Source organism: Microbacterium sp. P03 (genome assembly GCF_043556235.1).
Taxonomy (GTDB): Bacteria; Actinomycetota; Actinomycetes; order Actinomycetales; family Microbacteriaceae; genus Microbacterium.
The window spans coordinates 403123-460367 of sequence record NZ_JBIGIM010000002.1; the positions used below are offsets into that span (position 1 = coordinate 403123).

51 protein-coding genes (1 of these 51 running past the window's edge) are annotated in these 57245 nt (G+C 69.1%); 33 read left to right on the top strand and 18 right to left on the bottom strand.

The genetic code is table 11. The features are described 5' to 3' along the window. Positions 1–22 precede the first annotated feature (22 nt). Entirely contained in the window at positions 23–1105 is a 1083-nt protein-coding gene (gene dxr, locus ACFXOO_RS09030; RefSeq protein ID WP_378854064.1) for a 1-deoxy-D-xylulose-5-phosphate reductoisomerase, read from the top strand. 89 nt (positions 1106–1194) lie between these two features. Here dxr and ACFXOO_RS09035 read toward each other — a convergent pair whose 3' ends face one another. The 3 genes from ACFXOO_RS09035 to ACFXOO_RS09045 form a co-directional block, all read right to left on the bottom strand. Beyond that, entirely contained in the window at positions 1195–2853 is a 1659-nt protein-coding gene (locus ACFXOO_RS09035; protein WP_378854066.1) for a Mur ligase family protein, read from the bottom strand. A 179-nt stretch (positions 2854–3032) separates the two neighbouring features. Further along, positions 3033–3932: a DUF1775 domain-containing protein gene (locus ACFXOO_RS09040; protein WP_378854068.1), complete on the bottom strand. Its 900-nt coding sequence runs from the start codon at positions 3930–3932 to the stop codon at positions 3033–3035. A 122-nt stretch (positions 3933–4054) separates the two neighbouring features. After that, a complete protein-coding gene (locus tag ACFXOO_RS09045; RefSeq protein WP_378854070.1) occupies positions 4055–4645 on the bottom strand; it encodes a hypothetical protein in 591 nt (196 codons plus the stop codon). A 98-nt stretch (positions 4646–4743) separates the two neighbouring features. Between ACFXOO_RS09045 and ACFXOO_RS09050 the strand changes: the two genes are divergently transcribed. Beyond that, positions 4744–6087 (top strand): M50 family metallopeptidase, encoded by a 1344-nt coding sequence (locus ACFXOO_RS09050; RefSeq protein WP_378854072.1) that lies wholly within the window; start codon positions 4744–4746, stop codon positions 6085–6087. 22 nt (positions 6088–6109) lie between these two features. Here the strand turns inward: ACFXOO_RS09050 and ACFXOO_RS09055 are convergent, their stop codons facing one another. Continuing rightward, positions 6110–8047 (bottom strand): anthranilate synthase family protein, encoded by a 1938-nt coding sequence (locus ACFXOO_RS09055; RefSeq protein ID WP_394563372.1) that lies wholly within the window; start codon positions 8045–8047, stop codon positions 6110–6112. 192 nt (positions 8048–8239) lie between these two features. Here ACFXOO_RS09055 and ispG point away from each other — a divergent pair, with 192 nt between their 5' ends. Next, positions 8240–9391, top strand: coding sequence for a flavodoxin-dependent (E)-4-hydroxy-3-methylbut-2-enyl-diphosphate synthase (gene ispG / locus ACFXOO_RS09060; protein WP_378840646.1), 1152 nt, complete (start codon positions 8240–8242; stop codon positions 9389–9391). An 18-nt stretch (positions 9392–9409) separates the two neighbouring features. Here the strand turns inward: ispG and ACFXOO_RS09065 are convergent, their stop codons facing one another. Then, entirely contained in the window at positions 9410–9751 is a 342-nt protein-coding gene (locus tag ACFXOO_RS09065) for a hypothetical protein (protein WP_378840643.1), read from the bottom strand. 69 nt (positions 9752–9820) lie between these two features. After that, positions 9821–10717 carry a LysR family transcriptional regulator gene (locus ACFXOO_RS09070; protein ID WP_394563373.1) on the bottom strand — a complete coding sequence of 299 codons (897 nt, stop codon included), beginning with the start codon at positions 10715–10717 and terminating at the stop codon, positions 9821–9823. A 100-nt stretch (positions 10718–10817) separates the two neighbouring features. On the opposite strand from ACFXOO_RS09070, the gene ACFXOO_RS09075 reads away from it, so the two are divergent. Together ACFXOO_RS09075 and ACFXOO_RS09080 are read left to right on the top strand one after the other, a co-directional pair. After that, positions 10818–12209, top strand: coding sequence for an MFS transporter (locus ACFXOO_RS09075; protein ID WP_378840639.1), 1392 nt, complete (start codon positions 10818–10820; stop codon positions 12207–12209). Beyond that, on the top strand, positions 12206–12973 hold the full coding sequence (locus tag ACFXOO_RS09080; RefSeq protein WP_378840636.1) for a 3-hydroxybutyrate dehydrogenase: 768 nt from the start codon (positions 12206–12208) through the stop codon (positions 12971–12973). Before ACFXOO_RS09075 ends, ACFXOO_RS09080 begins: the two co-directional genes overlap by 4 nt. 277 nt (positions 12974–13250) lie before the next feature. Here ACFXOO_RS09080 and ACFXOO_RS09085 read toward each other — a convergent pair whose 3' ends face one another. Beyond that, positions 13251–13901: a GntR family transcriptional regulator gene (locus ACFXOO_RS09085; RefSeq protein ID WP_378840634.1), complete on the bottom strand. Its 651-nt coding sequence runs from the start codon at positions 13899–13901 to the stop codon at positions 13251–13253. A 111-nt stretch (positions 13902–14012) separates the two neighbouring features. Here ACFXOO_RS09085 and ACFXOO_RS09090 point away from each other — a divergent pair, with 111 nt between their 5' ends. Next, a complete protein-coding gene (locus ACFXOO_RS09090) occupies positions 14013–15020 on the top strand; it encodes a 1-aminocyclopropane-1-carboxylate deaminase (protein ID WP_378840631.1) in 1008 nt (335 codons plus the stop codon). A 10-nt stretch (positions 15021–15030) separates the two neighbouring features. Here the strand turns inward: ACFXOO_RS09090 and ACFXOO_RS09095 are convergent, their stop codons facing one another. Then, complete coding sequence (locus ACFXOO_RS09095; RefSeq protein WP_394563374.1) at positions 15031–16497, bottom strand: RNB domain-containing ribonuclease; 1467 nt, start codon at positions 16495–16497, stop codon at positions 15031–15033. A gap of 94 nt (positions 16498–16591) precedes the next feature. Between ACFXOO_RS09095 and ACFXOO_RS09100 the strand changes: the two genes are divergently transcribed. Then, on the top strand, positions 16592–18358 hold the full coding sequence (locus ACFXOO_RS09100; RefSeq protein WP_378840627.1) for a proline--tRNA ligase: 1767 nt from the start codon (positions 16592–16594) through the stop codon (positions 18356–18358). A gap of 23 nt (positions 18359–18381) precedes the next feature. Here ACFXOO_RS09100 and ACFXOO_RS09105 read toward each other — a convergent pair whose 3' ends face one another. The 3 genes from ACFXOO_RS09105 to ACFXOO_RS09115 all read right to left on the bottom strand — a co-directional run bounded on the left by ACFXOO_RS09105 (position 18382) and on the right by ACFXOO_RS09115 (position 21995). Next, positions 18382–18801, bottom strand: coding sequence for a hypothetical protein (locus ACFXOO_RS09105; RefSeq protein WP_394563375.1), 420 nt, complete (start codon positions 18799–18801; stop codon positions 18382–18384). A gap of 112 nt (positions 18802–18913) precedes the next feature. Continuing rightward, positions 18914–21271, bottom strand: a complete 2358-nt coding sequence (locus ACFXOO_RS09110) for an immune inhibitor A domain-containing protein (RefSeq protein WP_378840622.1) — start codon at positions 21269–21271, stop codon at positions 18914–18916. A gap of 220 nt (positions 21272–21491) precedes the next feature. Further along, the gene (locus ACFXOO_RS09115) at positions 21492–21995 is read right to left on the bottom strand and encodes a pyridoxamine 5'-phosphate oxidase family protein (protein WP_394563376.1); all 504 of its coding nucleotides are present in this window, start codon (positions 21993–21995) and stop codon (positions 21492–21494) included. 113 nt (positions 21996–22108) lie between these two features. Between ACFXOO_RS09115 and ACFXOO_RS09120 the strand changes: the two genes are divergently transcribed. From ACFXOO_RS09120 to rbfA, 5 genes are all read left to right on the top strand, one after another. Beyond that, positions 22109–24022 carry a lipase family protein gene (locus ACFXOO_RS09120; protein ID WP_394563377.1) on the top strand — a complete coding sequence of 638 codons (1914 nt, stop codon included), beginning with the start codon at positions 22109–22111 and terminating at the stop codon, positions 24020–24022. A 123-nt stretch (positions 24023–24145) separates the two neighbouring features. Then, positions 24146–25135 (top strand): transcription termination factor NusA, encoded by a 990-nt coding sequence (gene nusA / locus ACFXOO_RS09125; RefSeq protein ID WP_378840614.1) that lies wholly within the window; start codon positions 24146–24148, stop codon positions 25133–25135. An 81-nt stretch (positions 25136–25216) separates the two neighbouring features. After that, positions 25217–25468 (top strand): YlxR family protein, encoded by a 252-nt coding sequence (locus ACFXOO_RS09130; RefSeq protein WP_394563378.1) that lies wholly within the window; start codon positions 25217–25219, stop codon positions 25466–25468. Positions 25469–25580: 112 nt separating this feature from the next. After that, entirely contained in the window at positions 25581–28370 is a 2790-nt protein-coding gene (gene infB / locus ACFXOO_RS09135) for a translation initiation factor IF-2 (RefSeq protein ID WP_394563406.1), read from the top strand. A 95-nt stretch (positions 28371–28465) separates the two neighbouring features. Next, positions 28466–28963, top strand: coding sequence for a 30S ribosome-binding factor RbfA (gene rbfA / locus ACFXOO_RS09140; protein WP_394563379.1), 498 nt, complete (start codon positions 28466–28468; stop codon positions 28961–28963). A 1-nt stretch (position 28964) separates the two neighbouring features. Here the strand turns inward: rbfA and ACFXOO_RS09145 are convergent, their stop codons facing one another. Further along, on the bottom strand, positions 28965–29849 hold the full coding sequence (locus ACFXOO_RS09145) for an A/G-specific adenine glycosylase (protein ID WP_394563380.1): 885 nt from the start codon (positions 29847–29849) through the stop codon (positions 28965–28967). Between the two features lie 141 nt (positions 29850–29990). Between ACFXOO_RS09145 and ACFXOO_RS09150 the strand changes: the two genes are divergently transcribed. The 5 genes from ACFXOO_RS09150 to ACFXOO_RS09170 are packed head-to-tail and all read left to right on the top strand — an operon-like array spanning position 29991 to position 33423. Beyond that, positions 29991–30677: a uridine kinase gene (locus ACFXOO_RS09150; protein WP_378840603.1), complete on the top strand. Its 687-nt coding sequence runs from the start codon at positions 29991–29993 to the stop codon at positions 30675–30677. Beyond that, positions 30677–31585, top strand: a complete 909-nt coding sequence (gene truB, locus ACFXOO_RS09155) for a tRNA pseudouridine(55) synthase TruB (RefSeq protein ID WP_378854092.1) — start codon at positions 30677–30679, stop codon at positions 31583–31585. Before ACFXOO_RS09150 ends, truB begins: the two co-directional genes overlap by 1 nt. Next, positions 31582–31950, top strand: coding sequence for a hypothetical protein (locus ACFXOO_RS09160; RefSeq protein WP_378840598.1), 369 nt, complete (start codon positions 31582–31584; stop codon positions 31948–31950). Before truB ends, ACFXOO_RS09160 begins: the two co-directional genes overlap by 4 nt. A gap of 58 nt (positions 31951–32008) precedes the next feature. After that, positions 32009–32455, top strand: a complete 447-nt coding sequence (locus ACFXOO_RS09165; protein ID WP_378840596.1) for a hypothetical protein — start codon at positions 32009–32011, stop codon at positions 32453–32455. Next, entirely contained in the window at positions 32452–33423 is a 972-nt protein-coding gene (locus ACFXOO_RS09170) for a bifunctional riboflavin kinase/FAD synthetase (RefSeq protein ID WP_394563381.1), read from the top strand. The genes ACFXOO_RS09165 and ACFXOO_RS09170 overlap by 4 nt, the downstream gene beginning before the upstream one ends. Before the next feature lie 16 nt (positions 33424–33439). Here the strand turns inward: ACFXOO_RS09170 and deoC are convergent, their stop codons facing one another. Further along, entirely contained in the window at positions 33440–34156 is a 717-nt protein-coding gene (gene deoC / locus ACFXOO_RS09175; protein ID WP_378840591.1) for a deoxyribose-phosphate aldolase, read from the bottom strand. Positions 34157–34287: 131 nt separating this feature from the next. Between deoC and ACFXOO_RS09180 the strand changes: the two genes are divergently transcribed. The 5 genes from ACFXOO_RS09180 (at position 34288) to ACFXOO_RS09200 (ending at position 41091) form a co-directional block, all read left to right on the top strand. Further along, complete coding sequence (locus ACFXOO_RS09180) at positions 34288–34497, top strand: heavy-metal-associated domain-containing protein (protein ID WP_378840588.1); 210 nt, start codon at positions 34288–34290, stop codon at positions 34495–34497. Beyond that, entirely contained in the window at positions 34494–36773 is a 2280-nt protein-coding gene (locus ACFXOO_RS09185) for a heavy metal translocating P-type ATPase (RefSeq protein WP_378840585.1), read from the top strand. The genes ACFXOO_RS09180 and ACFXOO_RS09185 overlap by 4 nt, the downstream gene beginning before the upstream one ends. 120 nt (positions 36774–36893) lie before the next feature. Continuing rightward, positions 36894–37553: a hypothetical protein gene (locus ACFXOO_RS09190; RefSeq protein WP_378840584.1), complete on the top strand. Its 660-nt coding sequence runs from the start codon at positions 36894–36896 to the stop codon at positions 37551–37553. A 235-nt stretch (positions 37554–37788) separates the two neighbouring features. After that, the gene (locus ACFXOO_RS09195; RefSeq protein WP_378840581.1) at positions 37789–39957 is read left to right on the top strand and encodes a DEAD/DEAH box helicase; all 2169 of its coding nucleotides are present in this window, start codon (positions 37789–37791) and stop codon (positions 39955–39957) included. Positions 39958–40062: 105 nt separating this feature from the next. After that, on the top strand, positions 40063–41091 hold the full coding sequence (locus tag ACFXOO_RS09200) for a 6-phosphofructokinase (RefSeq protein ID WP_378840578.1): 1029 nt from the start codon (positions 40063–40065) through the stop codon (positions 41089–41091). Positions 41092–41185: 94 nt separating this feature from the next. Here the strand turns inward: ACFXOO_RS09200 and ACFXOO_RS09205 are convergent, their stop codons facing one another. Together ACFXOO_RS09205 and ACFXOO_RS09210 are read right to left on the bottom strand one after the other, a co-directional pair. Beyond that, positions 41186–43312 (bottom strand): S9 family peptidase, encoded by a 2127-nt coding sequence (locus ACFXOO_RS09205; protein ID WP_378854100.1) that lies wholly within the window; start codon positions 43310–43312, stop codon positions 41186–41188. A 96-nt stretch (positions 43313–43408) separates the two neighbouring features. Then, the gene (locus ACFXOO_RS09210) at positions 43409–45001 is read right to left on the bottom strand and encodes a molybdopterin-dependent oxidoreductase (RefSeq protein WP_394563382.1); all 1593 of its coding nucleotides are present in this window, start codon (positions 44999–45001) and stop codon (positions 43409–43411) included. Positions 45002–45248: 247 nt separating this feature from the next. On the opposite strand from ACFXOO_RS09210, the gene ACFXOO_RS09215 reads away from it, so the two are divergent. The 5 genes from ACFXOO_RS09215 to ACFXOO_RS09235 all read left to right on the top strand — a co-directional run bounded on the left by ACFXOO_RS09215 (position 45249) and on the right by ACFXOO_RS09235 (position 49999). Then, positions 45249–46511, top strand: a complete 1263-nt coding sequence (locus tag ACFXOO_RS09215; protein WP_394563407.1) for an inorganic phosphate transporter — start codon at positions 45249–45251, stop codon at positions 46509–46511. Next, positions 46511–46837: a peptidase gene (locus ACFXOO_RS09220; RefSeq protein ID WP_378840701.1), complete on the top strand. Its 327-nt coding sequence runs from the start codon at positions 46511–46513 to the stop codon at positions 46835–46837. The genes ACFXOO_RS09215 and ACFXOO_RS09220 overlap by 1 nt, the downstream gene beginning before the upstream one ends. Positions 46838–46904: 67 nt before the next feature. Further along, on the top strand, positions 46905–47810 hold the full coding sequence (locus ACFXOO_RS09225; protein ID WP_378840571.1) for a phosphodiesterase: 906 nt from the start codon (positions 46905–46907) through the stop codon (positions 47808–47810). 147 nt (positions 47811–47957) lie between these two features. Beyond that, entirely contained in the window at positions 47958–49436 is a 1479-nt protein-coding gene (locus ACFXOO_RS09230; protein ID WP_378840568.1) for an aspartate ammonia-lyase, read from the top strand. Positions 49437–49546: 110 nt separating this feature from the next. Further along, positions 49547–49999, top strand: coding sequence for a DUF4190 domain-containing protein (locus ACFXOO_RS09235; RefSeq protein ID WP_378840566.1), 453 nt, complete (start codon positions 49547–49549; stop codon positions 49997–49999). A gap of 61 nt (positions 50000–50060) precedes the next feature. Here the strand turns inward: ACFXOO_RS09235 and ACFXOO_RS09240 are convergent, their stop codons facing one another. Next, positions 50061–50927: a fumarylacetoacetate hydrolase family protein gene (locus tag ACFXOO_RS09240; protein WP_394563383.1), complete on the bottom strand. Its 867-nt coding sequence runs from the start codon at positions 50925–50927 to the stop codon at positions 50061–50063. Between the two features lie 65 nt (positions 50928–50992). Between ACFXOO_RS09240 and ACFXOO_RS09245 the strand changes: the two genes are divergently transcribed. The 3 genes from ACFXOO_RS09245 (at position 50993) to ACFXOO_RS09255 (ending at position 53466) form a co-directional block, all read left to right on the top strand. Next, positions 50993–52162, top strand: coding sequence for a PrsW family intramembrane metalloprotease (locus tag ACFXOO_RS09245; protein ID WP_378840561.1), 1170 nt, complete (start codon positions 50993–50995; stop codon positions 52160–52162). 207 nt (positions 52163–52369) lie between these two features. Then, positions 52370–52738 carry an FKBP-type peptidyl-prolyl cis-trans isomerase gene (locus ACFXOO_RS09250; RefSeq protein ID WP_378840558.1) on the top strand — a complete coding sequence of 123 codons (369 nt, stop codon included), beginning with the start codon at positions 52370–52372 and terminating at the stop codon, positions 52736–52738. 167 nt (positions 52739–52905) lie between these two features. Beyond that, positions 52906–53466, top strand: a complete 561-nt coding sequence (locus tag ACFXOO_RS09255; RefSeq protein WP_378840556.1) for a YceI family protein — start codon at positions 52906–52908, stop codon at positions 53464–53466. 1 nt (position 53467) lies between these two features. Here the strand turns inward: ACFXOO_RS09255 and ACFXOO_RS09260 are convergent, their stop codons facing one another. Next, positions 53468–54442 (bottom strand): DMT family transporter, encoded by a 975-nt coding sequence (locus tag ACFXOO_RS09260; protein ID WP_394563408.1) that lies wholly within the window; start codon positions 54440–54442, stop codon positions 53468–53470. 257 nt (positions 54443–54699) lie between these two features. On the opposite strand from ACFXOO_RS09260, the gene rpsO reads away from it, so the two are divergent. Beyond that, a complete protein-coding gene (rpsO, locus tag ACFXOO_RS09265; RefSeq protein WP_378840550.1) occupies positions 54700–54969 on the top strand; it encodes a 30S ribosomal protein S15 in 270 nt (89 codons plus the stop codon). Between the two features lie 77 nt (positions 54970–55046). On the opposite strand, the gene ACFXOO_RS09270 is transcribed toward rpsO, so the two are convergent. After that, positions 55047–56063 carry an isopenicillin N synthase family dioxygenase gene (locus ACFXOO_RS09270; protein WP_394563384.1) on the bottom strand — a complete coding sequence of 339 codons (1017 nt, stop codon included), beginning with the start codon at positions 56061–56063 and terminating at the stop codon, positions 55047–55049. Positions 56064–56237: 174 nt separating this feature from the next. Between ACFXOO_RS09270 and efeU the strand changes: the two genes are divergently transcribed. Together efeU and efeO are read left to right on the top strand one after the other, a co-directional pair. After that, positions 56238–57230, top strand: a complete 993-nt coding sequence (gene efeU / locus ACFXOO_RS09275; RefSeq protein ID WP_378840544.1) for an iron uptake transporter permease EfeU — start codon at positions 56238–56240, stop codon at positions 57228–57230. After that, a protein-coding gene (efeO, locus tag ACFXOO_RS09280) for an iron uptake system protein EfeO (RefSeq protein ID WP_394563385.1) crosses the window boundary here: on the top strand, positions 57227–57245 show its 5' portion. 1211 nt of this gene lie beyond the right edge of the window; 19 of the gene's 1230 nt are visible here — the first part of the coding sequence; it begins with the start codon at positions 57227–57229; its stop codon lies off the right edge, out of view. Before efeU ends, efeO begins: the two co-directional genes overlap by 4 nt.

Genomic DNA, 57245 nt, shown 5'->3' on the forward strand with positions numbered 1-57245 from the left:
ACCCCGCCGATAGGCTGACGGGATGCGGCGCGTCATCGTTCTCGGGTCCACGGGGTCCATCGGCACACAGGCGCTCGACGTCATCCGCGCGAATCCGCGACGCTTCGAGGTGGTCGGGCTCTCGGCCGGGACGCGGCGCGAAGAGATGCTCGCCCAAGCCGAGGCCTTCCATGTCGAGCACACCGCCCTCGGCGCCGTCGAGGCGGAACAACTCGTCCGCGACGTCGAAGCGGACGTCGTGCTCAACGGCATCACGGGGTCGGTCGGCCTCGGGCCCACTCTGGCCGCTCTCGAGGCCGGCCGCACCCTCGCGCTGGCCAACAAGGAGTCCCTGATCGTCGGGGGGGACCTCGTGCGCGGCATCGCTCGGCCCGGTCAGATCGTGCCGGTCGACTCCGAGCATTCCGCGATCGCTCAGGCTCTGCGTTCCGGGGAGCGCTCCGAAGTCCGGCGACTCGTGCTGACAGCATCCGGCGGTCCTTTCCGAGGACGATCCCGCGTATCGCTCGAGGACGTCACGCCGGCGGAGGCTCTCGCCCACCCGACCTGGGACATGGGCCGCATGGTGACCACGAACTCGGCCACTCTCATCAACAAGGGCCTCGAGGTCATCGAGGCCCACCTCCTGTTCGACGTCGACTACGACGACATCGACGTCGTCGTCCACCCCCAGTCGATCGTCCATTCCATGGTCGAGTTCGTCGACGGCTCGACCCTCGCGCAGGCATCGCCCCCCGACATGCGCCTGCCGATCTCGCTGGGGCTGGACTGGCCGAATCGGGTCGGCGGAGTGGGGCGGCCGCTGGATTGGACCGTCGCATCGTCCTGGACGTTCGAGCCGCTCGACGGCAGCGCCTTTCCCGCGGTCTCGATCGCGAAGCGGGCGGGCCGAGCGGGCGGCACCTACCCCGCGGTGCTGAACGCGGCCAACGAGCAGGCCGTCGACGCCTTCCATGAAGGCCGACTGTCCTTCACCGGGATCGTCGACACCGTCTCCCGGGTGCTGGACAGCCACGAGGCTCCCGAGTCCCTCACCCGCGAGTCGCTGGCCGAGGCCGAAGCGTGGGCCCGCCGCACAGCCGACACGGCGATAGCCGCGTCCTGAGAGGGGCGTGCCGGCGCGGCCAGCCCCGCGATTCCTGCGAATGATCGAAGACGCGGTCACCCGGGGCCTCGCGCCGCGTCGGCCAGTGCTCAGTCGATCGGGCGCTCCGGGTCGGACGCGATGACGCGGTCGTCCGGATACGGCACCGCCCAATGCGGCTCCGGGACGGGCCAGCCCGCAGCCCGCAGCGCGCGCCGGGCGAGCTCCCTCGCCGAGTAGGGCGTGCGCACACCGCGGATGTCGCGGTAGTCCTGGTGTCCGGGGCCCGCCCACAGGATCGCATCGCCCTCGCCGACGAGCGCCACCGCTTCGACGATCGCGCGCTCCGGGGGGGAGAACTCGAGGATCTCGGCATCCGGTCGCGCGATCCTCGCACCTTCGATGAGGGTCGCGCGGATGGAATCCGGATCTTCATGTCGAGGGTGGTGGTCGGTGATCACGAGGATGTCGCTGCCCTCGACTCCCGTGCGTCCCATGTCGTGCCGCTTGGTCGCATCACGGTCGCCGTCGGCGCCGAACAGCATGACGACCTTGCCCGGCGTGACCCGCCGGACGGCGGCGAGGGTCTTCTCGAAGGCGTCGGGGGAGTGCCCGAAGTCGACGAACACGGCCGGTCCGCGCTCTCCCGAGACCAGCTGCGTGCGGCCGGGCAGGTAGGCGTCGATACGGCCGCCGTCCAGGGCCGCTGTCAGCGCGTCCCAGCCGTAACCGCCCTCGAGCAGCATCACGATCGCGAGCCCGGCGTTGGCCGCCATGTGGCGCCCGATCACCGGCACGACGGTCCGCAGTGACCGAGCGTCGGGGCCGCTCAGCGTGAACTCGGTGCCGTCTTGACGTTCGTCGAGGATCTCGACCGTCCAGTCGGCGGATGCTGCGGCATCCGGATCTGCGGCGATCGCCGGTGTGCCCACCGTGACGAACGGCACCTCGCACCGCGCCACGACCTCCGCGCTCGGCGCGGAGTCGAGCGAGATCACGGCGCGGCGTGCCCGGTCGGCGCGGAACAGCGGCAGCTTCGCCTCGAAGTACTCCCTCATGTCGGCGTAGTCGTCGAGGTGATCGTGGGTGAGGTTCGTGAACCCGGCGACGTCGAACACGATGCCGTCGACACGGCGACGGGAGAGCGCCTGCGCACTGACCTCGACGGCCACGGCCTCGACTCCGCGCTCGCGCATGAGCGCAAGGAGGGCGTGCATCTCGGAAGCCTCGGGGGTGGTCAGCCTCGAGACGATGACGTCACCCGCGATGTGTCGTTCAGCGGTGGAGGAGAGGCCCGAGATCACGCCCAGCTGACCGAGGATGCCCTCGAGGAGGTGGGAGACGCTGGTCTTGCCGTTCGTACCGGTCGTTCCGAACAGCAGCGGAAGGACATCGTCCTGGCCCGTGCCGTAGACCCACGCCGAGAGGTCGCCGAGTGCTCCGCGCGGGTCGTCGACGACCAGCACGGGAAGCCCGGACTCCGCCGCGATGTCCGCGCCCCCGGCATCCGTGACGATGGCGACGGCACCCTTCGCGGCGGCCGCCGAGGCGAACTCCGCGCCATGGCGGTTCACGCCGCGGATCGCGACGAACGCCTCGCCGGGGCGCAGATCGGCCGTCGCCAGCGTGATGCCGGTCACGATGATGCCGTCCGTCTCACCCCGGACCTCGCGGGCGAACCGGCTCGCGAGTTCGGTGAGCGAGCGCTCCGGCGGATTCTCCGGTCGGAGGACGGGCGGGAGGTTCGTGGGTGCGTCAGCAGTCGACATGGCGCGTCCATCCTCTCATCGAGCGACCACGCTCGTGAGGTGCCGCGACCACCGGGCGGTGTCGGTGCGGCGAACGGCCGCGACACGCCGTGTGCCTCGCGGGGCAGACGGCGTGTCGCGACCGCTCGCGCGCGTCAAGGCGTCAACGGGCGACGGTGCGGACGGGCGGCCGAGCGGCCTCAGGGACGGCGGCGGCGCAGCAGGCTCACCGCGACCGCGGCGAGGCCTGCCGCCAGCGCGCCGCCGGCGAGCCACCGCGCCACGGGGTCTGCCGTCGCGGCGCTGGATGCCGCGCCCGCGGTGTCGGTCGAGGTCTGCGCATGAGCATGGTCGCCGTCGGCCGTGGCATCCGTCGTCCCGTGCTCGTCTCCTTCGGCGACGACATCGCCGACCGCCACGGCCGGCGCCGGGTTCTCGACGCTCTCGTCATCGGCACCCTCCGCGGGGATCTCGGTCCAGGCGGTGGAGCCCTCGACGCATTCCTGAGTGAGGGGGAAGGCGACCGTGCTGCCGGCGGTGGACTCGTCGAACAGGACGTCCATCGAGACGGTCGCCTTGATGCCGGACTCGATCGGCTGGTCGCTCGAGAACGTCACCCGGGTCGGGACGCCGTCGCTGCCGACGTCGCGCGAGATGGTCCACCCGCCCTGAGCGACCGGCGTGACATTGCCCACGCCCTCTGGGATGTCGAAGACGAGCGCGCGCGTCGGAGAGTCGTCGCAGCCATGACTGAACGAGAAGGTGAGCGAGGAGGTCGCTCCTGCTGCCGCCTCCTCGGGGGTCACGTGCACGTGAGCCGATGCGGCGAGCGGGACCGCGATCGCGAGCAGAGCGCCGGCGGTGATGCCCGTCACGAGGCGAGCACGCGCGCCGCGTCGGCGTGCGGTGAGGGGTGAGATGGACGGTGTGGTGTGCATGGAGTTTTCGCTTTCGGTGTGAGCGCGGTCGATGGACCGCGCCGAGAAGATGTCGATGATGAGCGGATGCCGCGGCCCGCGCGGCTCCGCGTGCGTCGTCTGCGCCGGACGGAGGGCTGCCTCGTCCGGGACGTCGACGGGGCGCAGACGAGCGCGGCGCACGCGCCACGTCGACCCTGCGCAGGGCGCGGGGCGCCCCGCGCGGACGACGGGATGCCTGGCGTCGCCGTGCGCGGCAGTGATGCGGGACGCGGCGTCAGCGCGCGCGAACCCGGGACGCGCCGTCAGGCGCGCGCGAACCGTGGCGGCGGACCCCGCCGGGAGACGTCGGAGCGGTACGTCGAGGCGGGCAGTGCGATGACGCGCACCACAGGACGAGCGGACTCGGGCTCCGGGCGGGGCATCGGCGCGGAGGAGAGACGGTCGAGCATCCGACGAACGCCGCCCGCGACGGCGCGGATGACACGCTCGGCGCGGAGGATCAGCGCTGCCGTGACGATGCCGGCGAGCAGGTGGGCGCCGATCATGCCGACGTCCCCGCCCGAGGACGCGACCGTCGCCTCAGCGAGCATCGTCGACATGTCGTGCGCGTGGCCCGCGGACGGGCTCGCGGCGGAAGGAGCGACATCGCCGACGACGGCGAAGGCGACGTGGAAGAGCACCTGGCTCGTCGCGACGGCCAGCGCCGTGCGCACCGTCGAGAGCCGCCGGCCGACGAGCGCCACGGAGATCGGCGACGCGAGCACCGCGAGAGCCAGCACGAAGGCCGGAGCAGGAGCCCCGCCGCCTCCGAGAGTGTGGGCGACCGCGGCGATGACCGTGGCCGCCGACGCGACAGCGGTGCCCCGAAGGGCACGGAGCTGACGCGGCGACATGGGGGACCTTCCGGGATCGGTCTGGTTTCATTCGTACCAGAGCGTCGGGTCTCCCGGCGCACGGCCAACCCTAAGCCGCGCGCCGGTAGCGTGTGCGTGTGACCGTCGTCGCTTTCATCATCGGACTGCTCCTCATGATCGTGGGGCTCGCTGTGTCGATCGCGCTGCACGAGATCGGCCACCTCGTCCCCGCCAAGAGATTCGGCGTGCACGTCGGTCAGTACATGATCGGCTTCGGACCGACCCTCTGGTCTCGGCGATACGGCGAGACCCAGTACGGTTTCAAGGCCATCCCGCTGGGTGGGTACATCTCGATGTCGGGCATGTACCCGCCGTCTCCGAAAGAACGCGCCGCTGCCGCGGAGGGCCGGCTCGAGGGTCGTGCGGGGGGCGGCTTCTTCGCCACCCTCGTGCAGGATGCCCGGGTCGCGAACGACGAGACCCTCCTCGCCGGGGAAGAGCGGGTCTTCTACAAGCTTCCCGTGTACAAGCGCATCATCATCATGCTCGGCGGGCCGTTCATGAACCTGTTGCTCGCGATCCTGCTCTTCACGATCGTGTTCAGCGGCATCGGCATCCAGCAGGCGACGACCACCGTCGCGAGCGTGAGTGAATGCGTCATCTCGGCTGCCGAGGACCGCACGGACTGCTCCTCGTCCGACCCCGTCGCCCCCGCCGCGGCGGCGGGGATCCGTCCCGGCGACGTCATCGAGTCGATCGACGGAACGCCGGTGGCGACGTTCGCCGAGGCATCCGCCATCATCCGCGTCTCACCTGCGACGCAGCTCGACGTCGTGGTCACCCGTGACGGACAGGCGCTCACCCTGCAGGTGACTCCCCTGGAGAACACGGTGGCGGTGACGGATGCCTCGGGCAACGCGGTCCTCGACGCCGAGGGCGATCCTCAGACGCAGGAGGTCGGCTTCATCGGGATCCGTCCGCAATCCGCTCTGACACCGCAGCCGATCTGGGCAGGACCCGAGGCCGCTCTGCAGAACGTCGGCGCTGTCGCCGGAATCATCTGGCAGCTGCCTGTCAAGGTGTACGACACCGCCGTGACCCTGTTCACGGGCGGAGAGCGCGACCCCAACGGCCCCCTGAGTGTCGTCGGGGCCGGAGTCATCGCGGGCGAGGTCGCGGCGTCGGACGCTCCGATCCTGAACCGCGTCTCAGGCTTCCTCGGTCTGCTCGCATCGCTGAATATCGCCCTGTTCGTGTTCAACCTGGTCCCACTGCTGCCGTTGGACGGCGGTCACGTCGTCGTGGCGCTGTGGGACGGTCTCAAGCGCGCGTGGTCGAAGATCTTCCGTCGCGGAGCCCCCCAGCCCGTCGACGCGACCAAGCTGGTGCCGGTCACGTTCGTCGTCGTGATCCTGCTGGTCGGGATGGGCGCGATCCTCATCCTCGCCGACCTGATCAACCCGGTCTCGATCATCCAGTAGCCGGCGGCCGGGTGCGCGTCGGTCAGGCGTCGACCGGCGTGAGCGCATGCGTGACGAGTCGCTCGAGGGTCGCCATCCCGTCGCGGGACAGGATCGACTCGAGGTGACCCTGGATGGAGGCGAACCCCGGTCCGCGCAGCGCGTACACGTCGCCCGACTCGGGGTCTGCGGCCAGTTGCGCCGCACCGATCGACGTCGCGCCCGGGGCGACCCGAGCGGTGAAGGTGTTGTAGAAGCCGACGGATGCGGCGGTCCCGAAGACGTCGACGGTCTTCTGCAGCCCCTGGTGGGGTGCGGCCAGCGGTGCGAGGTCGATGCCGAGCGAGTCCGCCAGGATCTGGTGGCTGAGGCACACCGCGAGCAGCGGTCGCCCCGAGTCCCGCCGTCGGACCACCACTTCACGCATGCGGATCATCCGCGCATTCTCCGGATCGCGGGGGTCTCCGGGACCGGGGCCGGAGACGACGAGCTCCGCGGCATCCACTCGCTCATCGGTGACCTCGTCCCAGGGCACGATCGCGACCTCGAGACCGAGGTGGCGCAACTGATGGGCCAGCATCGTCGTGAATCGGTCTTCGGCGTCGACCACCAATGCCGACCGTCCCGTGAGGGCTCCGTCGGGCGCCGCGTCCTGGGGGTTCAGCCAGAACGCCGCGAGACGCGCATTGCGCGACTGCAGCAGCGCGGCGATCTCGGGGTCGTCGGCCAGCCGGGTGCGCGGAACGACCGGCGCATCAGGGTCGACCTCATCGGCCGCCTCCGCCGCGGCGTCGCGGGCCACGGCGCCGATGGCGCCCAGCACGCCGGCGGCCTTCCCGTGCGTCTCGGCGACCTCGCCGTAGGGGTCGGAATGACGCACCAGGGTTGCGCCGACCGGCACGCGCAGCATCCCGTCCACCAGGTAGGCGGTGCGGATGAGGATGGGGGCGTCGAGATCGTGGCCGGTCCCGTCGGAGCTGGGGGTGAAGAGCGCAGCCACGCCGGAGTAGTACCCCCGAGGTCGCGTCTCGTGACGCGCGATCACCGTGCATGCGTTCTGCATCGGCGAACCGGTGACGGTGGGTGCGAACATCGTCTCGCGCAGGATGTCTCGGGGATCGAGGGTGCTCCGGCCGCGCAGCATGTACTCGGTGTGCGTCAGCCGCGACATCTCTTTGAGGTGCGGACCGGTGATGCGCCCGCCGTCGGAGCAGACGGCGCTCATCATCTTGAGCTCCTCGTCCACGACCATGAAGAGCTCCTCGGTCTCTTTCGTCGACTCGAGGAACTCGGTGAGCGTCTCGGCCGTCGCGCCCCCGGCGGGATGGCGGAAGGTGCCCGAGATCGGGTTCATCGTCACCGTGCTGTAGCCGGGCTCCGCCGGAGCCCCGGTGCGGGCGCTCACGTGCGCCTCCGGGCTCGCTCCGACGGCGATGTGGCCGGGGGTGACGACCGCGAACGTCCAGTAGGCGCCCTTCTCCTGAGCGAGGAGCGCGCGGAACCAGGTGAGGGCGGCGGTCACGGCATCCGTATCGACTCGCGCCGTGAAATCCCGCCTGATCACGAAATTGGCGCCTTCGCCGCGTCCGATCTCCTCCGCGATCACGCGCCGCACGATCTCGGCGTAATCCTCGTCCGCGATGTCGAACCCCGCGTCCGCGAGCGGAACAGGAGCGGTCGGCAGCTGGGCGAGCGCGTCGGCGCGGCTGATGCTGTCGTGCTGAGTGACGACGAGACAGCGGAGCGGCGCACCATCGTCGTGGCATTCGAAGCCGCGCTCGCGCACCTGTCGGAACGGGACCAGGGCGAGCACCTCGCGGCGCTCGCCCGCAGCATCCGTCAGCGGAATGTCCGCCAGCAGGTCGACATCGACCACGTCGCCCGTGAGCAGCTCGACCGTGGTGTCGTCACGCGCGATCAGCGCGAAGGGGATCCGGCCGGCCGTCAGGGCCGCGAGCGTGAGGGGAGTGTGCCCGGTCATCGTCGATCTTTCGTCGTGGGGGCGGTCACCTACGAAAAAACCGCCCGGAGGCGGTGTGTGGTCGCGCGAACACCCACCGCCTACGCGGTGGGCCACCAGGAGATGCTCGCGAACATGGGCCGAAACTATCACAACGCCTCCGCGCCCGGCGGTACGGGCCGCACACAGGCCGTGCGGCGTAGGCTGGGGGATGTGCCAGCAGTGAATCTCGGGATGCCTAAGGTCCCCGAAGTCCTCGCCCCCCGTCGCAAGACCCGCCAGATCAAGGTCGGGAAGGTGCTCGTGGGCGGTGGTGCCCCCGTGAGCGTGCAGTCGATGTGCACGACGCCGACGACGAACATCAACGCCACGCTCCAGCAGATCGCCGAACTCACGGCGTCGGGCTGCGAGATCGTGCGCGTGGCCGTGCCCTCGCAGGACGATGCGGATGTGCTGCACATCATCGCGAAGAAGAGCCAGATCCCGGTCATCGCCGACATCCACTTCCAGCCGCGCTACATCTATCAGGCGATCGACGCCGGCTGTGCGGCGGTGCGTGTCAATCCGGGCAACATCCGCGAATTCGACGGCAATGTCGGCGAGATCGCCGCTGCCGCCAAGGCCGCCGGCGTGTCGCTGCGCATCGGGGTGAACGCAGGATCGCTCGACAAGCGCATCATGCAGAAGTACGGCAAGGCGACTCCCGAGGCCCTCGTGGAGAGCGCCGTGTGGGAGGCCGGGCTCTTCGAGGAGCACGACTTCCACGACTTCAAGATCTCGGTCAAGCACAACGACCCGATCATCATGGTGAAGGCCTACCGGCTGTTGTCCGAGCGGGGTGATTGGCCCCTCCACCTCGGTGTGACCGAGGCGGGTCCGGCATTCCAGGGCACCATCAAGTCGGCGACCGCCTTCGGGATCCTCCTGTCGGAGGGAATCGGGGACACGATCCGCGTGTCGCTGTCGGCTCCGCCCGCTGAAGAGGTCAAGGTCGGCCACCAGATCCTGCAGTCGCTGAATCTGCGCGAACGCAAGCTCGAGATCGTCTCGTGCCCCTCCTGCGGCCGTGCCCAGGTGGACGTCTACTCGCTCGCCGACAACGTGACCGAGGGACTGAAAGATATGACCGTGCCGCTGCGCGTCGCCGTCATGGGGTGTGTCGTCAACGGACCCGGCGAGGCGCGCGAGGCCGATCTGGGTGTGGCCTCCGGCAACGGCAAGGGGCAGATCTTCGTCAAGGGCCAGGTCATCAAGACCGTGCCCGAAGCGGAGATCGTCGCCACGCTGATCGAAGAGGCCAACCGTCTCGCTGCCGAGATGGGGCCCGACGCCGGCATCGGCACGGCTCAGGTCGTCACGGCCTGAGCGGCGGGCGGTCCGCCGTCAGTCGGTGACCGGATCGTCGTCGGTGCGCCACTCCGCGAGGAACTCGGCGATCGACTTCGCCGCCAGATCCTTGCGCACGCGGCCGAGCAGCTGATCCGCTTCGCTGAGCGATCCCGCGGAGAGGCGGAGGATCTCGCCGCCCGTCTCGCGACGCGTCACCACAAGGTCCGTCATCGACGGCCCGCTATCGGTATCCTGCGTGATGAGACCGAGGGCGAAAGACGCCGCGGTGCGCATCGCGGAGCCGAGCGGACTCCCCGCCCGAGGGACGAGGGCGGCCTCGAGGTGCTCCGACGCCCGGTCGACAGCATCCTGGTCTCGGTTCGCGTCATGGTCCATGCCTCTCAGTATCCCGTGCGACCCTGCGGCGAGGGCCGCGACACCTCAGGTGCGGACCGTCCGTCTCCTCTAGACCCCACGGCCGCGCAGCTCATCCGTCATCGCCGACACGCGCTGCCGCAGAGCGTTCACGATGGCCGCCACGGCGGGTCGATCGAGCGACTCCGGTCGCAGCACCATCCAGTACGGCAGCCGCTCGGTGAGCTCCTGCGGCAGCAGCCGGACCAAGTCGGGGTGCCTGTCCGCCACGAAGCACGGGAGGAGTCCGATGCCCGCGCCGGCCCTGGTCGCCTCCACGTGCACGAAGACGTTCGTCGACGTCAGCGAATCCCGCATCGTCGGCACGAGGCGGCGGGGGGCGTCCAGATCGTCGACGAGCAGCATCGAGTCGATGAAGTACACGAGCGGATGCCGCGCCAGTTCATCGAGATCGGCGGGGGTGCCGTGCTCGACGAGGTAGTCGCGGGAGGCGTACATCCCCAGGCTGTACTCCGCCAACAGGAACGCCTCCGCGCGGTGCACCTGCGGTCGCCCGACCACGATCTCGACATCGAGCCCGGAGCGCTGCTGCAATGCCCGACGGGTCACGGTGACCACCTCGACCTGGAGTAGGGGGTGGTCGCGCTGCAGGCCCGCCACGGCGGGCGCCGCGACGTACGCGCTGAAGCCATCGGTGGCCGACATGCGGACGACGCCGCTGAGAGCGGATGCTGCGTCCGGCGTCTGCAGCAGTGCCACGGCCGATTCGACGCCCTCGGCGGCGCGGACGGCCCGACGCCCGAGCTCGTTGAGCTCCCACCCGCCGACGGTGCGCGCGAGCACGCGGCCGCCGAGTGCGGCCTCGAGCGCTGCGATCCGTCTCGCCACGGTGGTGTGGTTGAGGCCGAGCGTGGCGGCGGCCGTCGTGAAGCGCCCGCCGCGCGCGACGGCGAGGAGAACCAGCAGGTCGTGTGGATCCGGTGTCATATCTGCAATTCTGCACAGCGCCTGCGCTGAAATGGGCATTGCACGCACGTTGCAGTGCACGTTTACTCAGTTGAGTCAACGACGACCCACGAGGAGAAACATGACTGCCGAAGATTCACCCCGCACGCGCGATGCGCAGACGACCTCGACGGAGCGCTCCGGCCTGAAGCGGATCGTCGCCGCCTCGATGGTGGGCACCGTCGTGGAGTGGTACGAGTTCTTCCTCTACGCCACCGCCGCGAGTCTCGTCTTCGGAACGGTGTTCTTCCCCAGCGCCGGCAGTCAGCTCGACGGCATCATCGCCGCCTTCCTCACCTACGCCGTCGGATTCATCGCCCGTCCGCTCGGAGGCATCGTGTTCGGGCAGATCGGCGACCGCCTCGGGCGCAAGCACACGCTCCAGGTCACGATCATCATGATCGGCGTCGCGACGTTCCTCATCGGCTGCCTACCGGGCTTCGGCTCGATCGGCTATTGGGCACCCGCGCTGCTGGTGGTTCTGCGCTTCGTTCAGGGCTTCGCTCTGGGCGGGGAGTGGGGCGGCGCGGTGCTGCTCGTCGCCGAGCAGAGCCCGAACCGCTCGCGGGCGTTCTGGTCGAGCTGGCCGCAGGCGGCGGTGCCGGTCGGCAACCTGCTGGCCACGCTGGTGCTGCTGACCATGTCGACGATCCTCCCCGCCACGCAGTTCCTGGAGTGGGGCTGGCGCGTGGCGTTCTGGCTTTCGGCCGTGATCGTGCTCGTCGGGTACTACATCCGCAAGCACGTCAGCGAGGCACCCATCTTCCTCGAAGCCCGTGCGCAGGTCGAGGCCGAGAAGGCCGTCAGCTATGGCGTGTTCGAAGTGGTCCGCCGGTACCCGAAGGGCGTCCTGAAGGCCATGGGTCTGCGGTTCGCCGAGAACATCCTCTACTACATCATCGTGAGCTTCTCGATCGTATATCTCGTCACGGTCCACCAGTACGACACCAGTCAGCTGCTGCTGGCGCTGCTGATCGCGCACGCGGTCCACTTCGCCGTGATCCCGCAGGTCGGTCGTCTGTGCGACCGCATCGGACGCAAGCCCGTCTACTTCGCCGGCGCCGTTCTCGGTGCGACCTGGGCATTCTTCGCCTTCCCGATGTTCGACACGCTCAACCCCGCCTTGATCGTGCTCGCCGTCACGATCGGACTCTGCTTCCACGCCCTCATGTACGCCGGGCAGCCGGCCATCATGGCAGAGCTCTTCCCCACGCGGATGCGCTACTCGGGGGTCTCGCTGGGATACCAGGTCACCTCGATCGTGGCGGGCTCGCTCGCCCCGATCATCGCCTCGGCTCTTCTGCAGCGCTATGGTTCGTGGGTGCCGATCGCCTTGTACATCGTGGGAGCGTGCATCGTGACACTTGTGGCGGTGATGACGCTGCGCGAGACCAAGGGTGCGTCGCTCCGAGCCGTCGACGAGGCGGATGCCGCGCGCTTCGGTCTGCCGTCGCCTGCGGATGCTCGATCGTGAGCGCAGAAGCCCTCGCAGGCCGCCGGGCGTTGGTCACCGGCGGAGGGGCGGGTATCGGCGCCGAGGTCGCCCGTCACCTCGCCGCCCGTGGAGCGCACGTGGTCGTCGCCGACCGTGACGGCGACGCGGCTCAGGCGGTCGCGGGTGAAATCGGGGGAACGCCTTGGGCGGTGGACCTCGCTGATCGGGAGCAGATGGACGGAGCCGCGTTCGCAGAGCGTCTGCGAGACATCGACATCCTCGTCAACAATGCGGGCATCCAGCGCATCGACGCGATCGAGGACTTCGACCCTGAGGCGTTCCGGTTCATCCTCCGGCTGATGGTGGAGGCGCCGTTCCTCCTCGTGCGCGCGGCGCTCCCGGGAATGTACGAGCGCGGTTTCGGCCGCATCGTGAACATCTCCTCGGTGCACGGACTGCGTGCCTCTCCGTTCAAGAGCGCCTATGTCACCGCCAAGCACGGGCTCGAGGGTCTGTCCAAGACGACGGCGCTCGAGGGCGGGCCGCACGGTGTCACGAGCAACTGCGTCAATCCCGGGTACGTGCGCACGGCGCTCGTCGAGAAGCAGCTTGCCGACCAAGCGGCCAAGCACGGCATCTCCGAGTCGGAGGTGCTCGAGAAGATCCTCCTCACCGAGAGCGCGATCAAGCGCCTGGTCGAGCCGCGAGAGGTCGCCTCGCTCGTCGGATGGCTGACCTCCGACGATGCGGCGATGGTCACGGGCGCCAGTTACACGATGGACGGCGGCTGGTCGGCGCGCTGATCTCGGCTCGCCGGTCTTGGGCGGCATCCGGTCCTTCGACGAACGGGCGCGACACGCCGTTGCGCGCTGCGCGGCGGGATACCGCGCGGCGCGTCGCGACCGTCGGCGATACCGGCTCGCAGGACGCGGCATCCGTCCCTTCGGCGAACGGGCGCGACACGCCGTTGCGCGCTGCGCGGCGGGATACCGCGCGGCGTGTCGCGACCGTTCGGCCGGGCTCGGCGGATCCCTCGAGGCGCGCGCCGCCGCGCGCGCCCGGCAGGCTGCGCGCGGCGAGTCAGTCGAGCGCGTAACTGAGTGAGAGCCAGTTCTCGCGGCAGAGGCCGGCCGTCGCCTCCGCGTCGCCTGCGCGCGCCGCGGCGAGGATCTCCCCGTGCTGCGCAACCGAATCCCGCGCCGCGAACGAACCGAAGCGCTGTCGCTCCACCCGCCGCAGCAGGGGAGTGGTGATCTCCAGCACCTCGGCGATCATCGGATTGCCGCTGGCGACGACGAGCACGTCATGGAAGCGATCGTCCTCGCGCAGGGCGTCCTCGATCTCGCCGGCAGAGATCGCGCGCTCGAACGCGGCATTCGCGTGGTCCATCTGGTCGAGGAGCGCGTCGGTGAGGCGGGGCACAGCGAGGCGGGCGGCGAGTTCGTGCATGGATGCCGCGACCTGCTGTGCGCTGAGCGTCGAGGCTGCATCGAACGGGGCGACGATCGTAGACCGCCCCGGGTGGGCGACGACGAGCCCGGCGCGCTCGAGGCGCAGGAGCGCCTCGCGAATGGGCGTGCGGCTGACCCCCAGCCACGACTCGATCTCGGCATCGCGCAGACGCTCGCCGGGCGCGAGCGTGCCGTCCACGATCGCGTCACGGAGCGAGACGTAGACGTTGTCGCGCAGCAGCTCGCGCGTGCGGATGCGGCTGTCGGCCGGAATGGGCATGCATCGACTCCTCGTGACGGTGGAGTCGACTCTACGCGGCATACGCCATCTCGTATGCAATATCCAAAATACTGCGCTACGGTGAGGACACCCGACCCGAAGGAACGCGACATGCCCCTCTCAGATTTCGAGCGCTACCCGCTGACTTTCGGACCGAGTCCGATCCACCATCTGCCCCGCCTCACGCAGCACCTCGGCGGAGCCCAGGTGTGGGCGAAGCGGGAGGACGTCAACAGCGGTCTCGCATTCGGGGGCAACAAGACACGCAAGCTCGAATACCTGATCCCCGAGGCGCTCGCCCAGGGCGCGGACACCCTCGTCTCGATCGGCGGCTACCAGTCGAACCACACCCGCCAGGTGGCCGCCGTGGCGGCGAAGCTGGGGCTCAAGGCGCGGCTCGTGCAGGAGAACTGGGTCGAGTGGCCCGATCCGCTGAGCGATCGCGTCGGCAACATCCAGCTGTCCCGCATCATGGGCGCGAAGGTCACGCTCGACTCGGCGGGCTTCGACATCGGCATCCGCTCCAGCTGGCAGGCCGCGATCGACGAAGTGGTGTCCGAGGGCGGTACTCCCTACGCGATCCCGGCGGGGGCCTCCGACCATCGACTCGGTGGGCTGGGGTTCGCGAACTGGGCCTACGAGGTGGAGCAGCAGGAACGCGAGCTCGGCGTCTTCTTCGACACGATCATCGTCTGCACCGTGACCGGTTCGACGCACGCGGGCATGATCGCGGGCTTCGCGGGGCAGGAGCGCCCTCGGCGCGTGATCGGGATCGATGCATCCGCCACCCTGCAGAAGACGCGCGATCAGGTCGAGCGCATCGCTCGGAACACAGCCGAGCTGATCGGGCTCGGGCGGGACCTGCGCGATGACGAGATCACGATCCTCGAAGGCTGGGCGGGCGACCTCTACGGCATCCCGGTCGACTCGACGCTGGATGCCATCCGGCTGGGTGGCTCGCTCGAGGCGATGATCACCGATCCCGTCTACGAGGGCAAGTCGCTCGCGGGACTCATCGATCTCGTGGCATCGAAGGAGATCCCCGCGACGAGCAACGTCCTGTACGCCCACCTCGGCGGGCAGCTCGCGCTCAACGCCTACAGCGGACTGTTCCGCTGACCGCGTCCGCTCATCGACCGTCGGTGCCGCCCGGCGCGTCGAGAGCGGCGAAGTCGATCGTGCCGGTCGCGATGTCGACGCGCTGCAGGCGCAGACGCACCGTCGACCCGGGTTCGGCCCCCAGCCCCGCCACCGAAATGGTCACCGCCGGTCCGTTCAACTGCACCCGTGCCCCGTCGCCCCGTCTTCCGAGGACCGTGCCGGTGAACACGGTGCCCTCTCGTCCTGTCAGCAGAGCCGCCTCGACGCGGTCGACCGACGCGGCATCCGCGCGTCCGGCCAGCTGTCCGGTGCGACCCATGATCTTCGGCAGCTCGTCCAGGCTCGTGCGCGCCCATTCGGGCACTTCTCGCCCGTTGGCCAGTGCCTCGCAGATGACGAGGGACCAGCGGTCGACCAACCGTCGCAGCGGCGCGGTGGTGTGCGCGTAGGGAGCGCCGATGGCGGCCTGCGTCGCGTCGGCGGGCGGCGTGCCGTCGAAGGCCGCGTATCCGGCTCCTCGGAAGAGGGAGGCGGCCGCGTCTGCGACCGCGAGCGCCGCGGGGTCGTCGCGGTCGAGCCCCCGGAGGTAGTCGCCGTATCCCACCTCCGCGGGCCAGGGCAGGCCGAGCGCCGCTGCCCGGGTTCGAAACACCTCGACATCTGCGGCGGCGGCCTGCGGCATCGTGCGCAGGATGCCGATGCCACCGTCGAGCATGATGCGAGCGGCAGCCATGCCGGTCAGCAGCGAGACCTGCGCGTTCCAGTCCTCCACCGGCAGCGGCGCCCGCCGTTCGAGACGGTAGCCGTCCTGGTCGGCGATGATCTCCACGTCGGGAACGTTCAGACTGGCGCCTCCGCGCTCGCGTTCGCGCGCGGCCCGCAGGGGGCCGAACCAGGCGAGGGCCAGAAGGGACTCGGGCCCCGTTCCGTCGTCGATGGCGCGCTGAGCCTCGGCGTAGCTCCATTGCCGACGCGAGCGGACGACGGCGCGGCGCACCGTGACCTCCGTCGGGCGCGCGCCGTCGTCGAGCACGAGACGCCAGACGAAGGCTCGGCGGTCCCGATCGGGGAGGAGCGAGGCCGCGTCCTCGCTGATCCGGGGCGGATGCAGCGGGATCCGGCCGCCGGCCGTGTAGATCGTCTGGCCGCGCCGGCGCGCCTCTGCGTCGATCGCTCCGCCGGGCGCCACGAAAGCGGGGACGTCGGCGATCGCATAGTGCAGCGCGGCTCCGGTCGCCGAGCGTGACAGATGCAGCGCCTGATCGAGGTCCTGCGATCCCTCGGGGTCGATCGTGAGGAACTCGATGTCGCGCAGATCCTCCACCTCGGCGCCGGCCGGGTCGTCGGGGACCGACGACGCCGCGTCCTGCGCCTCGGCGAGGACATCAGGTGAGAACGCGCCCGGCAGGTCGAGCTCGGCGGGCAGGGCGGCGAGAGCGGCGGCCAATTCGCCCGCCGCCGCGGCGGAGACGAGGCGGGAACGACGGGCGGGCACGTGGTCAGTGTAGGGACACGCTTGCCGACGTGGGCGGATGAGCACCCTCGCGACGCGCCTGGCCGCGGTATCCGCCCGCCTAGACTTGGTGCTCGTGGTCACCCGTCTCTCGCACTACTTCCTGCGCACGCTCCGCGAAAACCCCTCCGACGCGGAGGTGGCGAGTCATCGCCTGCTGGTGCGCGCCGGTTACATCCGTCGTACCGCGCCCGGGATCTTCGCGTGGCTGCCGCTCGGCCTGAAGGTCAAGGCGAAGATCGAGGGCATCATCCGCGACGAGATGACTGCCGCCGGCGCCTACGAGGTGCATTTCCCGGCGCTCGTGCCCCGCGACCCGTACGAGCAGTCCGGCCGCTGGGAGACCTACGGGAACGGCATCTTCCGGCTCAAGGATCGCAACGACGCCGATTACCTGCTGGCGCCCACCCACGAAGAGCTCTTCACGCTGCTGGTGAAGGACCTGTACTCGTCGTACAAGGATCTGCCGCTGGCGATCTATCAGATCCAGGACAAGTACCGCGATGAGGCGCGACCTCGCGCGGGCCTCCTGCGCGGGCGCGAGTTCACGATGAAGGACGCCTACTCGTTCGATTACACGGACGCGGGATTGGATGCCTCGTACCAGCGTCAGCGCGACGCGTACGAGCGCATCTTCACGCGCCTCGGACTGGAGTACGTCATCGTCGCCGCCGACAACGGCTTGATGGGCGGGGCGCGCAGCGAGGAGTTCCTGCACCCCACCCCGATCGGCGAGGACACCTTCGTGCGGACGGCCGGCGGGTACGCGGCCAATGTCGAGGCGTTCACCACGGTGGTGCCGGACGCGCTCCCGTTCGACGACCTCGCCGAGCCGGTCATCTTCGATTCGCCGAACACGCCGACGATCCAGACGCTCGTCGACCACGCCAACGCGAACCTCGACGCGCCCGCGGAGGGGGAGTGGACGGCCGCGCACACCCTGAAGAACGTGGTCCTCGCGCTCACCCACCTCGACGGCACTCGCGAACTCGTCGTGGTCGGGCTTCCCGGCGACCGCGACGTCGACGACAAGCGCGTGGAGGTCGCCTTCGCGCCCGCTGCCGTCGAAGCCGCCACGGCGGATGACTTCGAGCGCCATCCGCTGCTCGTGAAGGGGTACATCGGACCCTGGTCGGAGACCGGCGCGATCCTCGGCGAGGAGTCGGCCACCGGCATCCGCTACGTGCTCGACCCTCGGGTGGTCGAGGGGACCAGCTGGATCACCGGGGCGAACATCGACCAGAAGCACGTCCACACGCTGGTCGCCGGCCGCGATTTCACCGGCGACGGGTTCGTCGAGGTCTCGACCGTTCGGGCGGGAGACCCCGCTCCCGACGGCTCCGGCCCGATCGAGCTCGCCCGCGGCATGGAGATCGGTCACGTGTTCCAGCTCGGACGCTTCTTCGCCGAGACGCTGGGGCTCAAGGTGCTCGACGAGAACGGCAAGCTCGTCACCGTCACCATGGGTTCTTACGGAATCGGGGTGACGCGCATCCTTGCGATCATCGCCGAGCTCAACAACGACGACAAGGGCCTCATCTGGCCCGAGTCCGTGTCCCCGTTCGACGTGCACGTCGTGGCGACGGGCCGGGATGCAGCGGCTTTCGAGCTCGCCGAGTCGCTGTCGGCCGATCTCGAGGCATCCGGATTCGACGTGCTCTACGACGATCGGGCGAAGGTCTCACCCGGTGTGAAGTTCGGCGACGCCGAGCTCATCGGCGTGCCGCAGATCATCATCGTGGGTCGCGGGGCCGTCGACGGGCAGGTCGAGCTGTGGGACCGTCGCACCGGCGACCGGGAAGTCGTGCCGGCGGTCGAGGCCGTGGGACGGCTTCGCGCCTGACCCTGACCCGGTCCGGGTTCGGGTCAGCGGACGATCTGCAGGCTCACGATGCGAGCGGGCGTGCCGGTGCCGCAGGAGGCGTCCCCGGGAGAGGCCGTTTCGATCTTGACCAGGACGGAGTCGCCCACCGCGACCTCCTGGTCGACCGGGCCGATGAGTGACCACGTCGTGCCGTCGTCGGTGACGACGTCATGGCAGCCGTCGCTGGTCGCCGACACCCGACCGGCGACGGTGCCGGCTGCCTTGGCATCGGACGGACCGCTCGGCGGACCGGTGGGTCGTGGCGTGGTGGGGAGCTCGCTCGACGACATCGGAGTGGACGACCCGGACGGACCGGTGGGGCCCGACGAGCCGGAGCCCTGACCTGCGGCGCACCCCGTGACGGTGGCGGCCAGGCTCCCCGTGGCGAGCACGGCGACAGCGATTCTCAACGACACGCGCATGATGACTCCTTCGTGGGGCTCCGAGAAGACCCGGCGGATGGACCATCCTGCGCCCCGAAACCGTGCAGCGCCCGGGAGTCGGACTCCCGGGCGCCGCACAGATGGGTGTGGATCAGAACAGTCCGACGGTCATCGACGTCCCGTTCTGCTGCAGGACGAGCATCCGCACGCCCACGGCGGGCAGTTTGACGCCGTGGTTCGGCAGCTCCTCGTACCAGTACTTCTTGCGGTCATCGAACAGCGGAGACGGCAGCTGGCTGCGTACCGTGCTCTTCTTGCCGTCCACATGCAGGTTCAGCGTGTCGGTCAGCTTGAACCCGAACGGCGCGTCGTACACCTGCACGCGCGCGCGCCACAGATTGCCGTTGACGTCCTTCAGCGGCTTGGGGTGCGCGTCGATGTAGAGGTTGCGTCCGCTGCCGGGGTGCACGAAGGTGTCGTTGTCCGCATAGGACGTGTCCCAGTACGAGATGAGCAGACCCTGCTGGTAGGGATAGTGGTCCACGAAGTCCGGCTTCGTCGACGCGTATCCGAAGAAGTAGGGACCCGTCTTCAGGTACTTGTCGTAGGAGACGTACGACCGGTTGGCGGCGATGTAGTAGTTGTCGTACTGCGCCGTCGAGGAAGAGCCGACGTTCGCGAACCCGTCCGCCGTCCAGCCGTTGTCGCCCGACTCGGCGTCGTCCGTGAAGACTCCGGCGATCGCGATGTCATCGACGAACAGGCCGTTCGGCACCTCGGGGTCGTTCCCTCCGACAGCGGGGTCGGTGGAGTAGCGGAATCGGAGATCGACCGTCTGACCCGCGTACGCACTCAGATCGAACGATGCTGCCGTCCAGTCCGCCTGCGTGCCGTCGATGCCGTTGCCACCGTCGTCGTTCGTGATGCTGCCGGGGATGGCGACGAAGCCGGAGCCCGCATCCACCTCGACGAACGCGTAGTCGCAGGCGTCCGGACCGCAGTCCTCGATATCCCAACGGGCCTGGAACGTGAGCTGAGGAGCTCCCACCGGGAGCGTCACCGATCGTGTCAGGGTGTTGCTCAGATCGGCTTCGTCTCCGCTGTACCACTGGTGCGCTCCGCTGAACGGGTCGCCGAGAGGTGTGGCGACGTCCTTCTTCGGGAGCGTGACGATGATCGCCTGCTTCTTCTTGGAGTTGTACTCCGCCGGGCCGAGTCGAACGATCTTCCGTTCGCCCGCCGTCACCGACTGGTAGTCGAGCCACCCGAGCTGGAGCTTGTTCCACGCGCCGAGGTCTCCGCCGCGCTCGCCGATCCCCTGGTCGCTCTTCGCGCCGAGTCGGCTCTGCGCCATGAGCGTCCAGTGCTCGTTGTTGTTGTCGCCGCCCGATTCGACGTTGTAGTCGTCGGGCAGCCCGAGGTCGTGCCCGTACTCGTGGTAGAAGACGCTCCGGCCGCCGTTCTCCGGCTGGATCGTGTAGTCGCCGATCCAGACGTCCGACGAACCGATCTGCGTTCCGCCGAGGGGGTTCTCGCCCGGCCCGGTCGCGCCCTGGTCGTTCGAGAAGGCGTACCAGCGGTGACTCCAGATGGCGTCGCTGCCGTAGATGGGGTCACCGTCGGCCTCGTCACCCCCGGCGTGCACGATCTGGAAGTGGTCGATGTAGCCGTCGGGCTCGTTGAACTCGCCGTCGCCGTCGAAGTCGTAGCGATCCCACTGGTCGAAGGACGCGAGATCGGCGTTGACTTCCGTCTCAGACCGGCCCTGCGCGAGCTGGTCCTGGTACCAGACGTTCGCTGCGTCCCGGACGAGGTTCCACACCGTGCTGCAGACGTTGCTGCCGCACAGGTTGGTGCCGTAGCGCCCCTGGGTGTACGGAACCTTCACCCAGTCGGTCACTTCGCCGTTCAGGCTGTAGCGACCCGAGGACTGCGACTCGTAGTACGTGCGCAGCGACTCGTCCTCACCGAAGTAGAGGTCCTGGAAGTGCGACTGCGAATAGTCGGCCTGCCACACCGTGCTGTTGTCGACCGCGCGGTTCGGCTCCGGGATCTGGTTGCGCAGGGGACCTTCGGTGCGCTGCGCATCCTCCGCCGACGGGATGTTGGCGAGCTTCTCATCGCCGAACTCCGCGAGGATCACGAACACGCGGTCGGTCGTCTCACGGGAGAGTTCGACGTACTGATCCTTACGGGGCTTGAAGTCGAAGAATCCCCGTCGGCTCTCGGCGTTCCCGCCCGGGGCGGCTCCGGCGTCTGAGCCGTTGCCGAGGTTCACCACGGTGCTGGAGCCGCGCTGCTCGGGCGTCGCCTCCCCGTTCAGGACCGACGTGATCGCCTGCTCGCGCAGAGCAGACCGTTTCTCGTCGAGCGGGTTGGGCAGGTTGTCCGTGGGGACGGACTCCGCTGCGGGAGGGACGGCCGCGGGGGCGGCGAATGCGGGACCGGCGGCGGTGAGGCCGGCACCCACGAGCGCCGCACAGACGACGCTGACGAGCAGTTTTCGCACGAATGACTCCATTTGTGAGGGTGCCGTCGTCGCTGAGGTCGGCGGCGGGACGTCAAGAGCGCAATCACCGGGCCGCACGTGCGCGGAGGGGTGCCTCAGACTCTCGTTCGTATTGCGCGCGCCGGTTCGGCGCTCTGGGGAGTCTATGAATGGGCCGAGAGTTCGACAAGACCTTGCCGAGAAGGTCCGCCTGCGATACGGACCTCGCAACTCCCGCGGATCAGTGGGTGATCCGCCCGTGGTTCATGATGTCGTCGTCGGGGGTGTCCTTGCTCACGAAGGCCTTCAGCATCCCCGCGGCCATCGCGATCTTCCCCTTCGCGGGCTCCCAGAACTCCGTTTCGACCGGAGTGACCTTCAGGAGCGCGATGTCGGGGGTGTCCAGTCCCTCCTCGAACCAGATGTCGAGCGACGGCGAGTACAGCTCCTTCATCTTGTCCGCATCGTGGACCACGCTCGCCCGTCCCGCGACCGACACGTAGCGCATGCCCTTCGCATCGCAGTACGACAGTCCGACCTCGTGGTGGGCCTCGGCCTCGTCGACCTTCTTGGAGTCATCCGAGGTGAAGAACCAGATGTCGCCGTTGTCGTCCATCTGCCTCGTGCTCATCGGTCTGCTCACCAGATTGCCGGCGTCGTCTCGTGTCGTCAGCATCGTGAAGTCGATGTCTTCCACCAGATCCTTGACGCGGGCGATGGCCTCGGGTCCTGTCAGTTCAGTCATGATCCGAGCCTGTCGCCGGGGTTCTTCCGCGACAAGGGATTGACAGGTCGGATGCCGCGTTCTAGCTGTTCCTCGCAGAGATCACGCAGATACGGCCGACTTATCATGGGCCGGTGGCCGGGGGACTCGATGAGCGCGGGCGCTCCATGCCCTGGAGCGCTCTCCCACGCATGATCGTCCGTGCGCCGCCGAGGGTCGTGCTCGTCGTCGGACTGGCTGTCGTCATCCTCGGTCTTCTCATCGTCACGCGGCCGCTGACATCGCTTCTCCTCCTGGGCGTGTACGTCGGACTCAGCGCCATCATCTCGGGCATCTTCGACCTGATCGCGACGCACCGGAGACCGCGCTGGTGGACGCGGGTCTTCGCCGTCCTGTGGATGGTCGGCGGCGCGGCCGTCCTGATCTGGCTGGGACGCAGCCTCGAACTCCTCCCCGCAGCGCTCGCCGTCCTCCTCCTCGTCGGCGGACTCGCGTCGCTCGGCGACGCCGTGGTCCGCGGCCGTGCCAGCGAACGCGTCCTGGCTGCGGCGTGGGGCGGGGCGCAGGTCGTGTTCGGCATCCTGGCGCTCACGTGGCCCGACGTCTCCGTGCTCGTGGTGGCCGTCGTCTTCGGTATCCGCACGATCGTGTCCGGTATCGCGCTGCTCGTCCAAGCGGTGCAGGGCCTGCTCGCCCAGGACGCCGCCCACACGGCGGCGCAGGCAGCGACCGACGAAGCCGACGGACGCGTCCCCGCCGTCGAGGCGGTACCCGACCCCGCCCGAGTCGCCCGCACCCACGCGCGCAGGCGCCGATCGGCGGATGCCGGACGGTACGCCCTGTCCCTGGTGCTGGTGGTGGCTGCGGCGGGCGGCTGGGCGCTGAACGACTACCTCGAGGACGGCGCCCCCGTGGTGGACGCCTTCTACAATCCGCCCTCCTCGGTTCCGGCCGAGCACGGCAAGCTCATCCGGTCGGACGACTACCCGGGACGCGCGCCGAAGGACGGGCGGGTGCACCGGATCCTGTACACGACCGAGGACGCGCTCGGCCGCCCGGCGGTCGCGAGTGCGCTCGTGATCACACCGACCGAGCCGATCGAGGGCGCAAGCCCCGTCGTGATCTGGAATCACGGCACCACCGGCGTCGCCCAGGGGTGCGCGCCGAGCCTGCGTGACGCGTCGGCGACGAAATGGGCGATCCCCGCGTTGGACGATGCGATGGCGCGAGGCTGGGTCGTGGTGGCGTCCGACTATTCCGGCCAGGGTGCCCCCGGGGACTATCCGTATCTGATCGGGCTGGGTGAGGCTCGCTCGTCACTGGATGCCGTGCTCGCCGCCCGGGAGTTCGAGGCGAGGTCGACCAGCCAGTGGGTGGAGATGTCCGCCCGGACCGTCGTATGGGGTCACTCGCAAGGGGGTCATGCCGGTCTGTGGACCTCGCAGATCGCGGGGGAGTACGCCCCGATGCTGAGTGTGGTCGGGACGGTCGCCATCGCGCCGGTCGCCGATCCGTACGCGCTCGCCAAAGAGATGCTGCGCGGCAGTGCGGGCGCCGAGCTGTCCGTGCTGTCGTCCTGGGTGCTGGTCCCCTACGCCGACACGTACGCCGACGTGAAGGTGAACGACTACGTGCCGCCCGAGGCGCGCACGCTGGTGCGCGAGATGACGCAGCGCTGCCTCAGCGAACCGGGCGTGGTCGTGTCAATGGTGTCGGCCCTCGGCGTGTCGGAGGATCGGCCGCTCTTCTCCGTGGGGCTGATCGGCGGTCCGCTCGGCAAGCGGCTGCAGGAGAACGCGGTCACAGGACCGCTCCCCGGTCCCCTGCTGGTGGCGTGGGGCACGGACGACGAAGTCGTGCCCCCCAAGCTGCAGGAGGAGTTCGTCGCGGCGCAGTGCGCGGCGGGTGAGGAGGTCGAGGCGATCCCGATCAAGGGGTACACGCATCTGCAGACGATCCTTCCGAAGTCGAGCCTCCTCCCGGAGCTGATCTCCTGGACCGACGCCCGTTTCGAGGGCGAGGAGCCTGCGCCCTCCGATTGCCCCTAGGCCCGGGGCCACCTCGTCGGCTCCTTCGGGCTTCCCAGACGGTTCGGACGCGGCATCCGGTAATGTAGGCGGGATGTCGTCGCGCACGTTCGCGACGGCGAGAGCTGAATATGGAGGGCCATCATGGACATCGATCTCGGACTGCTGCGCACGGTTGAACGCGAGAAGGAGATTCCCTTCGAGGAACTCGTCCGCATCATCGAGCAGGCGATCCTCACGGCATACGCGAAGCACACATCGCCCACGGGCGAGCTGCCCGCCGGCGCACGCGCAGAGCTGGATCGCAAGACCGGCCATGTCGCCGTGTTCATCCCTCTCACCGACGAAGAGGGCCTCGTGATCGGCGAGGAGGAGAGCACGCCGGACGACTTCGGCAGGATCGCCGCTTTCGCCGCGAAGCAGGTCATCGGCCAGCGGCTGCGCGACATCGCCGACGACGCCGTCCTGGGCGAGTTCAAGGGCAAAGAGGGCGACATCGTCGCCGGGGTCATCCAGCAGGGACCGAACCCCCGCATGGTGCACGTCGATCTCGGCACGGTCGAGGCCATCCTTCCTCCCGAGGAGCAGGTCGCCGGCGAGAAGTACACGCACGGCGCCCGTGTCCGCGTGTATGTGACGTCTGTGTCGAAGGGCAACAAGGGTCCGCAGATCACGGTCTCGCGGACGCATCCCGGTCTCGTTCGCAAACTGTTCGCCCTTGAGGTGCCGGAGATCGCCTCCGGCCTCGTCGAGATCGTCTCGCTCGCCCGTGAAGCCGGCCACCGCACCAAGATCGCGGTCAAGGCGAACGATCCGTCGATCAACGCGAAGGGCGCCTGCATCGGAGAACTCGGACGCCGCGTGCGCGCCGTGACCGAGGAGCTCAACGGCGAGAAGATCGACATCGTCGACTACCACCCCGAGCTGGCGAAGTTCGTGGCCAACGCCCTGTCGCCGGCGAAGGTGACGTCGAGCTTCATCCTCGATCAGACCTCCAAAGCGGTGCGGGCGCTCGTCCCCGACTACCAGCTCTCGCTGGCGATCGGCAAGGAAGGGCAGAACGCCCGTCTCGCCGCCAAGCTGACCGGCGCGAAGATCGACATCCAGCCCGACAGCATCCTCGAGGACGCCTGAACGACGGCAACGCGGTCGCCGTGACGCCTGCGACACCGACGGGGTCGATGTCGCAGGCGGTGCACGAGGGGGAGGTGTAACATGGAGCCCGTACGAACGTGCGTCGGTTGTCGTGCGCGTGCCTCCCGGTCCGCCCTTCTCAGGGTGGTGGCCACCCACTCCGCTCTCATCCCCGATGAGCGCGCGGTGATGCCGGGGAGGGGCGCGTGGGTGCATCCGACGGATGAATGCGTGGATGCCGCCATCCGGCGCCGCGCCTTCGTACGTGCATTGCGCGCGTCAGGTCCTCTTGACTCGCAGACCCTCACCGAACACCTCCAGCGAAACGGCTGAACGGCTATGGAATCAAAGTGAACGGCTCGAAATGAGTCCCGTCCGCAACTAACGGTCTGCCCTGCCTGGGTGGATCCCAGACAGGAGAATTGTGGCTAACGCCAAACCCCGTGTGCATGAAATCGCCTCCGAGCTCGGAGTCGACAGCAAGGTCGCCCTCGCGAAGCTCAAAGAGCTCGGCGAATTCGTGAAGAGTCCCTCTTCCACCATCGAGCCTCCCGTGGCCCGCAAGCTCCGCGCCGCGCTCGCCTCCGAGGCCGGCTCCGCCGCGCCTGCCGGCGCCCCTGCTGCGGCCAAGCCCGCAGCAGCACCGTCCGGCGCGACCCGCACGCCCGGTCGTCCCGGTCCCGCCCGTCCGGCGGCTCCCGCGGCACCCGTGCCCGTGCCCGCCGCTGCCACTCCGGCCCGCCCCGCGCCGGCGGCCCCCGCTGCGCCCGCCGCGGAGACACCTTCCGCTCCGGCCGCCGCAACCCCGTCCGCTCCGGCACCGGCAGCGCCCGCGGCATCCGACGCGCCGGCGTCCTCGGCGCCCACCCCGGGTGGTGCCGCTCCCGGCGCTCCCCGTCCCGGTGGCGCCCCACGTCCGGGCAACAACCCGTTCGCGTCGGCGCAGGGCATGGGTCAGCGTCCCGCGGGTCCGCGTCCGGGGAACAACCCGTTCGCGTCGACGCAGGGCATGGGCCAGCGTCCGAGCCCCGGAAACATTCCGCGTCCGCAGGCGCCGCGTCCCGGCGCTCCCCGTCCGGGCGCCCCGCGTCCCGGCGGCCCCGGTCGTCCCGGCGGTGCAGGTCGTCCCGGTGGTGCGCCGTTCCAGCAGCGCTCCGGTGGTCCTGGTCGTCCCGGCGGCGCCGGCGGCTTCCAGCGTCCCGGCGGCGCTCCCGGTGGAGCACCGGCCGGCGGTTTCGCCGGTCGTCCCGGCGGCGGCGGTCCCGGCAGCCGACCCGGTCGTGGCGGCACAGCCGGTGCGTTCGGTAAAGGCGGCGGCAAGTCGAAGCAGCGCAAGTCGCGTCGTGCCAAGCGCCAGGAATTCGAGATGCGGGATGCCCCGACCGTAGGTGGCATCAACGTCTCGCGCGGCAACGGCGAGATCATCCGTATGCGCCGCGGAGCATCCATCTCGGACTTCGCCGACAAGATCGAGAACATCACCGGCTATACGGTGCAGCCCGGCACGCTCGTCACGATCCTCTTCAACCTGGGTGAGATGGCGACCGCGACGGAGTCGCTCGACGAGGCGACCTTCGAGGTGCTGGGTGTCGAGCTCGGCTACAAGATCCAGATGGTCTCGCCCGAGGACGAAGACAAGGAGCTCCTCGAGGGCTTCGGTCTCGATCTCGAGGCGGAGCTGGAGAACGAGAACGAGGAAGACCTCGAGATCCGTCCTCCGGTCGTCACCGTCATGGGTCACGTCGACCACGGTAAGACCCGGCTGCTCGACGCCATCCGCCAGACGAACGTGGTCGCGGGCGAGGCCGGCGGCATCACGCAGCACATCGGTGCCTACCAGGTGTGGACCGAGCACGACGGCATCGAGCGCGCGATCACGTTCATCGACACCCCGGGTCACGAGGCGTTCACCGCCATGCGTGCGCGTGGTGCGCAGGTGACGGATCTCGCGATCCTGGTGGTCGCGGCCGACGACGGCATCATGCCTCAGACGGTCGAGGCGCTGAACCATGCGCAGGCGGCGAACGTGCCGATCGTGGTCGCGGTGAACAAGATCGACAAGCCCGACGCGAATCCCGCGAAGGTCCGCCAGCAGCTGACCGAGTACGGTCTAGTCGCCGAGGAGTACGGCGGAGACGTGATGTTCATCGATGTCTCGGCCCGCAACAACGTCGGCATCCAGGAGCTCCTGGACGCGGTGCTGCTCACGGCGGACGCCGGACTCGACCTCACGGCGAACCCGAACAAGGCCGCCCGTGGTGTCGCGATCGAAGCCAAGCTCGACAAGGGCCGCGGCTCCGTGGCGACCGTGCTCATCCAGTCCGGAACGCTCCGGGTCGGCGACGCGATCGTGGCCGGTACGGCTTACGGCCGCGTGCGGGCCATGGCGGACGAGAACGGCGACGCCGTTCTCGAGGCGTTCCCGTCTCGCCCGGTGCAGGTGCAGGGTCTCAACTCGGTGCCCCGCGCCGGTGACACCTTCATCGTCACGGACGAGGACCGTCTCGCCCGCCAGATCGCTGAGAAGCGTGAGGCTGCCGAGCGCAACGCCCAGCTGGCCAAGGCACGCAAGCGCATCTCGCTCGAGGACTTCACCCGTGCTCTGCAGGAGGGCAAGGTCGAATCCCTCAACCTCATCATCAAGGGCGACGTGTCCGGTGCCGTCGAGGCACTGGAGGAGTCGCTTCTCAAGATCGAGGTCGACGACTCGGTGCAGCTGCGCATCATCCACCGCGGTGTCGGTGCGGTGACCGAGTCGGATGTGAACCTGGCGACGATCGACAACGCGATCATCATCGGCTTCAATGTGCGTCCCGACGCCAAGGCCCGCGAGCGTGCATCGCGCGAAGGCGTCGACATCCGGTTCTACTCGGTCATCTACAACGCGATCGACGACGTCGAGCAGTCCCTCAAGGGCATGCTCAAGCCGGAGTTCGAAGAGATCCAGTCGGGTGTGGCCGAGATCCGCGAGGTGTTCCGCTCTTCCAAGTTCGGCAACATCGCCGGTGTCATCGTCCGCTCTGGAACGATCACGCGCAACGCGAAGGCCCGCGTCATCCGCGATGGCGTCGTCATCGCCGATGGTCTTGCCATCGAGTCGCTGCGTCGCTTCAAGGACGACGTCACCGAGGTTCGGACGGACTTCGAGGCCGGTATCGGTCTCGGCAAGTTCAACGACATCCAGATCGGCGACGAGATCGAGACGACCGAGATGATCGAGAAGCCTCGCGGCTGATCCGCATCGGTCACCCCGTCAGGATGCCCCGCCCTCACCGGGGCGGGGCATCCTGCGTACGCATCACCCTCTGGCAGGAAATGAAGGAGAACGACATGGCAGGCGAACGACAGGCCCGTGTGGCCGACCGCATCCGCGTGGTGCTGGCCGAACGGCTCGAGAAGGGCTTGCGCGACCCGCGTCTGGGCTTCGTCACCATCACGGATGTGAAGGTGACGGGCGACCTGCAGCACGCATCCGTGTTCTACACGGTCATGGGCGATGAGGCGCTCCGGGCAGACACGGCCGCCGCCCTCAAGTCGGCGACCGGACTCCTTCGGACCGAGGTGGGCAAGAACCTCAACACGCGACTCACCCCGACGCTCGAGTTCTTCCTCGACGCGATCCCCGAGAACGCCGACCACATCGCGGCGCTTCTCCAGGAGGCGCGCGAGCGCGATGCGGCGGTGGCCGCCCTCGCCGCCACCGGCGCCTACGCGGGCGACCCCGACCCCTACGTCAAGCCGCGCGAATTCGACGAGCAGACCGACGAGGTCGACGACGTCGACGACGCCGACGATTCCGAGGGTGCCGCGGAGCAGAAGACGGTCTGAGTCAGACTCGGGCGTCGAGCGCTCCGGGCAGAGCGAGAAGACCGGCGGATGCCTCGGCCAATCCGTCGGCCACCAGCGAGTCGATCGCGCGGTCGCGCTGCCGGGCATCGGGCCAGTCGACGAGGATGTCCTGGAGGGGAAGAGCCGATGATGAGGCATCCCGCAACGCCCTGAGGACTGCTCCCCGTGCCTGGCGGTCGCTGCCCTCGTAGCGCGCCTGCCGACGCCTCGTGTCGCCCGTGTCGGGATAGCCCGCAGTGCGCCATGCGCACACGTGCGCGAGCGGGCAGATCGGGCAGCGTGGCGCACGCGCGACGCAGACCGTCGCACCCAGTTCCATCGCCGCGGCGTTCGTGACGGCCGCAGCATCCCGCTCCTGCGGGAGGACGGCCTCCATCGCCGCGAGGTCGCGAGCCGACGGCGGACCGGGTTGCCCGGCCCCGTCGATCACCCGCGCGAGCACACGCCGCGTGTTCGTGTCGACCACGGGGTGCCTGTCGCCGTAGGCGAAGACCGCCACCGCCCGCGCCGTGTAGTCGCCGATGCCGGTGAGAGACAGCAGGTCATCCACGTCCCGGGGAACGACCCCGTTGTGGCGTTCCTGGATCTGCACCGCCGCGCGGTGCAGCCACAGCGCCCGTCGCGGGTACCCCAGATTCGCCCACTGACGGACGGCCTCGGCCGGGGCGTCCGCGGCCAGTGCCGCAGGCGTCGGCCATCGTGTCAGCCACGCTTCGAGGTGGGGGATGACGCGGGTCACCGGCGTCTGCTGCAGCATGAACTCGCTCACGAGTACACCCCAGGCCCCGAATCCCTCGGCACGCCAGGGCAGGTCGCGCGCATGCTCGCGGTACCACGCGATGAGCGGGGTGGCGAGGTCGGGCATGCGTGCCAGCCTAGGGCGACGACCCGCGGGTTCCGATCGCGGCACTCGACGGACCTCCGGCGTCCGGCGACGCGGGCCGGCCGGCGGTCCGCGCAGCGTCCGGGCGCCGATCCGCTGCGCCCGCGACTCTAGGCTGGAAGCATGCGCCTGCCGACCACCCCTGTCACGACCCTCCAGCGCGAGCTGCGCGATGAGGTGCGCCAGCACTACCGCGGGGGCCGCGTGATCGTCGCCGTCGACGGCGTGGACGGCTCGGGCAAGACCACCTTCGCCGACGGACTGGCCGAGGCCTTCGCCGAAGCCGACACCGCGGTCTTCCGCGCGAGCATCGACGGTTTCCACCGGCCGCGGGTCGAGCGCTACGCGCGCGGACGCACGTCGCCCGACGGCTTCTACCGTGATTCGTTCGACTACAGCACCTTCCGCCGGGTGCTGGTCGACCCGTTCCTCGACGGTGCGCAGACATCGGCGGCAACGGGGTTCCAGCTCAGCGCGTTCGACGTCGCGCGCGACGCGCCCGTCGAGGCGCAGTGGGTGACGGCCCCTCGCGACGCCGTTCTGATCGTCGACGGGGTGTTCCTCCTCCGCCCCGAGCTGCGAGGCCTGTGGCACTGGTCGCTCTGGCTGGAGGTGCCGTTCCGCGTCGCCTACGCGCGGATGGCGCTGCGCGACGGCAGCGATCCCGACCCCGACGCCCCGTCCAACGCCCGCTACCGTCAGGGTCAGGAGCTCTACCTCCGCGAGGCGAGGCCGAGGTACGCGGCATCCGCCATCGTCGAGAACAGCGACCTCGCCCACCCGGTGCGCATCTTCGGGGACTACTGCTGATGGCGGACGACTCGGCGCCGTCGGGGATCCTGCTCGTCGACAAGCCCGGCGGCATGACCAGCCACGATGTCGTCTCGCGCGCGCGCAAGGCGCTCGGCACGCGCAAGATCGGTCACGCCGGCACCCTCGATCCGATGGCCACGGGCCTCCTCGTCCTCGGCGTCGGGCCGGCCACACGGCTGCTGACATTCATCGTCGGTCTCGACAAGACGTACGAGGCCACGATCCGGCTGGGGTCGACGACCGACACGGACGACGCAGACGGTGCCGTCACATCGAGAGCGGATGCCGCAGCCCTCGCCCTCGTCGATGCGCCGGCGATCGCCGAGGCCATGGCCCCGCTCGCCGGTGACATCTCCCAGGTGCCGAGCACCGTGTCGGCCATCAAGGTCGACGGTCGGCGTGCCTACGACCTCGCCCGTGAGGGCGCCGAGGTCTCGCTCACGGCACGGGACGTCTCGGTGTCGCGGTTCGATCTGCTGGCTCGACGCGACCTGTCCGACGGATTCGATCTCGACGTGGTCGTTGACTGTTCGAGCGGCACGTACGTGCGTGCACTCGCGCGCGACCTCGGAAGGTCGCTCGGCGTCGGCGGGCACCTGACGGCACTGCGCAGAACACGCATCGGTCCATTCCCGGTTCAGGGCGCAGCATCCATCGATCAGCTCGCGGATGCCGCGCTGCAGACGGCCGCCGATGTCGGTGCGCTTCTGCTCGGTCGTTTCGATGCGACGCAGGCGGAGGCGCTCGACCTGCGCCAAGGCAAGCGACTGGTCGGCGCCGCGGACCGCATGGCCGGCAAGCGGGCGGCTGCGATCGATCCGGACGGCGTGATGATCGGCGTCGTCCACCGGCGGGGGAGCGATGTGAAGAGTGAGATGAATCTGCCGACGGGGAAGTACGTATGATCCTCTGGTTCACGTACGTGCAGGTCGGCGTCGCCACCGTCGGCGGTCTCCTGTGCGTCGTGCTCGGACTCGCCGGGCGCCGGCCCAGCGACCTCTCGGTCGGGGCGCTCGCTCTGCTCGAGTTGCTGCTCATCGCCCAGATCGTGGTCGCCGTCATCGCGCCGTTCGCCGGCAACTCGCCCTCGGGGAGTCTGCTGGAGTTCTGGGTCTACCTCGTCTCGGCCGCGCTCCTCCCTCCCGCGGGCGCCGCGTGGGCGCTGCTGGAGCGCAGCAGGTGGAGCACGGTCATCATGGGCATCGCCGCGCTCGCGGTGGCCGTCATGGTCTGGCGGATGCAGACGATCTGGACCATCCAGATCGCCTGAGGGTGACCCTCCATCCGCCGCAGCCGCGACACCGTGCCGGCTCTAGGATTGTGAGGTCATGTCATCTGCCGTCCCCTCTCGCCGCATGACCGGTATCGGACGTGTGCTCGTGGTCGTCTACGCGATCATGGCGCTCGCCGCCACCGGTCGCTCGCTCGTCCAGCTCATCGAGAAATACGATGAAGCGCCGCTCGCCTACACGCTGTCCGCGATGTCGGCGGTCGTCTACGTCGTCGCCACTCTCGCGCTGATCTTCTCGCGCTCACGCCGCTGGTACGCGATCGCCTGGGTCGCGATCGTGTTCGAACTCGCGGGGGTGCTCGTCATCGGCGCTCTGAGCCTGGTGCTGCCCGAGCTGTTCGCCCACCCCACCGTCTGGTCGTGGTTCGGGATGGGATACCTGTTCATCCCGCTCGTGCTGCCGTTCTTCGGGCTGTGGTGGCTCGTCACGCATCGGCCGATCGACGCGGGTACGACGCAGGTTGCGGCGGTGGCGCGGTCATGATCGTCTTCCGAGACCCCACGGAGGTCCCCGAGGGCTTCGGGCCGTCCGTGGTGACGATCGGCAAATTCGACGGGGTGCATGCCGGCCACCGTGCCATCATCAATCGCGCACGGGTGGATGCCGCATCCCACGACTCACGCGTCGTCGCGGTGACCTTCGACCGCAACCCGCTGAGTCTCCTTCGTCCTGAACTCTGCCCGCCGAGTCTGATCGGAGTGACGCAGAAGCTGCAGTTCCTCGCCGAGGCCGGGGTGGACGCGACGCTCCTGCTCACGTTCGACGAGGTGCTGGCCGCGCTTCCGGCGCGAGAGTTCGTGGAGCACGTCCTGGTCGCCTCGCTGGGTGTGCACACGGTCCTCGTGGGCGAGGACTTCCGCTTCGGGCACAAGGGTGCCGGAGACTCGGAGCTGCTGCGGTCCCTCGGTGACGATTACGGCTTCCGCGTGGACGTCATCCCGGACGTCCGCGCGATCCACGACGACCGTCGCGTGTCGTCCACCTGGATCCGCGAGCTGCTCGCAGAGGGAGACGTGCGCACGGCGGGCAGGGTGCTCGGACGTCCGGCGTCGGTCTGGGGTGAGGTGGTGCACGGGCTGAAGCGAGGTCGCGAACTCGGCTTCCCGACCGCGAACCTCTCCGTCGATCTGGAGGGGTTCGTCCCCGCCGACGGCGTGTACGCCGGATGGCTGATCGACGAGGAGCCCGAGACGGCGACCTCCGTCGAGCCGCGGCGCAGCATCCGGTACCCCGCGGCCATCAGCGTCGGCACCAACCCCACCTTCGACGATGTCCCCACGCGCCAGGTCGAGGCGTACGTCCTCGACGAGACCGACATCGACCTCTACGGCCATCACGTCGAAGTGCAGTTCATCGACCGCATCCGCGGAATGGTCGCGTTCGAGGGGATCGATCCGCTCATCGTGCAGATGACGGATGACGTGCGACAGGTGCGGGCGGCGCTCAGCTGACCGAGTCGGCCCGGGGTCAGTAGGACGAGTCGTCCGTCGCGCCGGTCGCGCCCTCACCGGCGAGGATGGCGCGCAGTTCGCCCAGGATCGTCGCACTGCCGCTCGTACCCAGTCGGGTTGCGCCGGCGTCGATCATGTCGAGCGCATTCTGGAGGCTGCGGACGCCCCCGGAGGCCTTCACCTGCACATCGGCGCCCACGCTCGCGCGCATCAACCGGACGTGCTCGAGCGTCGCGCCGCCGCCCGCGAAGCCGGTGGAGGTCTTCACGAAGGTCGCGCCACCCTCCTCGGTCAGGCGGCTGCCGCGCGCGATCTGCTCGTCGTCGAGGTATGCCGTCTCGAGGATCACCTTCGAAACGTGGCCGGCAGCAGCATTCGTCACGGCAGCGATGTCCGCGACGACGTCGTCATCCAGCCCCGAACGCAGCCAGCCGATGTTGATGACCATGTCGACCTCACGTGCACCGTCCGCGAGCGCCCGTTCGGTCTCGGCCACCTTCGCGGCCGTCGACGTCGTGCCGTGCGGGAAGCCGATCACCGTGCCGACCGCCACTCCCGAGCCCTCGAGGCGCTTCACCGCGTAGGCGATGTCGGAGGGACGGACGCAGACGCTGAAGACCTTCCATTCGCGGGCGATGTCGAGCTCGGCGTCCACGTCGGCGCGGGTGAGCTCCGGCTTGAGGATGGCGTGATCGATGGTGGCGGCGAGGTCGGCTTCGCTGAGCTGAGGCATGCCTCCAGCCTACGCAGGCAGAGGATCTCCGGGGATGAACCCGCGATCGGAGCTTCTTCGGGACGAGGGAATACCCCGGGGGGGTATGGTGGTTCCACTGCAGGACAATACGCAGGAGAGGTCGGATCACCATGAGCACCGAGGTCTACCAGGTCGAAGGCATGACGTGCGCGCACTGCGCCGCGGCCGTGACACGTGAAGTGCAGAGCATCGACGGCGTCGAGGATGTCGCGGTCGACGTCGACCGGGGAACCGTCGCGATCGTGGCCGACGTCCATGACGACGACGTCATCGCGGCCGCGGTGGACGAGGCGGGCTACCGACTCGTCGGACGCCGGTGAGCACTCCCGTCACCCCCGTCTCGGGCCGGCGCGAGGCGGTCCTGGAGATCGAGGGGATGACCTGTGCGAGCTGCGTGGCACGCGTCGAGAAGCGGCTGCAGGCGGTGGGCGGCGTCACGGCCGCCGTCAATCTCGCCACGGAATCGGCGAAGGTGTCCTACCCCGCGCAAGTCGAGACCTCGCGGCTGATCGCGGCCGTCCGCGAAGCCGGGTACGACGCGACGTTGCGCGCGCCGCGCCGGGGGCGTGCGGTCTCGGCCGCTGTCGACGTCGGACACCCTGATGCTGCCGAGCATGCTGTCGGTGATCACGACCACTCCCATGAGGATGCCCCCGGGGGGACGCCGCTGCGCACCCGTGTGCTCGTGAGCGCTCTGCTCGCGCTTCCCGTCGTCGCGTGGGGGATGGTGCCCGCGTGGCAGTTCCCCGGGTGGCAGTGGGCGTCGTTCGCCCTCGCGACACCCGTGGTGCTCTGGGGAGGCTGGCCGTTCCACCGTGCCACGATCGCCAACGCGCGCCACGGCGCGATGACGATGGACACCCTGATCACCCTCGGAACGATGGCGGCTTACCTGTGGAGTGCGTGGGCCCTGTTCTTCGGGTCAGCGGGCGAGATCGGCATGGTGCACGACGTCGCTCTGTTCGGCCGTTCGCACGACGCCACCGCGCTCGTCTACTTCGAGGTGGCCGCTGCCGTCACGGTCTTCCTCCTGGTGGGGCGGCTCATCGAGCAGCGCTCGAAGAGACGCGCGGGCAGCGCTCTGCGGGCGCTGCTGCAGTTGGGCGCCCACGACGTCGAGCTCGAGAACGGCGTGCGCATCCCGATCGACGATCTGCAGGTCGGCGACCTGTTCGTCGTGCGTCCGGGGGAGAAGATCGCCGCCGACGGCACGGTGCAGGGCGGCCGCGCCGCGGTCGATCAGAGCATGCTCACCGGTGAGTCGGTGCCCGTGGACGTCGCGCCCGGGTCGACCGTCACCGGGGGCACGATCGCCGTCGACGGTCGCCTCGTCGTCCGGGCGGGCGCGGTGGGTGCCGACACGAGGCTCGCGCACATGGCGCAGCTCGTCGAGGACGCCCAGTCCGGCAAGAGCCGCGTGCAGCGCGCGGCGGACCGCATCTCGGCCGTGTTCGTGCCGATCGTCATCGCCCTCGCTGTGCTCACCTTCCTCGCCTGGGTGCTGGCCGGCCAGCCCGTGTCGGCCGGCTTCGTCGCCGCGGTCGCGGTGCTGATCATCGCCTGTCCGTGCGCGCTCGGTCTGGCGACGCCCATCGCCGTCCTCGTCGGAACCGGCCGGGGGGCGGAGATCGGCATCCTGGTCACCGGACCGGAGGCGCTGGAGTCGGCCGATCGGGTCGACACCGTCGTGCTCGACAAGACGGGCACGGTGACGACGGGGCGGATGACGGTGGCGTCGGTGACGACGGACGACGGACTCGACGCCGCGGGGGCGCTCGTCCTCGCGGCATCCGTCGAAGCCGCCTCTCAGCACCCCGTCGCCCGCGCGATCGTCCAGGGCGCGGCGCGCGTCGACGCGGTCGAGGATTTCGCCGACCACGCGGGGCGGGGCGTGACGGGTCTGGTCGCCGGTCGGCGCGTGTTCGTCGGCCGGCCGTCGTTCGCGGTCGAGCAGGGCGCGGCGGTGAGCGACGTGCTCGCCGAGGCGGTCCGCCGCGGACAGGAGCGGTCGACGACCATCGTGCTCGGCTGGGACGGCGCGGTACGCGCGGTGATCGAGGTCGCCGATGCGGTGCGCGGCGACAGTCGCGAGGCGGTCGCGGCCCTCCGGCGGCAGGGGCTCGAGGTCATCCTGCTCACGGGCGACCACGAGGGCGTCGCGCGGGCGGTGGCCGCCGAGGTCGGCATCGGCACGGTGATCGCAGACGTCCTCCCCGAAGGCAAGGCCGCCGAGATCGAACGGCTGCGGGCGGAAGGTCGGCGTGTGGTGATGGTCGGCGACGGCGCGAACGACGCTGCCGCACTCGCGCTGTCCGACCTCGGCATCGCGATGGGCGGCGGCACCGACGCCGCGATGCACGCGAGCGACATCACCCTGGTGCGCTCCGAGCTGTCGGCCGCGGTGGACGCCATCCGCCTGAGCCGCCGGACGATGGGCGTCATCCGGGGCAATCTGTTCTGGGCGTTCGCCTACAACGTCGCAGCGCTTCCGCTGGCGGCCCTCGGCCTGCTCAACCCGATGATCGCAGGTGCGGCCATGGCGTTCTCGAGCGTGTTCGTGGTTCTCAACAGCCTCCGGCTGCGCAGCTTCCGCTGACGCGCCGTGGCGGCCGGGTACGGTCGCCGCGGCGCGCGCCGCCCGCGGGCGCGGCCGCAGCGTCGGTAGTCTCGACGAGCGCCTGAACGGCACCCGGCCGACTTCGCACGGAGGAATCACATGCCCGCGCACATCCGCCACCACGTCCGTGCCCTCACCCTGGCAGCGGCGGGTGCGACGCTGATGCTCGCCCTCGTCGGCTGTCAGCCCGAGCCGTCGCCCACAAATGCCGCGTCCTCCACGCCGTCGACGAGTTCGAGCACCGCCGCGCCGGCTTCGCCGAGCCCGTCCGCATCGACATCGCCGACCTCCACGGCGGCCGCGGAAGACATCGCACTCCCGGCCTCGTGCGACCAGCTCTACTCGTCGGCGATGCGCGCGACCCTCGACGCGACCATTCCGCCGCTCGGCGACCCGGGCGTGACGATGTACTCGACGCAGACGGTGGAAGCCCTCGAGGTGCTGGACTCGGGCGTCCCGACGATCCGCTGCACGTGGGGCGTGCCGTCCGAGACCGGCCTGTCGACCAACGTCTCGATCATCGACGGGGATCAGGCCGCGGCCATCCAGTCGGCGCTGCAGAACTCGGGCTTCAGCTGCGCGCCCGGGGCCGGGGGCACCCTGTGCACCTTCGAGGAGCGATCGATCACGCAGGACGACACCGAGACCGTCCGTACCGAGACCCAGTTCTTCCGCGGCAACGCGTGGGTGACCACGGTGAGCCTGAATGCGGCGGTCCCCGGGTACACCGAAGACATCGTGACGAGCCTCTGGGGATGACCTTCGCGCTCGGCGACGCGATTGCGCCGTTCCGCTGTGGCGCGCCGACCATGCTCTAGACTGCTCGTGGGGAATCATCGTCGACACCGCACCTCGCTGAAGCGAGTTCATGCGGATCGCATCGAGAACACCTGATCCGCGTTCGACCGGTCTACCGGCCACCCCGGATCACGCAGACCGAACCGGTCCCGACCGGTCATCGCCGGAGCATCCGGCATTCACGCTCAGGAGAAGCATGCCGACCACGGCAACCGCCAGCCAGAAGTCTCAGAACTCCGGTAACAGGCGCAGGAAGCCTTCGTCATCGCGGCGCGACGACGAAGCGCCCATCATTCCGATTCTCGCCCGCAAGGTGCGCGAAGTCGAGGCGAAAGCCCAGCACGGCAAGCTCGGTCCGACCAATCGGGTCAAGTTCCAGGTGATCGCCTTCCTCGTGCGCGAGGAACGCGCACGAGTCAAGGCCGACACCACGCTGCCCGACGGTGCGCGCCCCGAGCTGCTCAAGCGCCTCGACGGGGTGGCCACGATCCTCGCCAAGACCGCCGCGCGCGACACGTCGCTCATCCAGCTGCTGGAGGCCGACCAGGCGGCGTCGCCCGTCGCCCGTCGCATGCGGCGTGACTGGCTGCTCGAGTCGGGCGCCGATCTTCCCGACGACGAGCTCATCATCACGGATGTCGCGCCCGCGAGCGCGCCCGTCGTGCCGCCCGCCCTCGCCCAGAGGCAGGTCATCCCGCCGCAGGTCGACGCGCGTCGCGAGTCCAACCCGTTCCTGCCGCCCGACCTCTCGATGCGCGTCGCCCGGGAGACACCACGCCGACGTCTCGACGGGTGGGAACTGATGGGTCCGCTCTACAAGGCGTTCGAGACGGGCGCCGGGGGATCGGCAGCCTCGATGGAGCTTCCCGAGGTGCCGGAATTCGACCGCCTGTCGCCCCGGGGGCTCGAAGTCATGCCCCATCAGTCACGGTTCCTCGAGGCCGTGCGCGCGGGGCACCGCTCCTTCCTGCTCGCCGATGAGCCCGGCCTCGGCAAGACCGCCGAGTCCGCGCTCGCGGCATCCGTCGCCGACGCCTACCCCCTCCTCGCCGTCGTCCCGAACGTCGTGAAGATGAACTGGGTGCGCGAGGTCGAGCGCTGGACGCCCCATCGTCGCGCAACCGTCATCCAGGGGGACGGCGAGCAGATCGATGCGTTCGCCGACGTCTTCATCGTCAACTACGAGGTGCTCGACCGGCACCTCGCCTGGCTGAGTTCGATCGGACTGAAGGGGATGGTCGTCGACGAGGCCCACTTCATCAAGAACCTGTCATCCCAGCGCTCGCAGAACGTGCTCGCGCTCGGTGCCCGCATCCGCGAGCAGGTCCGCGATCCGCTCATGCTCGCACTCACGGGAACGCCCCTGATCAACGACGTCGAGGACTTCGACGCGATCTGGCGCTTCCTCGGGTGGACAAACGGCGAGAAGCCGGGGCCCGAGCTCATGGAGAAGCTCGACGCGACCGGTCTCACCCCCGCCGACAAGGCGTTCTACCCCGAGGCCCGCGACGCGGTCATCTCGATGGGCATCGTCCGTCGGAAGAAGAAGGACGTCGCTGCCGACCTGCCCGACAAGCTCATCGCCGACCTGCCCGTCGAGCTGGACGACGAGTTCGGCCGCTCCATTCGTCAGGCCGAGCGCGAGCTCGGAGAGCGGCTCGCCGCCCGCTACCGCCGCATCGTCGAGGCGCGCGGCGATCGTGGGCTGCTGCCCGGCGAAGTGGACGACGACATCGTCCGTCTCGTCGCGCACAACGAGCTCGAGGAGTCCAAAGCCGCCGGAACCGGTTCGGAGAACGTCTTCACGATGGTCCGCAAGATCGGTCAGGCCAAGGCGCTGCTGGCGGCGGACTATGCCGTGCAGCTGCAGCGGTCGGTCGGCAAGGTCGTGTTCTTCGCGAAGCACATCGACGTGATGGATGCGGCGGAGAAGCACTTCGCCGGCGCCGGGCTGCGCACGATCTCGGTGCGCGGCGACCAGACCAATACGGTGCGCCAGAACGCGATCGATGCCTTCAACAACGACCCGGGTGTCGGGATCGCGGTCTGCTCGCTGACCGCCGCCGGTGTCGGGCTGAACATGCAGGCGGCATCGAACGTCGTGCTGGCCGAGCTGTCGTGGACCGCGGCCGAGCAGACGCAGGCCATCGACCGCGTGCACCGCATCGGGCAGGACGAGCCGGTCACCGCCTGGCGGATCATCGCCGCGCACACGATCGACACGAAGATCGCCGAGCTGATCGACTCCAAGCAGGGTCTGGCGGCGCGCGCGCTCGACGGTGAGGCGGTGGATCCTCAGTCCAGCGACTCCGTGCAGTTGTCGGCCCTGATGCATCTCGTGCGGCAGGCGCTCGGCGCCGCGTAGGAGGGGCTCGCCCGGGTCGGGCGTTGTGGCAGGGGCGAGGCATCCGGCGCTAATGTCGGGTGAGGCAGCGTGGCCGACCCGACCCCCAGCAGCAAGGATCACACCATGAAGATCGGCATCCTCACGAGCGGTGGCGACTGCCCCGGACTCAACGCTGTCATCCGCGGCGCCGTGCTCAAGGGCACCACCGCGCACGACGTCGAGTTCGTCGGTATCCGGGATGGGTGGCGCGGCGTCGTGGACGGCGACTTCTTCCCCCTCACCCGGCACGAAGTGAAGGGGCTCTCGAAAGTGGGCGGCACCATCCTCGGCACGAGCCGCACGAACCCGTACGACGGAGTTCGCGGCGGGGCCGAGAACATCGCGAAGACGCTGTACGGCCACCGGATCGACGGGATCATCGCCATCGGAGGCGAGGGCACGCTCGCTGCAGCCGACCGGCTGTCGAAGGACGGCATCAACGTGATGGGCGTCCCGAAGACGATCGACAACGACCTGAGGGCCACCGACTACTCGTTCGGATTCGACACCGCGGTCAACATCGCCACGGAGGCCATGGACCGCCTCCGCACGACGGGGGATTCCCACCAGCGCTGCATGGTGGCCGAGGTCATGGGGCGACACGTCGGCTGGATCGCCCTGCACGCAGGCATGGCGGCCGGTGCGCACTCGATTCTCATCCCCGAGGTGCCGATGTCGATCGACGAGGTCTGCGCGCACGTCGAGCGAGCCCATGACCGCGGTCGCGCGCCGCTCATCGTGGTCAGCGAGGGGTTCAAGCTCAAGGACATGGACGAGGCCTTCAGCGTGAAGGGCATGGACGCGTTCAACCGCCCGCGACTGGGTGGCATCAGCGAGATCCTCGCCCCCGAGATCGAGCGCATCACCGGCATCGAGACCCGCGCGACGGTGCTGGGCCACATCCAGCGCGGCGGCTCGCCGTCGGGCTTCGACCGTGTGCTGGCGACGCGCCTGGGGATGGCTGCCGTCGACGCCGTGATAGACGATGCGTGGGGTCAGATGGTGTCGCTCAAGGGCACCGACATCGTGCGCGTCTCGTTCGCCGAGGCGCTCGGTGAGCTCAACACGGTTCCGCTCTACCGCTACGAAGAGGCCGCCGCGCTCTTCGGCTGACACCCGACCGGTCGGTCACTTCCGCTGCGGATCAGGACATTCCGCGGACTGACGAAGAAGAGCGGATGCCGCGGCCGCGGCATCCGCTCCCCGCTCAGTCCGCCAGCCCGAGGGTGTCGAGCAGCCAGGCGAGCTCGAAGGCCCGCTCCTTCCAGGAGTTGTAGCGCCCGGAGACCCCGCCGTGGCCCGCGACCATCTCGCACTTCAACAGCGCGTCGGCCCCGACCTCGCGGAGGCGGGCGACCCACTTCGCCGGTTCGACGTACAGCACCCGGGTGTCGTTCAGCGAGGTCACCGCGAGGATCTTCGGATAGTCGACGTCCGCGCGCACATTCTCGTACGGGGTGTAGGACTTCATGTACGCGTACACCTCGGCGTCGTGCAGCGGATCTCCCCACTCGTCCCATTCGATGACGGTGAGCGGCAGGTCCTCGTCGAGGATCGACGTGAGCGCGTCGACGAACGGGACCTCGGCCAGGATGCCCGCGAACAGCTCGGGCGCGAGGTTGGCCACGGCGCCCATCAGCAGCCCGCCGGCCGATCCGCCCTCGGCGACGAGGCGTTCGGGAGTCGTGTAGCCCTCGGCGATGAGATGCCGGGCGCTGTCGACGAAGTCGGTGAACGTGTTGCGCTTGTGGAGCAGCTTGCCGTCCTCGTACCACTGGCGGCCCATCTCGCCACCGCCCCGCACGTGCGCGACGGCGAAGATGACTCCACGATCGAGTTCCGACAAACGCGCGATCGAGAACGCCGGGTCGATCGAGTGCTCGTACGAACCGTACCCGTAGAGATGAAGTGGTCGAGGCGCGTCGCCGGCCGGGCCGAATGACCGCTTCCAGACGAGCGACAGGGGCACTTCGGTTCCGTCGGCGGCCGTCGCCCAGACGCGTGCCTGCGCGTAGTGCTCCGGGTCGTATCCGCCGAGCACGGGCTGGCGCTTGCGCAACAACAGCTCTCGCGTCGCGATGTCGTAGTCGTAGACCGTCGACGGCGTCACGAACGAGCCGTAGCCGACCCTGAGCAGCGGCGGCGCCCACTCGCGGTTGCCGCCGAAGCCGGCGGCGTACAGCGGTTCACCGAACTGCAGGTCGTCGACGGCACCCGTCTGGTAGTCGAGCAGGCCGATGCGCGACAGGCCTTCGCGGCGGTACTCGACCGTGGCGAAGTCGCGGAAGCAGTCGACCTCGATCAGTCGGGTGCCGCCGGTGTGGGGCAGGAGCACCGCGCGCTCCCCCTGAGGGTCGGATGCCGCGACCCGCACGAGCTCGAAGTCCAGGGCGCCGTCGTTGTGGAGGATGAGCAGAACGTCCTCCCCGTCGAGGACGGCGTGATCCACGGAGTACTCGACCCCTTCCTTGCGCGGCCAGACGACCTGCGGAGTGGCGCTCAGATCGTCGGCAGGCACGAGCCAGTCCTCGGACGTGATGGATGATCCCATCCCGATCACGAGGTACTTGTCGCTGCGCGTGAAGCCCGCACCCAGCCAGAACCGCTCATCGGGCTCGTGGAACAGCTGCACGTCGGCGGCGGCGTCCGTGCCCACGATGTGATTCCACACGGTGTCGGGTCGCCACTTGTCGTCGACCGTGGAGTAGATGATCGATGCACCGTCGGGGGAGAACTGCGCGCCGGATGATGTCTCGACGATGACGTCGGGCAGGGGCGCTCCGGTGTCGAGGTCGCGCACGCGAACGGTGTAGCGCTCGTCGCCGCTGGTGTCGACGCCGAAGAGCATGAGCCGCCCGTCATCGGAGACGTCGAACGCCCCGAGGGAGAAGAAGTCCGTGCCCTCCGCCTCCAGGTTGCTGTCGAGCAGGACCTGCTCACCGGGGACGGGGACGTCCGGCGAGAGCTCCGGGGGAGTCCAGTCGTCGGGCGCCGCGATCGGGGCGCGGCATTGGATGCCGTACTGCTGCCCCTCGACGGTGCGACCGTAATACCACCAGTCGCCCCGACGGGACGGCACAGAGAGGTCGGTCTCGAGCGTGCGGTCCTTGATCTCGCGGAAGATGCTCTCGCGCAGCCCTGAGAGGTGTGCGGTGCGCTGCTCGGTGTAGGCGTTCTCCGCCTCGAGATGCGAGATGACGTCGGCGTCGTCCTTCTCGCGGAGCCACTCGTACGCGTCTTCGACGTCATCGCCGTGGTGCGAGCGCGTGAACGGCTCTCGGCGGGTGGTGGGGGGGACGAGGGATGCCGCGACCTGCGGCTCTGTGTCGGTCACCACTCCACGCTAGTCGAGGCCCGTCGGCCGCGGCCCGGAGCTCGCCCCCGACCCGATCGGCGAGCGCCGATCACGACTCGAGACGCTGCCCGCCGGCTACCTGACGGTGACGAGGGTGCGCTGCCACCCCGATGAGCCGTTGGGCGCGATCGCCGCACGCTCCTCGATCTGCAGCTGGCCCGCTTTGTCGGTCGCACGCACCGCGATGTAGTGCGTTCCCGGCGACGCATCCCAGTCGACGAACCACTGCACCCACGTATCGGCGTTGATCGGGGTCGACAGCGTGGCGCCCTGCCAATCGGCGTCGTCGATCGAGACCTCCACCTTCGCGATGCCGACCGTCTGCGCCCACGCCATTCCGGCGATCTTGACGGGGCCCGCCGTGACGGGCGCGTCCGTGCGGGGGGTGTCGATGCGCGAGGACATCTTGATCGGCGCTTCGGCGCTGTACCCGCGGGGCGTCCAATACGCCTCATCGGCGGCGAAGGTGGTGACCTTGAGCTCGGTGAGCCACTTCGTGGCCGAGACGTACCCGTAGAGGCCGGGCACCACCATGCGGACGGGGAATCCGTGCTCGAGGGGCAGCGGCTCGCCGTTCATCGCGACCGCGATGATCGCGTCGCGATCGTCGTCGGTGAGCGCATCCAGTGGCGTGCTGGCGGTGTAGCCGTCGACACTTGTGGACAGGACCATGTCGGCACCCGACTGCACGCCCGCCTTCTTCAGCAGGTCGCGCACAGGGATGCCCTGCCAGACGGCATTGCCGAGGAGCGGTCCGCCGACCTCGTTCGAGACGCACGTCAGGGTGATGGCGAACTCGTCGGTCCCCATCGCGAGGAGGTCGTCGAAGGACAGCTCGATCCGCTCGTCGACCATTCCGTCGATCACGAGACGCCAGGTCGAGGGATCGATCGAGGGCACGGTGAGCGCCGTGTCGACGCGGTAGAAGTCCTTGTTGTCGGTGATCAGCGACGACAGGCCGGGAATGTCGAGCTCAGCGCCGGCCGGAATGGTCACGGTCGACTTCGGCGCCGGGAGACGGAGAGCCTCTCGGACCGAGGCGATGGACGATGTCGTGGCCGAGACCACGCGCGCCCCCACACCGACGACGACGGAGGCGGCCGCGGTGATGCCGGCCAGGGAGAGGAACGACCGTCGACTCGGGTGCGTCGTGCGGGCATCGGGGTTGTCCGCGGATGCGGTGGCGGAGGACGGAGCCCGGCCGGCCGGCGCGTCGGCGCGCCAGGCGCGCAGCCGACGCACCAGCAGGACGATCATCACGACACCTGCGACGAGTCCGGCGAGCGAAGGGAGGATCGACAGGATGCCGGCGCCCGCCCGCGTGAACGCGGCGGCGCCTGACAGCACACCGGCGACGCCCAGCGCGATGGCGCCGAGCGGAGGGCGCACGTACTGCAGGACGCCCGCGATGGCCGCGGCCACGACGACGGCGAGTCCGAGACCGGCGAGCAACGCGATCTTGTCGTATTCACCGAACGTCGAGATGGCGAACTCTTTCAAGGGCTGGGGGACGATGTCGATGACGAACGATCCAACGGCCAGGAGCGGGCTCGCCTGGGAGGCCACGAGGAGGGCGACCAGTTCGGCTGCGGCGAGGAACGCCGCTGCCGAGATGACACCTGCCACCGCCGCCAGAAAGATGAAGAGGGCTGATCGCCTCGTGGACATGGGGTGCAGCCTCTCGGTCGGTTCGCGGTGCTGAGACCTATTCGCCGCCCGTGCGCGATCGGATTGTCCGCGCCGCGCCGCGCCGCGCTGAGATCGACCGGGTCGGGCGTCGCGTTGGACGCGACCGGCCGCGGGGTCACCGGGTGCACACCTCCCGAGTCCCGCTCTCGCGAGGAGTGTGGAAGGATTCTCCTGTCCCGGGTGACGGGACTGTGAACTCCAGGTGAACACTTCGTTCGCCAAGCCGATGTGCTCGGCACCATCCCTTTCTCTCAGACATCGAAAGCGACCGGTGGACTCCACAGTTCTGATCATCGTGCTGGTCATCGCACTGGCGCTGTTCTTCGACTTCACCAACGGGTTCCACGACACGGCGAACGCCATGGCGACGCCCATCGCCACGGGCGCGCTGAAGCCGCGGGTCGCGGTGCTTCTCGCGGCGTCCCTCAATCTTGTGGGTGCGTTCCTCTCCACCGAGGTGTCCCAGACCATCTCGCACGGGATCATCCGTGAGGATCAGATCTCCGCGACGGTATTCCCCGCTCTCATCTTCGCCGGCCTGATCGGGGCGATCACCTGGAACATGCTGACGTGGCTGCTCGGTCTGCCGTCCAGCTCGTCGCATGCCCTCTTCGGCGGTCTGATCGGCGCGACCGTCGTCGGCGTCGGGGTCATGGCCATCGACTTCGGCATCGTCATGAGCAAAGTGATCCTGCCTGCGCTGATCGCCCCGTTCACCGCAGGGGTGATCGCGTTCCTCGTGACGAGGATGGCGTACGCCCTGACGCGCCGATACGACTCGAAGCCCGACGGTCGCGACGGGTTCCGGTGGGGTCAGATCTTCACGTCCTCGCTCGTGGCGCTGGCACACGGCACGAACGACGCGCAGAAGACGATGGGCGTCATCACGCTCGCTCTGATCACGGTCGGCTGGCAGAACTCCGCCGACGCCGATCCGCAGCTGTGGGTCATCCTCGCCTGCGCCTTCACGATCGCGCTGGGCACGTATACGGGCGGATGGCGGATCATCCGCACCCTCGGGAAGGGCCTGACCGACGTTAAACCCGCGCAGGGATTCTCGGCCGAGACGTCGACCGCTGCGACGATCCTCGCCTCGAGCGCGCTCGGATTCGCCCTCTCGACCACCCAGGTCGCGTCGGGCTCGGTGATCGGATCGGGCCTCGGTCGCCGCGGTTCGACCGTGCGGTGGAAGACCGTCGGTCGTATCGCCGTCGGATGGCTGCTGACGCTCCCGGCCTCGGGAGCGGTGGGCGCCGTCGCAGCACTCATCGTCGTGTGGGGTGGTACCTGGGGCATCCTGATCGACGCAGTCCTGGCCGTCGCCGTCATCCTGTTCCTGTTCCGACGTTCCCGCCGCGACAAGGTCGACGCGAGCAATGCCATGAGCGAGGTCGCCGACTCCGGACGGGCGATCAAGGTCACGCGCAACCCCCCGCCGACCCGCCGGCAGCGCGCCCGCGAACGATCAGGCACGAAGGGGACGCGGTGATGGTGATCGACTGGTGGGCTTTCGTGCAGGTGTTCGCGGCCGCGCTCGTGGGCTCGGTGCTCGTCGTCGGGTTCTATTCGCTCGGGCTGCGGCTGCTGGTGCTCGCCGGCCGCGTCCCTGTCGTCGCCCCGGCCGAATTCACCGACGCGATCACCGTGATCTCGCCCACTCACGCGCAGCGCGCGGCGAAACGTGCGGCGAAAGCCGCGCGGAAGAACCCGCTCACCGAGCGTCAGAAGCGACTCGCCCTGCTCGGGGCGTGGGGATGCTTCGCCCTCTGCGCGCTCGCGGTGCTGTCGGGGCTGCTGCTGATCGTGTGGGGCTGACGTCCGACCGCACGACGGCGGGGCCGGTCGTCCGGCCGAGGTCGGAGGGCATGTCTAGGCTGATCCCATGGATGAGCCATCCGTTCTTTTCGGTCAGCACCCGCCGGCGCGGCGGACGATCGTCCACCTCAGCGACACGCATCTGATGGGGGGCAATCGGCCGCTCGGCGAGCGCTACGACACCGCCGGCAATCTCGCCCGTGCGCTCGCCGCCGTCGAGCGCAGCGGTGTGCGCCCCGACGCCATCGTCTTCACGGGCGATCTCACCGATCTCGGCGAGCCGGAGGCATACCGCGCGCTGCGCGCTCAGGTCGAGCCGTTCGCCGCACGTCTGGGAGCCCCCGTCGTGTGGGTCGCCGGCAATCACGACGAACGGCCCGAGCTCCGGCGCGAGCTCCTCGACGCCGAACCCACGGACGACCCCATCGTCGGCGTCTGGGATCTCGGCGGCCTGCGCCTCATCGCCCTCGATTCCACCGTGCCCGGCTGGCATCACGGCGATCTCGACGCCGAGCAGCTGGAGTGGCTGCGCTCCGAACTCGCCGAGCCTGCACCCCTGGGGACCCTCCTGGCGCTCCATCACCCGCCGCTCCCCAGCCACCTGCCCTTCTTCGACATCCTGGAGCTGCGCGATCAGGGGCGCTTCGCCGATGTCGTCGCGGGCACCGACGTGCGCGGCATCCTGGCGGGCCATCTGCACTACTCGACGAGTGGAACGTTCGCGGGCGTGCCCGTGAGCGTGGCCGCCGCCACGTGCTACACGATGAACCTCCAACGGCCGGCCGCGGAGGTGAACGGCATGGATGCCGGACAGTCGTTCCACCTCGTGCACGTGTACGACGACACGATCACCCACGCTGTCGTACCGGTGATCGACGCACCCACCGCGGAGTTCTTCACGCCCGAATGGACCGAGCGGATGTCTCGGCTCACTCCGGAGGAGCGCCTGGAGGCCTTCTCGCGCAAGCGGTGACCGCCGCCTCCTGCATCCGGCGCGCGGAGGACTTCGAGCACAGCAGCCCACGCGAAGGTGTACGCCGCGTACAGCGGGCGTCGCAGGGGTGGGCGGTTAGGCTCGACGCATCCCCTGCACGACGACGTGACCCACAAGGACGATCGAATGGCTGTGACCACCATGACCGGCACCCGCACGGAGACCGATTCGCTCGGCTCCCTCGAGATCCCCGCGGACGCGTACTGGGGGATCCACACCGCACGGGCGCTCGAGAACTTCCCGATCGCGAAGCGGCCGATCTCGGTGTACCCCGACCTGATCATCGCGCTCGCCATGGTCAAGCAGGCCTCCGCTCGCGCCAACGCCGAGATCGGCGTGCTCGACCAGGAGAAGGCCGATCTCATCGAGCGGGCGGCGCAGCTCGTCATCGACGGAGAGCACCATGACCAGTTCGTGGTCGGTGTCATCCAGGGTGGTGCGGGCACGTCGACGAACATGAACGCGAACGAGGTCATCACCAACATCGCGCTCGAACTGGCCGGGCGCCAGAAGGGCGACTACGCCTTCCTGTCGCCGATCGACCACACCAACCGCAGCCAGTCCACGAACGACGTCTACCCGACCGCGGTCAAGGTCGGGCTCTCGCTCACCCTTCGCGGGCTTCTCGAAGAGCTCGCGCTCCTGCGCCAGGCGTTCCTCGACAAGGCGGTCGAGTTCCACGACGTGCTCAAAGTCGGCCGCACCCAGCTCCAGGACGCCGTGCCGATGACGCTCGGTCAGGAATTCCACGGGTTCGCCACGACACTCGGTGAGGACTACAGCCGTCTCACCGAGAATGCCTATCTGATGTTCGAGATCAACATGGGGGCCACGGCCATCGGTACGGGGATCACCACCCACCCCGGTTACGGCAAGTCGGTGCTGAGACACCTCCGTGAGATCACCGGCCTCGACCTCGAGACGTCGCTCGACCTGGTCGAGTCCACCAGCGACACCGGCTCGTTCATGTCGTTCTCGGCGTCGCTCAAGCGCAATGCCATCAAGCTCTCCAAGATCTGCAACGACCTCCGGCTGCTCTCCAGCGGCCCGCAGGCGGGGTTCGGAGAGATCAACCTCCCCGCGCGCCAGGCGGGCTCGAGCATCATGCCCGGCAAGGTCAACCCCGTCATCCCGGAGGTCGTCAATCAGGTCGCCTTCTCGGTGGTCGGCGCCGACATGACCGTGACGATGGCGGTCGAGGGCGGCCAGCTGCAGCTCAACGCTTTCGAGCCCGTGATCGCGCACTCCATCTTCCAGTCACTCACCTGGATGCGGCAGGCGATGTGGACGCTGCGCGTGAACTGCGTGGTGGGCATCACGGCCAACCGGGAGCGCTTGGGCGCGATGGTGGGGGCGTCCGTCGGCGTGGTCACCGCCCTGACCCCGTTCATCGGATACGCAGCGGCGGCGGCGCTTGCCAAGACCGCTCTGCTCACCGGCCACAACGTCGCCGATCTGGTGGTCGAGGGCGGGCTGATGTCGCGCGACGAGGTCACCAAGCAGCTCTCGCCCGCCCGGCTCTCGGGACTCGAGGCCATCACTGCGGCGATCCCGATCGTGCAGCCGGCGGAGAACGTCGTCTCGGATCCGCCGAGCGGGCGCTGAGCGATCACGGCCGGTCCTCCGCCGTCACCGGCTCCGCGCGGCTCTGTCGTGCGCGCGCACGCAGCCGCTAGCGTGTGAGGGACCACTCTCAGCCACCGGAGGATCGCACCATGACCACGCCCGACAACTCACAGCCCCCGCAGTACACCCCGCCGCCGGCGCCCGAGCCGGGCTCGGCCTACGGCACATCCGCTGCGCCCGCCTACGGCTCCGGCGCCCCCGCGTACGGAGCATCGGGTCAGGCGCCCTCGGGACCCGTACCCGGCAAGACGCTCGGTATCGTCGCGCTCATCGTGGCGTTCTTCTTCAATCTCATCGGACTGATCCTCGGGATCGTGGCGCTGGTGCAGAGCCGCAAGGCCGGAGTGCGCAACCTTCCGGCCGTGTGGGCGATCATCATCGGGGCGCTGTCGATCGTGATCGGCCTGATCGTCGTGTTCGCGTTCATCATCCCGGCCGTCACGTTCGGTGTCGAAGCGGCGCAGGCGTGCCAGGCTGCGAATTTCGCGGGCACCGTCGTCGTGCGCGGCGTCGAGGTCGACTGCGCGTCGATCGACGGCTAGACCCGGCACGTCGACGTATCGGCGCCCTGACCGCGCGGTCGGGGCGCCGATGCGTTTTCCGTCAGTCGAGGATGCGGCAGTGGGTCGTCAGCTCACCGATGCCGTCGATGCCGACGGTGACGGTCGAACGATCGCGCAGGAAAATCTGAGGGTCTCGCGAGTACCCGGCGCCGCCGGGGCTGCCGGTCGAGATCAGCGTTCCCGGCAGAAGAGTGACGGACTGCGACAGGTGGGCGATCAGCGTGGGCACCGATCGCACCATCTGCCCCGTGGATGCGTCCTGCACGGTGTGTCCGTCCACGACGGCCCAGATATGCAGATCCTGCGGATCGGGAATCTCGTCGGCGGTGACGACGAACGGCCCCGTGGGCGTGAATCCGTCGAACGACTTGCATCGGCACCACTGCGCCTCAGAGAACTGGATGTCACGCGCGGTGATGTCGTTGACCACCGTGTAGCCCCAGACATGATCGAGCGCATCTTCGGCCGACACGTCCTTCGCCGGAGCCCCGATGATGACCCCCAGCTCGGCCTCGTAGTCGACCGACTCGCTCAGCGAGCGGGGCCACGATGTGACCCCCTCGTGGGCGGTCAGCGAGTTCGGCCACAGGACGAACACCGTCGGCGCGGAGTCGGTCTTCAGCCCCAGCTCGCTGGAATGCGCGGAGTAGTTCAGTCCGATCGCGAGGATCGTCGGGGGCGTGCGCGATGCGGACGCGAAAGTGACCCTCGACAGCGGATGCCGCGTGCCGGTGTGCTCCGCGGCGTCTCGGACGCGTGCGAGCAGCTCGTCGCCGCCGGGGATCAGTTCTTCGAGATAACGGGGCGCGCCGGCGAAGAGGCTCTCGACGATGATCGCATCGTCATCGATCACCAGTGCCAGTCGCGGCTCAACTGCCCCCGAGGGGATCACGTGGGCGAAGCGCATGACTCCACGCTACCGGGCACGGAGTGGGTGGGTGCGACGGGGGTGCCGCTCCTAGGCTGTGCGTCATGGCCTTCCCCTCACCTCTGTCGCAGCCTCGCCCGGGCGTCGGTGCGCCGATCTCCGCGCCGGCCGTGTCGCCGCCGGCGCTCCCGGTTCCACCCCGGAGAGGGCGGAGCGCTTCGATCTGGGCCATCGGTCTGGTCGTGCTCCTGCTCGCCGTGCTGGTGGGCTACTTCCTCGAGGCACTCGGGCCGGGCGCGTCGATCGTGGGCATGATCCTGGCGCTCATCCCCCTCGCGGGTGTCCTCCTCGCGGTGCGGCTTGTCGATCGTTGGGAGCCCGAACCTCGGGGGCTGCTGCTCCTCGCGGTCGCGTGGGGTGCCGTGGTGGCGGTCGCCATCGCGCTCGGGGTCGACCTCGTGCTGAGCATTCTGTTCGGCGTCGGGGATTCCGCCGCGCACGACGCCCTTCGCGCGGTGGTGCAGGCGCCGATCGTCGAGGAGTTCGCGAAGGGTCTCGGGGTTCTCCTCATCTTCGCCTCCGCGCGCCGCGCGTTCGACGGTCCCGTCGACGGAATCGTCTACGGCGGGCTGGTGGGTGCCGGGTTCGCATTCACCGAGAACATCCAGTACTTCGCGATCAGTCTGATCGAGGGCGGAGCGGAGCAGGCGACGGCGACGTTCTTCGTCCGCGGCATCCTCTCTCCGTTCGCGCACGTGATGTTCACCAGCGTCACCGGCTTCGCCCTAGGCATCGCCGCGCGTCGCGGCCTCGGCCCGGGGAGGGCGCTCGGCTTCTGGGTCACGGGTATGGCGGGCGCGGCCTTGCTGCACGCGGTGTGGAACGGATCGGCGACCTTCTTCGACTTCTTCGGCCTCTACCTGACCCTGCAGCTGCCCCTCTTCGTGCTGTTCATCCTCGGGATCCTCATGCTCCGCAGGGAGGAGGCGCGGCTGACTCGGGCCCGGCTCGGCGACTATGCCGCGGTGGGGTGGTTCACCGCGGCGGAGGTCGACATGCTTGCGACCTCGTCAGGACGGCGGGCCGGTCTCGCGTGGGCGGGCAGCCTGCGGGGGGATCGGAAGCCGCTCATGAAGAGGTTCATCACGGACGCCACGGCTCTGGCCGCCGCGAGGCAGCGTGCGCTCTCCGGCCGCGATCCACGAGCGGCCGAAGACGAACAGGTGCTGCTGGTGCGGACGACGGCGACGCGCGCAGCTCTCTTCGCGCCGTGATCGTGGCCACGGGGCGACATCATCCGCCTCCGGCGGGGCCCTGACAGCGTCGCGGCCCTTGACGTGGGCATCGCCTGGGGGCAAGCTGACTGCAGACCAACTCAGCGCTCGGTTGACCCGCAGGCTATGCCGCGGCACCGGGCGCTGAGTCTGTCCGGGGGCGGTCCGGAGTCGACCGCTGCGCAGGCTCCGTGGTTGGATGGACCCATGACTGATGACCGCACCAAGCCCGAGATCGACGCCCCCGAAGGACCGGCTCCTCGCGAGCTCGTCACCCGCGACCTGATCGTCGGAGACGGTAAAGAAGCCAAGGCCGGCGACACGGTCACCGTGCACTACCTGGGTGTCGACTACGAAGCCGGCGAAGAGTTCGACTCGTCATGGAACCGCGGCGAGAGCATCCAGTTCCCTCTTCGCGGACTCATCCAGGGGTGGCAGGACGGCATCCCCGGCATGAAGGTCGGCGGCCGCCGCGAGCTCGTCATCCCGCCCCACCTCGCCTACGGTCCGGCGGGCGGCCACTTCCTCGGCGGGAAGACGCTGATCTTCGTCATCGACCTGATCGACGTCGCGTAAGCAGACTCGTATGAGAGGGGCGGATGCTGCGGCATCCGCCCCTCCGCACGTCTGCGCGGATACCGCCCATGTCGGGCAATCTGTATTCGCGGGAATAGACTTAGGGCCGCGGCGCTTTTATCCCTGCAAGCTGCCGGAACACCGGCCATTCTCATGGAGGACCTGATATGACCACCAACACGATCGACATCCCGGGCTACAAGGCCGGCACCTGGGTGCTGGACCCCTCGCACAGCGAGGTCGGCTTCACCGTCCGTCACATGATGATCTCGAAGGTCCGCGGCGCCTTCAAGGTCAAGGAGGCGACCATCGTTGCCCCCGAGAACCCGCTCGAGGTCACCGTCGAGGCGCACGCCGACGTCGCGTCGGTCGACACCGGTGACGAGGGCCGCGATCAGCACCTCCGTTCGGCCGACTTCTTCGACGCCGAGCAGTACCCCACCATCGATTTCGTCTCGACCGGCGTGCGCATTGAGAAGGGCGAGTTCCTGGTCGACGGCAACCTCTCCATCCACGGTGTCACCAAGCCCGTCACCTTCGACCTCGACTTCGGCGGGTTCGGCAGCGACCCGTGGGGCAACTACAAGTTCGGCGCGACCGCCAAGGCCGTCGTGAACCGCGAGGACTTCGGCCTCACGTGGAACGCCGCACTCGAGACCGGCGGCGTTCTCGTCGGTAAGGATGTCACCATCACGCTCGACCTCCAGGGTGCCCTGCAGGCCGACTGAGTCATCGGCTCACCTCGGTGTCGGAGAGGACCGGATGCTGCGGCATCCGGTCCTCTCTCTTCTTCCGGACACGGAGACGGTCTTGTGCGAGCAGGATCCCGGCGAACACGATGAGCGCGCCCACGGGCTCATTCCAGCTCACCTCCTCGCCGAGTACGACCATGCCGAGCGCGACTCCGACGATGGGCGTGATGTAGGTCACTGTGGACGCGCGGGTCGGGCCCCAGGCCCGCAGCGTGTTCTGATTCCAGATGTAGGCGACGCCGGTGCCGAGACACCCGAGTGCGAGCACGGCTCCGACGATCGAGGGGGTCAGTGAGATCGGGCTGAGCACGAGCACGGGTGAAAGGAGCACCATGACGGCGGCTCCGAGACCGATGTTCAGGAACGAGAAGACGAGGGCGCTCATGCCGGTGCGCGCCACGAAGCGACGCATGTACCCGAGGCTGAAGCCGTAGCACGCGGTCGCGCCGAGCATCGCCAGCTGTGCCGGCAGGCTCTGCGTGAGGTCGAGACCCTGCCACGGAGCGATGATCACCATGACGCCCAGGATTCCGACCATGATGCCGACCAGCTGGACCGCCCTCAGCTTCTCGACGCGGAAGACGAGCCCGGCCATGACGGCCGTCATGATCGGTGTCGTCGCGTTGTAGATGCTTCCGAGGCCGGACGTCACGTGCTGCTGCGCCCAGGCGAAGAGCAGGAAGGGCGCGACGCAGAAGCTGATGCCGAGAGCCAGCATGTGGCCCCAGACCCGGATGCTGCGCGGCAACGCCTCGCGGCGGGCGAGCACGAACACCCCGAGGGTGAGGGCGCCCAGGACGAGTCGGGCCCATGCCACCTGCCCGGCGCTGAGCCCCTCGAGCCCGATCTTCATGAAAAGGAAGCTCGACCCCCAGATGACGCCGCACAGGATGAACTGGGTGACCACGGAGGCGTGGCCGGGTACGCGGTCGGGGAGGGGTGCTGCGGTCATCACCCTGGTGACTGTAGCCCCGGGACGGGACACCCGCGCCCCCGGCGGGGATCGACGTCCGGAACCCGCGGATTCGTGGCAGTCAGACGCCCATGGGCGATGACATCTGTCGCGCCGTCGACGATCGGAGACCGGTTTCGCCGGGGCGTCCGCTTGCTGGTAAGATCTTGAGGTTGCCGTTTGATCGGCCGCGGATAAAGAGAGCTCGCACATCAGGTGCCGGGCGCCGCGCAATGACGAGAGAGGGGATCCCATATATGGCACTCGAAGCAGACGCCAAGAAGGCGATCATCGAAGAGTACGCGACGCACCCCGGTGACACCGGATCCCCCGAGGTGCAGGTCGCGATGCTGTCGCAGCGCATCAAGGACCTCACCGAGCACTTGAAGGAGCACAAGCACGACCACCACTCGCGTCGTGGTCTGTTCCTCATGGTCGGTCAGCGTCGCCGTCTTCTCGGCTACCTCCAGGACATCGACATCGCGCGTTACCGCACGTTGATCGAGCGTCTGGGCCTGCGCCGCTAGTCGCACCCGCGTATATCGCTTTCACGAAGGCCGCTCCACGGTGTGGGGCGGCCTTCGTCGTGCTGGCGCTCAGGCCGTCAGGACGCTGATCGCGCGGCGACCAGATCGCCGTGCCAGCGCTCCGCCACGTCGGGGTGGGCGCGCAGTCGCGACTTCAGCGCATTCTCTCCATACAGGGCATGGATCGGGTTGGTCGGATCCTGCGTCACGCCGCGCGCGTCCGCGGCGAGCTCGTCGGGCAGATCGATCAGGGGCAGCCGTGTGTCCAGGCCGGGGTTGAAGAAGTACGGGATGGAGATGCGGTCGTCGGGGAAGCGGGGCGAGACCACACGGTGGTTGGTGGCCTTGAGGTATCCCTGCGTCGCATACTCGAGCATTTCGCCGATGTTGACGACGAAAGCGCCCGGCACCGAGGGGGCATCCACCCATTCCCCGTCGCGCTCGACCTGCAGACCGCCCTTCCCGGGCTCGACCCACAGCAGCGTCAGCACACCCGAATCCTTGTGCGCGCCCACGCCCTGCTGCGGCTCCGGTGCGGTCGTCCCCGGGTAACGCACGATCTTGAGGAGGGTCGACGGTTCACCGAAGTGCTCGTCGAAGTAGGACTCGGGTGCGCCGAGGGTGAGCGCCCACGCTCGCAGCAGTTTGCGCGAGACGCCGGCGAGGTGCTCCTGCCACTCCTCGGTGATGACGCGCAGCTCGGGCTGGGCTTCCGGCCACAGGTTGGGGCCGATCAGGCGTGCCCAGTCCGGGGCGCCCGGGTCGGTGATGGCATCGCGCTCGGGTCCGACGTCGATCTGCTCGCGCCAGTCGACCCTGCCCTGCGTGCGCTCGCCGCCCACGCGGGTGTAACCGCGGAAGTGCGGGCTCGTCACGTTCTCGATCGCGAGCTTGTCGGCCTCGGGGAGAGCCAGGAAGTCGCGGGCGGCCCGATGGAGCCGCTCCTCGAGGTCGGCGGGGATGCCGGTTCCCGTGAGGTAGAAGAAGCCGACGTCGTGCGTCGCGGCCCGCAGGTCGGCGCGGAAGGCGGCGGCCGCCTCCGGCCCGTCGTCGAGGCGGGAGAGATCCAGGATCGGAAGAGTGAGATCGGCCATCCGTCGAGCGTAGGCAGGCGCCGCGCCCGATGGGGCTATGTTGCGTGACGTTACCGATGTCGTCATGCCGAGCGGGTTTGAGCGGCGCGCTCCCGCGGGGTAAGGTTCTGCTTACTGAGGTATACCTAACCTTCCCTCGGCTCCCTCGTTCCCCACCCGAAAGATCGCGCTTCCGTGCTCGCCACCTTCTTGATCGGCCTCCGAGAGGGCCTCGAGGCAGCGCTCGTGGTCGGCATCCTCGTCGCGTACCTCCGCAGGCTGGAACGCAGAGATGTCCTCGTCCGCCTCTGGATCGGAGTCGCCCTCGCGGTCGCGCTCGCGGTGGCCATCGGCGCCGTCCTCACCTTCGGCGCCTATTCGCTGACCTTCGAGGCGCAGGAGATCATCGGCGGAACCCTGTCGATCATCGCCGTCGCGATGGTCACGTGGATGATCTTCTGGATGCTGAAGGCCTCGCGCTCCCTCAAGGCGACGTTGCAGGGCGACGTCGACCGCGCGCTCGCGAACGGGTCGCTGTGGGGGATCGTGATCATCGGCTTCGTGTCGGTCTCACGTGAGGGCATCGAAACGACTCTCCTGCTGTGGTCGATGGTGCAGTCGTTCGGGGATGCCCCGCTGGCCCTCGTCGGCGCGGTGCTGGGCATCGTCACGGCCGTCGCGCTCGGCTGGCTCATCGCCCGAGGAATGCTGCGACTGGACCTCCGGCGGTTCTTCCTGTGGACCGGCGCCTTCCTCATCGTGGTGGCGGCCGGAGTTCTCGCGTACGGCGTTCACGACCTCCAGGAGGCAGGGGTCCTCCCCGGCCCGTTCACCGCCGCAGCTCCGGTCGATGCGACCGGCGTGGTCGCGGTGGGGATGAGTGCGTTCCCGTTCGGGTTCGCGTTCGACGTCAGCAGCGCCATCGCACCCGGCAGCCCGCTGGCGGCGATCCTCCAGGCCACCGTCGGCTTCATGCCGGCCATGACCTGGCTGCAGGTGCTCGCGTGGGTGCTCTACATCGGCATCGTCGGCGCCCTCTTCCTGCGTCTGTCGCTCCGCCGCCCCGCGCCGAAGGCCGCCCCGCACGAGGTCGATTCCGCAGCGGCGCCGGCCACGGCCTCCCTTTCCGACCCTGCCCGCGCGCAGCCGGTCGGTGTTCTTCCCGCACCCCCGCAAGGAGCTCGATGACCATTCCACGCACCG

Bases quoted from the DNA above. Each gene is read 5' to 3' on its own strand.
- ACFXOO_RS09070 (WP_394563373.1), bottom strand. From the start codon at position 10,717: ATGACACCGGATCCACACGACCTGCTGGTTCTCCTCGCCGTCGCGCGC.
- ACFXOO_RS09215 (WP_394563407.1), top strand. From the start codon at position 45,249: ATGTGCTCGGCACCATCCCTTTCTCTCAGACATCGAAAGCGACCGGTG.
- ACFXOO_RS09210 (WP_394563382.1), bottom strand. From the start codon at position 45,001: ATGTCCACGAGGCGATCAGCCCTCTTCATCTTTCTGGCGGCGGTGGCA.
- ACFXOO_RS09255 (WP_378840556.1), top strand. From the start codon at position 52,906: ATGACCACCAACACGATCGACATCCCGGGCTACAAGGCCGGCACCTGG.
- ACFXOO_RS09190 (WP_378840584.1), top strand. From the start codon at position 36,894: ATGCCCGCGCACATCCGCCACCACGTCCGTGCCCTCACCCTGGCAGCG.
- ACFXOO_RS09085 (WP_378840634.1), bottom strand. From the start codon at position 13,901: ATGCCCATTCCGGCCGACAGCCGCATCCGCACGCGCGAGCTGCTGCGC.
- ACFXOO_RS09230 (WP_378840568.1), top strand. From the start codon at position 47,958: ATGGCTGTGACCACCATGACCGGCACCCGCACGGAGACCGATTCGCTC.
- ACFXOO_RS09235 (WP_378840566.1), top strand. From the start codon at position 49,547: ATGACCACGCCCGACAACTCACAGCCCCCGCAGTACACCCCGCCGCCG.
- ACFXOO_RS09115 (WP_394563376.1), bottom strand. From the start codon at position 21,995: ATGACTGAACTGACAGGACCCGAGGCCATCGCCCGCGTCAAGGATCTG.
- ACFXOO_RS09105 (WP_394563375.1), bottom strand. From the start codon at position 18,801: ATGCGCGTGTCGTTGAGAATCGCTGTCGCCGTGCTCGCCACGGGGAGC.
- ACFXOO_RS09270 (WP_394563384.1), bottom strand. From the start codon at position 56,063: ATGGCCGATCTCACTCTTCCGATCCTGGATCTCTCCCGCCTCGACGAC.
- ACFXOO_RS09245 (WP_378840561.1), top strand. From the start codon at position 50,993: ATGGCCTTCCCCTCACCTCTGTCGCAGCCTCGCCCGGGCGTCGGTGCG.
- ACFXOO_RS09075 (WP_378840639.1), top strand. From the start codon at position 10,818: ATGACTGCCGAAGATTCACCCCGCACGCGCGATGCGCAGACGACCTCG.
- truB (WP_378854092.1), top strand. From the start codon at position 30,677: ATGGCGGACGACTCGGCGCCGTCGGGGATCCTGCTCGTCGACAAGCCC.
- ACFXOO_RS09065 (WP_378840643.1), bottom strand. From the start codon at position 9,751: ATGGACCATGACGCGAACCGAGACCAGGATGCTGTCGACCGGGCGTCG.
- ACFXOO_RS09250 (WP_378840558.1), top strand. From the start codon at position 52,370: ATGACTGATGACCGCACCAAGCCCGAGATCGACGCCCCCGAAGGACCG.
- ACFXOO_RS09150 (WP_378840603.1), top strand. From the start codon at position 29,991: ATGCGCCTGCCGACCACCCCTGTCACGACCCTCCAGCGCGAGCTGCGC.
- ACFXOO_RS09200 (WP_378840578.1), top strand. From the start codon at position 40,063: ATGAAGATCGGCATCCTCACGAGCGGTGGCGACTGCCCCGGACTCAAC.
- dxr (WP_378854064.1), top strand. From the start codon at position 23: ATGCGGCGCGTCATCGTTCTCGGGTCCACGGGGTCCATCGGCACACAG.
- ACFXOO_RS09195 (WP_378840581.1), top strand. From the start codon at position 37,789: ATGCCGACCACGGCAACCGCCAGCCAGAAGTCTCAGAACTCCGGTAAC.
- ACFXOO_RS09090 (WP_378840631.1), top strand. From the start codon at position 14,013: ATGCCCCTCTCAGATTTCGAGCGCTACCCGCTGACTTTCGGACCGAGT.
- deoC (WP_378840591.1), bottom strand. From the start codon at position 34,156: ATGCCTCAGCTCAGCGAAGCCGACCTCGCCGCCACCATCGATCACGCC.
- rbfA (WP_394563379.1), top strand. From the start codon at position 28,466: ATGGCAGGCGAACGACAGGCCCGTGTGGCCGACCGCATCCGCGTGGTG.
- ACFXOO_RS09180 (WP_378840588.1), top strand. From the start codon at position 34,288: ATGAGCACCGAGGTCTACCAGGTCGAAGGCATGACGTGCGCGCACTGC.
- ACFXOO_RS09160 (WP_378840598.1), top strand. From the start codon at position 31,582: ATGATCCTCTGGTTCACGTACGTGCAGGTCGGCGTCGCCACCGTCGGC.
- ACFXOO_RS09225 (WP_378840571.1), top strand. From the start codon at position 46,905: ATGGATGAGCCATCCGTTCTTTTCGGTCAGCACCCGCCGGCGCGGCGG.
- ACFXOO_RS09240 (WP_394563383.1), bottom strand. From the start codon at position 50,927: ATGCGCTTCGCCCACGTGATCCCCTCGGGGGCAGTTGAGCCGCGACTG.
- ACFXOO_RS09165 (WP_378840596.1), top strand. From the start codon at position 32,009: ATGTCATCTGCCGTCCCCTCTCGCCGCATGACCGGTATCGGACGTGTG.
- rpsO (WP_378840550.1), top strand. From the start codon at position 54,700: ATGGCACTCGAAGCAGACGCCAAGAAGGCGATCATCGAAGAGTACGCG.
- nusA (WP_378840614.1), top strand. From the start codon at position 24,146: ATGGACATCGATCTCGGACTGCTGCGCACGGTTGAACGCGAGAAGGAG.
- ACFXOO_RS09260 (WP_394563408.1), bottom strand. From the start codon at position 54,442: ATGACCGCAGCACCCCTCCCCGACCGCGTACCCGGCCACGCCTCCGTG.
- ACFXOO_RS09145 (WP_394563380.1), bottom strand. From the start codon at position 29,849: ATGCCCGACCTCGCCACCCCGCTCATCGCGTGGTACCGCGAGCATGCG.
- ACFXOO_RS09055 (WP_394563372.1), bottom strand. From the start codon at position 8,047: ATGACCGGGCACACTCCCCTCACGCTCGCGGCCCTGACGGCCGGCCGG.
- ACFXOO_RS09035 (WP_378854066.1), bottom strand. From the start codon at position 2,853: ATGTCGACTGCTGACGCACCCACGAACCTCCCGCCCGTCCTCCGACCG.
- ACFXOO_RS09045 (WP_378854070.1), bottom strand. From the start codon at position 4,645: ATGTCGCCGCGTCAGCTCCGTGCCCTTCGGGGCACCGCTGTCGCGTCG.
- ACFXOO_RS09220 (WP_378840701.1), top strand. From the start codon at position 46,511: ATGGTGATCGACTGGTGGGCTTTCGTGCAGGTGTTCGCGGCCGCGCTC.
- ACFXOO_RS09130 (WP_394563378.1), top strand. From the start codon at position 25,217: ATGGAGCCCGTACGAACGTGCGTCGGTTGTCGTGCGCGTGCCTCCCGG.
- ACFXOO_RS09170 (WP_394563381.1), top strand. From the start codon at position 32,452: ATGATCGTCTTCCGAGACCCCACGGAGGTCCCCGAGGGCTTCGGGCCG.